The sequence below is a fragment of the uncultured Pluralibacter sp. genome, from assembly GCF_913775985.1.
Taxonomy (GTDB): Bacteria; Pseudomonadota; Gammaproteobacteria; order Enterobacterales; family Enterobacteriaceae; genus Pluralibacter.
This window is the reverse complement of the sequence record NZ_CAJYMB010000001.1, coordinates 1-41,176: the sequence shown is the minus strand read 5'-3', so window position 1 is coordinate 41,176 and position 41,176 is coordinate 1. Positions and strand designations below refer to the sequence as shown.

The window sequence follows — 41,176 nt, the reverse complement described above, 5'->3', positions numbered from 1 at the left end:
ATTCAACGTGAGAGGTGTTGATGGTGATACCACGAGCTTTTTCTTCCGGCGCGTTATCGATCTGGTCGAATGCGCGAGCAGCACCGCCGTAGGTTTTAGCCAGTACGGTAGTGATTGCAGCGGTCAGCGTCGTTTTACCATGGTCAACGTGGCCGATAGTACCGACGTTAACGTGCGGTTTTGTACGTTCAAACTTTTCTTTAGACATCGATTGTCCCTCTAAGACACGGATAAATCGGTGATATCACCACATCAACCAGGCAATATGCCTGACTTGTTGAATGCAAGAGAAACAGAGAAAACGGGGAGGAGATAGTGAAGTGGTGCTGATACCCAGAGTCGAACTGGGGACCTCACCCTTACCAAGGGTGCGCTCTACCAACTGAGCCATATCAGCACGTCTGGAGCGGGCAGCGGGAATCGAACCCGCATCATCAGCTTGGAAGGCTGAGGTAATAGCCATTATACGATGCCCGCATCCTGGAACTCGGCTACCCAGTTCTTTCTGTAACTAAAAAGCGATTTCTCGCTTTTTATCTTCGAACTGACGAACCAGCTTGTCAGCTCATGCAGCAAAATCGCTGCCAGAAAGTGGTGGTGGGGGAAGGATTCGAACCTTCGAAGTCTGTGACGGCAGATTTACAGTCTGCTCCCTTTGGCCGCTCGGGAACCCCACCGGACTTGATGGTGCCGACTACCGGAATCGAACTGGTGACCTACTGATTACAAGTCAGTTGCTCTACCTACTGAGCTAAGTCGGCATCAAGTAGCGCGCATTCTAGGGAGAGCGGGCGAACCATGCAACTAAAAATTTGCATAAAATGTTCTATTGCGCATATTTTGAGCGCAACAATTCAAAAAATATGCAAAGTGCGTGCAAATCAAACAATAATTCCGCACCAGCAGCGGCTCTGAGCGTAGATAAACGTCAACCCTGTGACCGCTGATGCCTTAACCATCACTTATTCCTATTTTTCCTTCTGGTTTAATCCAAACTGGTTTAACCTCCTGCCCATTGTCTTTACTTACAGATGTAATGCGCCATCGCCTTAAAGCGAATGATGCAGATGATGGTCGACAGAGCATGCTTATGAGCAAAAAAGAGCAAACGTTAATGACGCCCTATTTACAGTTCAACCGCAGCCAGTGGGCTTCACTTCGCGATTCTGTGCCGATGACCCTGATTGAAGGGGAAATTACGCGGCTCAAGGGCATCAACGAAGACCTCTCCCTGGAAGAGGTTGCGGAGATCTATCTTCCGCTTTCTCGTTTGCTTAACTTCTATATCAGCTCGAACCTGCGCCGTCAGGCGGTGCTTGAGCAGTTTCTCGGCACCAATACGCCCCGAATCCCCTATGTAATTAGCATTGCAGGCAGCGTCGCGGTCGGAAAAAGCACCACCGCGCGCGTGCTGCAGGCCTTACTGAGCCGCTGGCCGGAGCATCGTCGCGTTGAGCTAATCACCACTGACGGTTTCCTGCATCCGAATGAGGTGCTGAAAGAGCGCGGCCTGATGAAGAAAAAAGGCTTCCCGCAATCCTACGATATGCACCGGCTGGTGAAGTTTGTATCGGACATTAAATCCGGCGCCGCTGACGTTACCGCCCCGGTCTATTCGCACCTGATTTATGACGTGATCCCGGATGGCGATAAAACGGTTACGCATCCGGATATCCTGATTCTGGAAGGTCTGAACGTTTTGCAGAGCGGCATGGATTATCCGCACGATCCGCATCACGTCTTTGTTTCAGACTTTGTGGACTTCTCTATTTACGTTGATGCGCCGGAAGAGATGCTGAAGAAATGGTATATCAACCGCTTCCTGAAGTTCCGCGAGGGCGCCTTCACCGATCCCGATTCCTATTTCCACAACTACGCCAAATTGACGCGGGACGAGTCGGTCAATATCGCCACAGCGCTGTGGAATGAGATCAACCTGGTTAATCTGAAAGAAAACATCCTGCCAACCCGCGAGCGTGCGAGCCTGATCCTGACCAAGAGTGAAAACCACTCCGTCGATCAGATCCGCCTGCGCAAATAGACTTCGCCGCGCCCGTACTCGAATTGAACCTCTGCCCCCGGAGGTTCGATTCGAGTACGGGCGCAGACGCAAAAAAGCCTGCTCGTTGAGCAGGCTTTTTAAATTTGGTCGGTGATAGAGGATGACTCGCCGCTACGCGGCTCGCCCTTCGGGCCGTTGCTGCGCAACGTTTTCTCGCTACGCTCGAATCGAACCTCTACCCCCGGAGGTTCGACTCCTCTTCGGGCTCAGATGCAAAAAAGCCTGCTCGTTGAGCAGGCTTTTTAAATTTGGTCGGTGATAGAGGATTCGAACCTCCGACCCCTTCGTCCCGAACGAAGTGCGCTACCAGGCTGCGCCAATCACCGAATGCGGGGCGCATCTTACTGCTACACCCCTACCCCGTCAATCCCTTTTATTCATAAAGGCCGCTGACCGGCGATAAACTCGCCATTTACCGATATTAAGGAGCAAAAAACCGCGTACCTGCCGCCAGATAGCCTGCGACAGCCGCTATCTCCCCTGCCCCGGAATATGGCACCAGTTGTTATCTTCATTAATGCCCCCGTCCGGCGAGGTATAGCCCAGGCAGCCCATCAGCGTGTCGTAAATCTCCTCGTGGCGGCGCGGAACGCCGGCCTGCGCCTGCTGCTGCAGGTGGGCAAAAGCGCTGGCATGCGACGGGTCCTGCAGGTACTTATCCGACATCCACATCAGCATCGGCGCCCGGAACTGTTCAGGCGGGGCCAGCTTGCGCGGCGTGCCGTGCAGGCGCTCGCGTTCGTTGATCGATTCGCCGTGATCGGAGGCGTACATCACGATAGCTTTCTTATCCCGCAGCTGGTCCAGCACCCGACTAATAAAGGCATCGGTATAGAGCACTGAATTATCGAAGGCATTGATAAGCTCTTCTTTACTGCATCCATTATTCAGATGCTTGCACTCCGGCGTCCAGCGGGCGAAATCCCGGGTATAGCGTTGGTAGTAGCTGTAGTGCGACCCTTTGGTATGCAGGACAATCAGGTGCTTACCCTGCGGATGCTGCTCCAGCGACAGCGCCATCTCATCGAGCAGCAGCATGTCGTCAACCCGCTTGCCGCGGTTGCGCGGCTCGGCGCCGATCTGCTCGCGGTAGGCGATGTTGTCCGCCATCGTGTTGCTGTAAAACCACATTTCACTCTGCATGGCGAACAGATCGCTGCTAAAGCCGAGCTGTCGCAGTACCGCAAACACGTTTTGCTCTTTGAGCGTGCGCTGGGGATTGTCCTCTGCGCCGCCTTCGTGCACGAACATGCAGCGCAAAGAGAGCTTAGTGGCGGTGTCGCAGGAGGTTCCCCGGAACGCCACCAGGTTTTTCTCCTGCGCCAGCTTCGGCGTGGTGTCGCGGTCGTAGCCCAGGATCCCCATGTGATCCCAGCGGGTGGTCTCGCCGATAATAAACACCACGTAAGTATCATCGAGATCGCCACCCGGCGCGACGTAGTGGAATTTTTTCGCTGGATTGATCAGCGACTGGCTGTCGGAGGTTTCATCTACCTGCGCCCAGGCGTACAGGCCCAGCGCAGAAAGCCAGTTCGACGGCAGGTAGGAGTTAGCCACCACGCCGCCGTAGCTCGGCATATCAACGCCGGTTGCGCGCTCGGTCTGCTTTTGCTGGATATCCATCAGGCGAATCGGCGCCCACACCAGCAGCCCGGCGGCAACTAAAGCCAGAGCGCTGCGCAGGCGCAGGCCCCGGGTGCGCAGCTGATGCTGCAGAGTTACCCTTGAGCGATTACTCCAGATAAGAAACAGCGGCGGCAGGCTAACCAGCACGCTCCAGATAATCTGCCCGGCGCCCACCACCTCTTTAGAGAGATCGACATCAGTGGTCATTACCGAGGCCACAATACCGTAGCCGATAATGACGTTAAAGAATGTCATGTAGTAGCTGGCGGCAGCGGAAATCACCACAATCAGCGAAGTGAGCACCTGCCACGTCCGGCGCCCAAACAGCGACAGCAGCCGCAGCAAAACGAAGGTGGCAAGAATAGAGCCGAACAGCTCAATAAAAACCAGAATGCCGTTTTTTAGCGTCAGGTTTTCAACATAGCTTTCCAGCCGTCGGAACAGCACTGCGCCGTTGAGAAACAGGCCAATATACACAGCCAGAAACAGGCAAAGTTTCTGCTGGGTTAACGATTTAATGTAATTCATGCAAGCAAACCCTGAAAAAGGGAACGTGCGGCAGCTCATTTCTGCCGCCCAACCAGCGGCAGGACGACAAGATAGAGTGGGCACAAACAAAAATGTCCCCTTAGGCAATGTAAGAGAACGAAGTAAACAGGCCGGTAAAAAACGAAATCATCACCAGCGCTGATGAGTAGACCCCCGGGCGGAGTAAAAGTGTCACGGCGAGACAAGACTGGACACTTTTTTACACATGCATGCAGATAATGCCGGGGAATTACCGGTACGGTGCATCAGAAAAGAGAGTGAAGCGGACTTAAAACGACAAAGAGCCCCGGGCGGGGCTCTGTTTGAGGAAGGGCAAACTATCTAATCAGGCATGCGCCTGGCGCAGCACTTCCCGTCCCGGCTGGCGAATGGTGGAAGAGAGTGCCAGTGAGAGAATAAGCAGCGCGAAGATGACGCAGAAGGTGACATAGAAGCCGCCAAACAGCGAGGCAATAATCGAGCCGCAGATGCTGCCGATACCGAAGCCGAGATAAATCACGCCGTAGTTTTTCGCCAGGTTGTTCAGCCCGAAGAAGTCACTAACCAGCGACGGGAACACGGTAATGGTACCGCCGAAGTTAAAGGCTACACAGGCGATAGCGGCGAAGAAGCTAACCGCGTTGAGCGGTGCGAACAGCAGCGCGGCCATGCCCACCAGCGAGATAATCTGGCCAATGGTGATGACGCGGATGCGGGCTATTTTGTCGGACAGGATGCCCAGCACCAGGCGACCGCTCAGGTTGGCAATCGAGATAACGGTAACGGCGTTAGCGGCAGTCATTACATCCAGATGTACCATCCCCTGCGCGATATCTTTCGCGACACCAATCACGTACAGGCCGCTCATGCAGGCGGTCAGGAACATCACGGCCAGCATCCAGTACTGCGGTTTACGCATTGACTGCGCCAGGGTGAAGTCGTTCTCGGTCACGCCGTTAGTCGTGCTGACTTCCTGACGCGGCGCGTCTTTCATCAGCATCGCACCGAAGACGATGGCCACCATCACGATAGCGCCCCAGATAGTGAAGGTCCGCTCCAGCCCTACCGAGGACAGCAACTGGCTGTCGATGAATTTAAAGCCGAGGCTGCCCAGGCCGTAAGCACCAATGGAAAATGCCGAAATCAGGCCCTTGCGTTCCGGGAAGAATTTCACGCAGTTCGACAGCGTCAGCAGATAACCTGCGCCGTCTGCCAGACCCACCAGTACACCGGCGCTCAGCCAGAGCATCAGCAGATTGTTGGCATGCGCCGTGAGCATAAAGCCGAGGCCCAGCAGAATACCGGAGGCGATAGTCACGCGCTTAACGCCAAAGCGCTCCTGCAGCTTGCCGGCAACGGAGGATGAAATAGCCAGCCCCAGGCTCAGCAGACCGAAGGAAAATGCCACTTTACTCACCGGCTCGCCGAGCTTGTCGGAGAGCGCGCCGTTGAACAGGCTCCAGGTGTAGACGGAGCCGAGCGAAAATTGGGTGATGATGGTGCCAAGCAGGGTAAGCCAGCGGGTTGACGGTTTAATTGCACTATTCATAGCAAGCGCCTTATCAATATTAACTGCTGCCTACATTAATGAAGACGCGCGCGCAAAGGGGGAAAAAGGCATGAACTGCCTCCGCTGCGGAATGAAATGCACCGGAGGCGGAATGAATGACATTAACAACGATAATGAATACTTAAAGTGAGCAGTTACTTACGGCGGAAGCCTTGCTATCAAAGAGATACAAAAGTAAACAACCATGATTTAAAGAAGCTAATTTGTTAAAATCTGGCACTCATCCCCATCATGTAAATGTAGTTGGTGTTGACACTCAAATTGTCTGCCTGCGAGAAAGAGGCATAGGCAGAAAAATTCGGCATCAGCAGCATATCGGCCCCCAGGGTAACATCCCGCCAGCTGCCGTCCTGAGTTGACGTCGGCGTGCGGCTCAGGCCCGACTGCGACTTCCACTGATTCTCGCCGAACTGCTGGTTATAGCTGATTTGCGCCCAGGGATGCACGCCCCACAGCGGCTGGGTATTAATACGCCAGCCGAGGGTGCTGATGCTGGCATGCCAGAGAGGATCGTTTTGCGCCGCGGTGCTGGCGCTGTCGCCAAACTCATTCCAGATGGATGCGGAAGTCCCGTCGTAGCGCCAGCCGGCCACCGGACCGGTGGTAATCTGGCCGCCCAAAGGAATATTCAGCTGTACGCTCAGGGTACGGGTTGGATCCACCGAGCCGCCGTCGGCGGTGCCGAACGCCACGCCCGGCGAGTTCATCGAGGCGTTAATGCGCTCGGCCAGAATATCGTTATAATCCGGCGCCCGCTCGCTGTCCCAGGTAAAACGCTCGGCCGCAGAGCTCTGCGCTTCGCTACCCACGTACTCCTGGGTCCAGGCCTGCGCGCACGGGGCGCAGACAAGCGTCGTGAAGGCGAAGAGAGAATGAGCGCGCCCTAAAAATCCACTGTTTGATTTAAATAGCATTATTACGACTCCAAAAGAGCCGGAACCGGCATTCCTGTTATGATTTTCTGTATCACTGTGTATACAACAACTATTGCCAGTTTACACTTTTCGTCAAGCATCTCAGCGAATTAAAAAGAGGAATATCGACTATGGAACGATGCGGCTGGGTTACCGCGGATCCGCTCTACATTACCTACCACGACGACGAGTGGGGCATGCCCCAGCGCGAGCGGCAAAAGCTGTTCGAGATGATCTGTCTCGAGGGCCAGCAGGCGGGCCTGTCGTGGATAACCGTGCTGAAAAAGCGCGAAGGCTATCGCCGTGCATTTTACAACTTCGACCCGCTGAAAGTAGCCGAAATGGATGAGCGCGACGTGGATCGCCTGGTGCAGGATGCGGCCATTATCCGCCACCGCGGCAAAATCGAGTCCATTATTCACAACGCCCGCGCGCTGCTGGCGATGGAAGCGCAGGGCGAAGGATTCAGCGATTTTATCTGGTCATTCGTCGACAATCACCCGCAGCAAAATCGTCCGGCGGCGCTGTCGGATATTCCGGCAAAAACCGCTACCTCAGATGCGATGTCAAAAGCGCTGAAAAAACGCGGGTTTAAATTTGTCGGATCCACTACCTGCTACGCCTTCATGCAGGCCTGCGGCCTGGTCAACGACCACGTTATTACCTGCTTCTGCGCGCCGGGAGAGGACGATGATCCGTCCGTGGCAAAGTAGCGACCTCGAACCGCTGCTGGCTGTATGGCGGAACAGCACCCGCGACGGACATCCGTTTATCGACGAAAGCTACTGGCGGGAAAACGAAATCATGGTGCGCGACATTTATCTGCCGGCCTCGCGCACCTGGGTTTGGCAAGACGGTAACGCCATTCTGGGATTTGTCAGCGTGCTGGAGCCCTGCGTGGTCGGCGCGCTGTTCGTTGCGCCAAACGCCATGCGCTGCGGCATTGGTCGGGCACTGCTCTCCCACGTCTGCAGCCTCTATCCGGATCTGACCCTCGAGGTCTATCAGCAAAATACCCGGGCGGTACACTTCTACCGCAGCCGGGGTTTTCAGATTGAAGACTGCGCCTGGCAGGACGATACCCGCCTGCCAACCTGGCTTATGCGCTGGCAGGCGGATCAAACGCCGTAACCGCCGGCGCCGTACCGGCGTATTTCTCCAGCCACACCAGCGCGGTATTTCCCGCGCAGCCGTTCCCCAGCGCCGAGCTGGGCAGATCTTTGGTCAGCACGTTCACCGCGCCGTTTTTGCACAGGCCGCCCGACTGCCTGTCCAGATCCGGCCACGCCCCCTCGTGCAGGCAGATAACTCCCGGGCGAATGCCATCAGAGACTACCGCGCCCGCCAGCACCTGGCCCCGCGCGTTCCACACCCGAACCACATCACCATCGGCGATGCCGCGCTCGCGCGCGTCGTCCGGATGCAGGGTCAGCGGCTCGCGGCCCGCGACTTCGTACCGTTCGCGCAGCGAGGTGTAGTTAAGCTGGCTGTGCAGCCGGTGGGCCGGATGCGCCGACAGCAGCTCCAGCTGTTCAGGGCGGGCGCTGCCGCGCCACTCGTCGGGCGCCAGCCAGGTCGGGTGTCCCGGGCAGTCCGGATAGTGAAATCCGGCGATGCGCGCGGAGTAAATCTCGATTTTGCCGCTGTCGGTTTTTAGCGGATTAGCCTGCGGATCGTGGCGAAAGGCGGCAAAGCGAACGAATTGTCCGTTCTCGTCGCTCTCCGGCATCTCAATTAACTCGTTGGCTGCCCAGAAGCGCGCAAACGGCGGCAGCGTTACCTGCTGATCGACGCCACGCCGGGCGGCAATCTCATAGAAGCTTTCCAGCCACTGCATCTCGCTGCGTCCTTCCGTAAATCGCTCGCGGCCGCCGCTCTCCCAGCGCTCGCTGAGGTCGGCAAAAACCGTAAAGTCGTCCCGCGCTTCGTGCTGCGGTGCCACTACGCGCTTCATCGGCACCAGATGCTGGTTGCTGTAATCGCCAGTCATGGTTAAATCATTGCGCTCAAAAGAGGTGGTGGCAGGCAGCACGATATCTGCGTGCCGGGCGGCGGCGGTCCAGAAGCACTCTGAAATCACCACCAGCTCCAGATCGGGATTTTGCCAGGCGCGGATCAGGCGGTTGGTGTCCTGATGGTGGGTAAAGTTTGCCCCGCCCGCCCACCAGATAAAGCGGATATGCGGGAAGTGGCGGTCCATGCCGTTGTGCTGGTACGGCGCGCCGGGGCGCTCCAGCGCCTCGACAATGCGCGCCACCGGGATTTTATCAACCGCATCGGTACCGCCCGCCACCGATCCCTGCATCGATCCCGGCACTGCCGCGCGCCGGGTCGGATTGCCACCGTTGGCGAAATGGTAGGAGAGCCCGAAGCCGCCGCCCGGCGTGCCGATCTGGCCGAGCATTGCCGCCAGAGTCACTATCATCCAGTGTTTCTGCTCGCCAAACTGCTGGCGCTGCATTCCCCATCCGGCCATCAGCATGGTGGTATTTTCATGAAACAAGGCAGCCAGCTCGCGAATTTTTACCGCTTCAATGCCGCAAATCCCGGCAGCCCACTCTGCGGTTTTGGCAATGCCGCCGTCCTTGCCGAGCAGATAGCGGGCGAAGATGTCGTAGCCGGTAGTGCAGCGGCGCAGAAACTCGCTGTCCTGCCAGCCGTTTTCCACCAGCGTGTGGGCGATGCCGAGCATCAGCGCTACATCGGTGCCCATCCGCGGCGCGATCCACTCGCCGGCATCGCCGAAGAAGTCTGCCGTCTCAGATCGCATCGGATCGATGCAGATCAGCCGCTTGCCGCTGTTGCGCAGCCGCTCAAACCACGCAATCCCCTGCTCGTCCGAGGCGTTCCAGGCAATTTTCAGCGTGTTAAGCGGATTGGCGCTCCACAGCACCACCACATCGGTATGCTCCATAATGAGCGGCCAGCTGGTCTGCTGCTGATAGACTTCATTACCGCCCACCACGTAAGGCATGATTGCCTGCGCCGCGCCGGTGGAGTAGTCGCCCAGATGGCCAACATAGCCGCCCGCGAGGCTCATGTAGCGCTGCAGCAGCGTGGCAGCCTTGTGCAGCACGCCGTTCGAGCGCCAGCCGTAAGACCCGGCAAAAATAGAGCCCGCGCCGTAGCGCGTGCGGATGCGACGGTGCTGCCTGTCGATCAGATCCAGCGCCTGCTCCCAGCTTACCCGTACAAATTCATCTTCGCCGCGCGCCCCCTGCGGGCTTTCCGGCGAGGCGAGAAAGCTTTTGCGCACCATCGGCCAGCGCACCCGGGTTTTGCTGTGGACCTGTTCACCGACCACGCTTTGTAGCGAGTTGTCGGCGCTGCCGGCAAGCGCGCTGCGCGAGGAGAACACCCGCTCGCCGTCGGTTTCGACCAGCATCGGCCCCCAGTGAGCCGCGGTTAAGATAGTTTTTCTTGTGGATGAATCAGCCAAGGTACTCTCCGGAATGACTTATGCAGGTGTTGCCACAGCTGGTTTATAAACCGCCGCGCGATGATGTTTATCAGCAGATAGCGGCCATCATTACCCGCCGCGGCGCGCGCGGCAAAGAAAAAAATGCGCGTCGATACGCCGGGGCAGGCCCGACAGCGTCGCGGCGCAGGCTTTACTACCATTCTGCTTGCCAGGGCGAATTTTCACGTTAAGGTGTTCTCTCATTCAGGCAAAGAGAGCTCTTATTGTGAATAAAGCGCGGGCGACCATCAGCGACGTTGCGAAAGCGGCAAAAACCGGCAAGACCAGCGTTTCCCGCTATCTCAATGGCGAAAAACACCTGTTGTCCGACGCGCTGCTTGCGCGCATTGAGCAGGCCATCGCCGAACTCGACTACCGCCCCAGCCTGATGGCCCGCGGCCTCAAGCGCGGCCGCACCCGCCTTATCGGCCTGATTATTGCCGATATTACCAACCCCTATTCAGTTCACGTGCTGAGCGGCATCGAGGCTGCCTGCCGCGAACAGGGCTTTACGCCGCTGGTCTGCAACACCAATAACGAAGTGGATCAGGAGCTGCACTATCTCGACCTGCTGCGCAGCTATCAGGTGGAAGGGATCGTGGTCAACGCCGTGGGGATGCGCGAAGAGGGACTCAACCGGCTCCAGCAGTCGGCGCTGCCGATGGTGCTTATCGATCGTAAAATCCCGGAGTTTGCCTGCGATGTGGTCGGACTGGACAATACTCAGGCCGCTACTACCGCCACCGAACACCTGATTAAGCAGGGATTCGAATCCCTGCTGTTTCTCAGCGAGCCGCTCGGCACCGTTAACACCCGCCGGGAGCGCCTCGGCGCCTTTCGCGCCACTCTCTCCCGCTACGCCGGCATCAGTGCCGAAAACCGCGAAGTGCCGCTCAACGACGGGGTTTTGCTCGACAGCGTGCTGCAGCAGTATCACGCCGCCCACCGGGGGATGCGCAAGGCGGTGATCTGCGCTAACGGCGCCCTGACCCTGCAGGTCGCGCGTTCCCTGAAACATATTGGCCTCAACTGGGGCAGCGATATCGGCCTGCTCGGCTTTGACGAGCTGGAGTGGGCGGAGCTGGCGGGCGTTGGCATCACCACCCTTAAGCAGCCCACCTGGCAGATTGGCTATGCGGCGGTGGAGCAGGTAGTGCGACGCATCAACGGCAGCCGCGACCCGATCCGCGAGCAGCTCTTTTCCGGAGAGCTTATCGTCAGAGGATCCACCAGCCGTTAACTCTCCTGTGATGGCGATCATAAATTAGTCTTATAACACTTTTCTTTGGAACCGGTTCCATTTAGCGTAATGGTAAAATCATTGTTAAATCGCTGTGGAGCCGTCTGATGGCCAGAAAGATTATTGTTGTCACTGCCGCCTACGGAAATGACCGCGTAGCCGCACTGGGAGGACAGCAGGCGCTGCTGCCCGTAATTGCCACCGCTGGCGCAGATGGTGTAGAGATCCGCCGGGAGCTGCTGGACGCGCAGGCGCTCGACGCCCTGCCGGCGCTGGGTGAGCAAATTGCGGAGCATCGCCTGCAGGCCTATTACTCGGCCCCGGAAGCGCTGTTTGATCCCGATGGAAAACTCAACCCCCGCCTGCCTGCCCTGCTGCAGGAAGGCCATATGCTCAACGCGCGTTGGCTAAAACTCTCCCTTGGACATTTCACCCACAAAGCCGCGCTGGCGCCGCTGCAGTCTATCCTCGCCAACAGCCCGGTGGCGCTGACCATTGAGAATGATCAAACCGCCGGCGGCAAGCTGGCGCCCCTTCAGCGTTTCAAGGCCGCCGTGAAGGTACTCAACCTGCCGGTAGCGCTGACCTTCGATATGGGCAACTGGCTGTGGGTGGACGAGTCTCCGGAAGAGGCGGCCCGCATGCTGGCTCCCGCCGTGGGCTATGTGCACGTCAAAGGTGCCCAGCCCGGACACAACCGCTGGCGCGCCGTGCCGCCGGACAGCGATCCCCGCTGGGCCGCGCTGCTCAATCAACTACCCGGCGATGTTCCGCGCGGGATTGAATTTCCGCTGGAAGGCCGCGACCTGACTGCCGTGACCCGCCACTACGTTAACCTGTTACGCGAGGACTAAATCATGACGCAGGCACTGGATGTCATCACCATTGGCGAAGCGATGGCGATGTTTGTGGCCCGGGAGCCCGGCGAGCTCAGCGGCGTCGAACACTTTTTTAAACGGGTTGCCGGCGCCGAGCTTAATGTTGCAACCGGCCTGGCGCGCCTGGGCATGAAGGTCGCATGGGTAAGCCGAGTCGGCGATGACAGCTTCGGGCGCTTCGTGCTCGACTCGCTGAAAAAAGAGCACATTGATGCCTCGGGCGTCACCATTGACGGGCGCTATCCGACGGGCTTTCAGCTAAAGTCGAAAGTTGAAAATGGAACCGATCCCATCGTGGAGTACTTCCGCAAAGGTTCCGCCGCCAGCCACCTCAGCAAAGAGGACTTCCGCGCCGGATGCTTTTCCGTGGCCCGCCATCTGCACCTGAGCGGCGTAGCCGCCGCGCTGTCCGAAACCTCTTATGAGCTGCTGGAACACGCGGCTACCGCAATGAAAGCCGCCAGTAAAACGATCTCATTTGACCCGAACCTGCGCCCGTCGCTGTGGAAAAGCGAGGCGGAGATGATCGACAAGCTTAACCGGCTGGCGTTTCAGGCCGACTGGGTGCTGCCGGGCCTGAAAGAGGGCGTGATTCTGACCGGCGAAAAAACGCCGGAAGGGATCGCCGATTTCTACCTGCGCCGCGGCGTGAAGGCCGTGGTCATCAAAACCGGCACCGACGGTGCCTGGTTCCGCACCGCCGATGGCCAGCAAGGCGCCGTTGCCGCCGAGAAAGTGGATAACGTCGTGGATACCGTCGGCGCCGGAGACGGCTTTGCGGTGGGCGTTATCAGCGCGCTGCTGGAAGGAAAAACGCTGCCGCAGGCGGTCGCGCGCGGCAACAAAATTGGCGCTCTGGCGATTCAGGTTCAGGGAGACAGCGAAGGGCTTCCGACCCGGGAAGGATTGGGCGAAACGGAATAATCCGCGCCCCGCCTCTGTGGAAAGATCCACGGTGCCGGCGCGTGCCCGGCACCTGAAAAATAATAAAGATAACGAAAGATAAAACGCGCCACCCTGTACCTACTTGCGCGGTGGCATCACCCTCAATAGCAGAGGTCTGCTTATGAACCGTTCAACCAATGCATTAAAACGCTGGTGGTACATTATGCCGGTGGTGTTTATCACCTATAGCCTGGCATACCTCGATCGCGCGAACTTCAGCTTCGCTTCCGCGGCCGGGATTAATGACGATCTCGGCATTACCAAAGGGATCTCCTCCCTGCTGGGCGCCCTGTTCTTCCTGGGCTACTTCTTTTTTCAAATCCCCGGCGCGATTTATGCCGAGCGGCGCAGCGTTAAAAAACTGATTTTTGTCTGCCTGATTCTGTGGGGCGGCTGCGCATCACTGACCGGCATAGTGAACAATATTCCGATGCTGGCCGCTATCCGCTTTATTCTCGGGGTGGTTGAAGCCGCGGTGATGCCGGCGATGCTTATCTATATCAGCAACTGGTTTACCCAGTCGGAGCGCTCCCGCGCTAACACCTTTTTGATCCTCGGCAACCCGGTGACGGTGCTATGGATGTCGGTGGTGTCCGGCTACCTGATTCAGGCATTCGGCTGGCGTGAAATGTTTATCTTCGAAGGTATCCCGGCGGTTATCTGGGCCTTCTGCTGGTGGTTCATCGCCAAAGACAAACCGGCCCAGGCGAACTGGCTGTCGGAGAGCGAAAAGTCGGCGCTGCAGCAGCAGCTCGAGCGCGAGCAGCAGGGCATTAAAGCCGTACGCAACTACGGCGAAGCCTTCCGCTCTCGCAACGTTATCCTGCTCTGCATCCAGTATTTCGCGTGGAGTATCGGCGTTTACGGTTTCGTCCTGTGGCTGCCGTCTATTATTCGCGGCAGCAGCGAACATTTCGGCATGGTCGAAGTTGGCTGGCTGTCGTCCGTTCCCTATCTGGCGGCCACTATCGCGATGATTGTGGTGTCGTGGGCGTCAGACAAAATGCACAACCGCAAGCTGTTCGTCTGGCCGCTGCTGCTGATTGGCGGGCTGGCATTTATTGGCTCCTGGGCGGTCGGCGCAGATCATTTCTGGATCTCTTATACCCTGCTGGTAGTGGCCGGCGCGGCAATGTACGCGCCGTACGGTCCGTTTTTCGCCATCATTCCGGAAATGCTGCCCCGCAACGTGGCCGGCGGCGCAATGGCGCTGATCAACAGCATGGGCGCCCTGGGCTCGTTCTTCGGCTCGTGGTTTGTCGGCTATCTCAACGGCGCTACCGGCAGCCCGTCCGCGTCATACATTTTTATGGGAGTAGCGCTTTTCGTTTCGGTATGGCTAACTCTGATAGTCAAACCAGCGAAAGCCCAGCAGGTACCTGCCGGGGCGCGCCACGCCTGAGTTTAATTTACGGAGGAAAAAGATGAAGCCGTCCGTCATTCTGTATAAAAAATTACCCGACGATCTTGAGCAGCGTCTCGACGCCCATTTCTCAGTGACGCGGGTCCCTAACCTGAGTCCCGAAACCGTCGCCCAGCACGCTGACGCCTTTAAGCAGGCGGTGGGCCTGCTCGGCGCGGGCGGCAAAGTCGATGCCGCGCTGCTGGAAAAAATGCCGGCGCTGCGTGTCACTTCTACGGTGTCCGTGGGCTATGACAACTTCGACGTTGATGCCCTCAACGCCCGCCACATTCTGCTGATGCACACCCCGACGGTGCTGACCGAGACCGTCGCCGACACGCTGATGGCGCTGGTGCTGAGCACCGCGCGCCGGGTGGTGGAAGTTGCCGATCGCGTGAAGGCCGGCGAGTGGAAAAAAAGCATCGGCCCGGACTGGTTTGGCATTGACGTGCATCATAAAACCATCGGTATCGTCGGCATGGGCCGCATCGGCATGGCGCTGGCCCAGCGCGCCCACGCCGGCTTCGGTATGCCGGTGCTGTATAACGCTCGTCATCATCACAAAGAGGCCGAAGCGCGTTTCAACGCCCGCTACTGCGACCTCGATACGCTGCTGCAGGAGTCTGATTTCGTCTGCCTGATCCTGCCGCTGACGGACGAAACCCGCCACATGTTCGGCACGGCGCAGTTCAAAAAGATGAAATCCTCCGCCATCTTCATTAATGCCGGGCGCGGTCCGGTAGTAGACGAAGCTGCGCTGATTGCTGCACTGAAAGATGGCGAGATCCACGCCGCCGGGCTGGACGTGTTCGAGCAGGAGCCGCTGCCGCAGTCGTCGCCGCTGCTGACGTTGCCGAACGTGGTGGCGCTGCCGCATATCGGTTCCGCTACCCATGAAACGCGTTACAACATGGCGGCCACAGCAGTGGATAATTTGCGGGATGCGCTGGAAGGGAACGTAGAGAAGAACTGCGTGAATCCGCAGGTAAAGCAGGGATAACAGCCTGAGCGAATGTCGGGCATGTATCAGCCGGGACAGGCAACAGCTGTTGCCGCCCGGCTTTTAAGTTTTAACGCGTTGCGTTAACCGCAGCGCTCCAGGCCTGATTAAACGCCTGATGCTGCGCCGCAAGAGGCCCAATCAGCGCATTGTACTGGCTGGCCTGCTGCGAGGTCGGGAACTGAATGCCGTTCGCCGAGAAGCTCACCTGCGTATTCTGCTGCGCAATGAAATCCCCCACCTGAACCAGCTGCTGGGTAAAGACCTGCGCGGCCGGGATCAGCGGCTGCAGCGCGCTGGCTGGCTGCGTTACCACTTTGTCGTAGGCTTTATCAAATACCGGCTTCAGCTCGTCGTTTTGCTTCAGCGCCGCGTGGGCCGCGTCCGCCTGCATCTTCGCATTATCCAGCTGCTGGCTCAGCACGCCGAGCGCGCCGTTAGCCTGGCGCAGCGGTTCACGCTGGGTCAGATAATCCTGAGGAACGCGGATCGCGTTCACGCTGTCCACCACCGGGCGCAGGCCGGCATCCATTGCCTGATTGACCTGCTGTGAATAGCCGTACAGCACCGCATAATCAGAGACCAGCGGTCCGAACTGTTTTTTCTGATCGCTGGTCAGCGTCGGCAGACGCTCGCCGCTACGCATCACGGTATTCTGCAAAAAGTCGACAAACGCCTTGCGCTGATCGCCTTCTTTATCAAAACAGCCGCTCAGGCTAACCACCATTAACAGCGCCGCAACAGGCGCAAACCAGCGAGACCAGGACTTTCCTGTCGCCATTTTCAAACTCCTTCAGCCATAAAAGCGCAAAACGGCACACGCGTGCCGGACGCTGACAAGGATAGTCCAGCTGAGGCGCGCAGGATAGCCTTTCAGGGCCTCGCCCCCACAAAAAATCACCGCCGCTGGCCAGTAGCGCATTGTTAATGATTTGTTACTTTCATCACAGTTCCAACCTGTCGCGCCGGAGGCAGTTTGAGCGTTAATTCCCTGATAATTCGCTTTTTTATATTGAGATACGGCCGCCAGACTCGCGGCAGGAACGATTATCGCACGCTTCCGGCGGCGGGCTGATTGGCGACAGGACGACGGGAGGTTAGCTTTAATGGACGATTAACGGTGATTCGTTCGGTAATCGCACATTTTTACTCCCCGGAGATCGCGATATGACACACAAAACAGCTGACATTCAGGCATTCATCAACGATCGCCCCTTCACGCGCTACCAGTGGATGATCCTCGCCCTGTGCTTTATTACGGTCGCAATGGACGGTTTTGACACCGCTATCATCGGCTTTATTGCCTCCGATCTGGTGCAGGAATGGGGCGTGCAGAAATCCGACCTTGGGCCGGTGATGAGCGCGGCGCTGGTTGGGCTGGCGGTGGGTGCGCTGGTCGCCGGCCCGCTGGCGGACCGCGTGGGCCGTAAAAAGGTGCTGATCCTGTCGATTGTGGTTTTTGGCGGTTTTAGCCTGCTGACCGCCGCGGCCACCAGCCTTAACCAGCTGGCGCTGCTGCGCTTTCTTACCGGCCTCGGGCTCGGTGCGGCAATGCCCAATGCCGCAACCTTGATGAGCGAATACGCTCCCGAACGGCGCCGGGCGCTGATGGTTAACCTGATGTTTGTCGGTTTTCCGATGGGCTCGTCGCTCGGCGGTTTTATCTCCGCGTGGGCGATCCCCCATTACGGCTGGCAGAGCGTGCTGATCCTCGGCGGCGTGATGCCGCTGCTGCTGGCCATTGTACTGATATTCCTGCTGCCGGAATCCGTGCGCTATATGGTGGCTAAAAACCGTCCGCAGCAGCAGATTGCGCAGATCCTGCGCCGCATCGCCCCGGTGGAGCCCGGCACGCGTTTTGTCCTGCACGAAGCCGGCGCCGCCGAGCACAAGTCGGCTATCGGCGTTATCTTTTCACCCCGCTACGCGCTCGGGACGGTAATGCTGTGCTTCACCTATTTTATGGGGCTACTCATTTTCTATTTGCTGACCAGCTGGCTGCCGCTGCTGATCCGCGAAACCGGCGCGACCCTGAGCCAGGCATCAATCATTACTGCTCTCTTCCCGCTGGGCGGCGGCATCGGCGTGCTGGTGCTGGGTGCGCTGATGGACAAATTTAATGCCGACAAGGTCGTCGCCGCCGGCTGGCTGCTGACCGGTATTTTCGTGTGTCTGGTGGGCTTCTCCACCCACAGCCTGCTGCTGATGGGCGTGATGGTCTTTATCGCCGGCAGCATTATGAACGGCGCCCAGTCGTCGATGCCCGCGCTAGCGGCAGGTTTCTATCCAACTCAGGGCCGCGCCACCGGCGTGGCCTGGATGCTGGGTATTGGCCGCTTCGGCGGTATTTTGGGAGCATTTAGCGGCGTCTTCCTGATGCAGGCCGAGCTCGCCTTCCAGACCATTTTCACCCTGCTGGCAATCCCGGCGCTGCTCTCTGCCGGCGCGCTGCTGGTGAAATCAGCGGCGGCCCGCAGGCAGCAGCTGGCAGCATCCACCGCCGGCAGCGTACAGAAAGCCTGATTCAAAAGGGCAAGCGCAGGCCCGCGCTTGCCCTTAACCGAATATTTACTGACGATTTACAAAAGGCGGCCTCCAACTGAGGGGCTATCAATATCAGCAGGTTAGTTACTGCTTACTTCTTTTCCATCGCCGTTATTGCCTGCAACTGGCCTGAAATCCGCGCTGCAAAATCCCCTACCGCTTTTTACTGTCTATGCTTAAGGACCTTGCTGCACGATCTCGCAGCAGGTTAAAGAGGAGTTTCCAATGAACTATAAGGATCCGATGCAGGAATTGCTCGCCAGCCTTGAGCAGATTGTTTTTAAAAACGATTTACAGGCCGTTACCCTGATACAAAAACCGACCGCATTTACCGAATTCGAGCGGCTGCTTCACGACTCAGGCCTGCAGGCAGACGAGTTCGCCTGGGCGATGGGCGTTAGCACATCAATGGTTCGCGAGTGGCAGTCCCGACGTGAAAAGCCGTCGGCCGGCGATCTGCAGCTGATGAAGCTGATTCATGCCAGTTCGGCTGAGATAAAGCGAATCGCGTAACCCGCATGTTGATTGACAGAAAGAAATGAAAACGGCCTCCCGAAAGAGGCCGTTTTGCGCTGGAGAGAATTACTGCAGCAGAGAAATATCAGCAACCTGCAGGAACAGCTCGCGCAGCTGGTTGAGCAGCGTCAGGCGGTTAATGCGTACTTCGCTGTCTTCCACATTAACCATCACGCTTTCGAAGAACTGATCCACCGGCTCGCGCAGGGCGGCCAGCTCGCTCAGCGCTTCCTGATAGCGTCCCTCGGCAAACACCGATTTAAGGCTATCGTTCAGCACCACCAGCTGGGTCGCCAGGCGGATTTCCGCATCTTCTTTCAGTACCGAGGCGCGAATAGCGTCGTTCAGCGTCTCGCTGGACTTCGCCAGGATGTTCGACACACGCTTGTTGGCCGCAGCCAGCGCCGCGGCTTCATCCAGAGTACGGAAGTGCGATACCGCCTTCATGCGGGCATCGAAATCTGCCGGACGCGTTGGGCGACGCGCCAGCACCGCCTGAATGGTATCCACGGCGTAACCTTCGTCCTGATACCAGGCGCGGAAGCGGCCAAGCATAAAGTCGATAACGTCATCCACCACGCGGGCGTTAGTCAGCTTCTCGCCGTACAGGCGGACGGCTTCTTCCGTCAGCGTTTGCAGATCGAGATTCAGGTTCTTCTCAACGATAATACGCAGCACGCCCAGCGCGGCGCGGCGCAGTGCGAATGGGTCTTTATCGCCTTTCGGATGCTGGCCAATGCCGAAGATACCGGCAAGGGTATCCATCTTGTCAGCAATCGCCACTGCGCAGGAGACCAGGCTCGACGGCAGCGCATCGCCGGCAAAGCGCGGCTGATACTGTTCGTTCAGCGCGACGGCGACATCTTCTGCCTCACCGTCGTGGCGCGCGTAGTGCATGCCCATGACGCCCTGAGTGTCGGTAAATTCGAAGACCATATTGGTCATCAGGTCGCACTTGGAGAGCAGGCCCGCGCGGGTGGCGTGATTAACGTCGGCACCAATCTGGCCGGCAATCCAGCCCGCCAGCGCTTCGATACGATCGGTCTTGTCGCGCAGCGTGCCCAGCTGCTGCTGGAACAGAACCGTATCCAGGCGCGGAAGGAAGTCTTCCAGGCGCTTTTTACGGTCGGTATTGAAGAAGAACTCGGCATCGGCCAGGCGCGGACGCACCACTTTTTCGTTACCGGCAATAATCTGCTGCGGATCTTTCGACTCGATATTGGCGACAAAGATGAAGTTTGGCAGCAGCTTGCCTTCTGAGGAGTACACCGGGAAGTATTTCTGGTCGCCTTTCATGGTGTAAACCAGAGCTTCAGACGGCACGGCGAGGAACTTCTCTTCGAATTTCGCCGTCAGCACTACCGGCCACTCCACCAGCGAGGTCACTTCTTCCAGCAGGCTTTCGATCAGATCAGCCCGGCCGCCAATCTTGCTGGCGGCTTCTTCAGCACCGGCCTTGATCATCGCTTTACGCGCTTCGTAATCGGCAACGACTTTGCCGCGCTCCAGCAGGATCTGCGGATACTGATCGGCGCTGTCGATGGTGAATTCGGGCTCGCCCATAAAGCGGTGGCCGCGGATCACGCGGTCGGACTGAATGCCGAGGATCGTTGCCGGAATGACGGTCTCGCCCAGCAGCAGCGTCACGGTGTGTACCGGGCGCACGAACTGAACGTCTGACGCGCCCCAGCGCATCAGTTTCGGAATAGGCAGCTTCGACAGCGCGTGTGACACCATGTTAGGCAGCAGCGCCTGCGCGCTTTCGCCTTTCACGTTGGCGCGATAGAGCAGCCATTCGCCTTTATCAGTGACCATCCGCTCGGCCTGATCGACAGTAATGCCGCAGCCGCGCGCCCAGCCTTCCGCCGCTTTGGTCGGCTGACCGCTGGCGTCAAAGGCCGCGGAAACCGCAGGGCCGCGTTTTTCAACTTCGCGATCCGGCTGGGATTCAGCAAGACTAGCCACTTTCAGCGCCAGGCGGCGCGGAGCGGCAAACCACTCAACATTGCCGTGGGACAGGCCCGCGTTATCAAGTTCCGCAGTAAAGTTGGCGGCAAAGGATTCCGCCAGGCTGCGCAGGGCTTTTGGTGGCAGCTCTTCGGTGCCGATCTCCACCAGGAAAGTTTTCTCAGACATGGCCGCCTCTTATTTGATCTTGTTGCACATCGGGAAGCCGAGGGCTTCGCGGGAAGCGTAGTAGGCTTCCGCCACTGCTTTGGTCAGCGTGCGAATGCGCAGAATATAGCGCTGGCGCTCGGTGACGGAGATGGCTTTACGCGCATCCAGCAGGTTGAAGCTGTGGGCGGCCTTGAGGATACGCTCGTAGGCAGGCAGCGGCAGCGGGGTTTCCAGCGCCAGCAGCTGCTGGGCTTCTTTCTCATAGTGCTCGAAGCAGGTAAAGAGGAAGTCCACGTCGGCATATTCAAAGTTGTAGGTGGATTGCTCCACTTCGTTCTGATGGAACACGTCGCCGTAGGTGGTTTTACCCAGCGGGCCGTCGCTCCAGACCAGATCGTAGACGCTGTCCACGCCCTGGATATACATGGCAAGGCGCTCCAGGCCGTAAGTGATTTCCCCTGTGACCGGCTTGCATTCGAGGCCGCCAACCTGCTGGAAATAGGTGAACTGGGTTACTTCCATCCCGTTCAGCCACACTTCCCAGCCGAGACCCCAGGCGCCCAGCGTCGGGTTTTCCCAGTTATCTTCAACGAAGCGGATATCGTGAATGGTCGGATCCAGGCCCAGCTCTTTCAGGGAGCCGAGATACAGCTCCTGCATGTTTTCCGGCGACGGTTTAATCACAACCTGGAACTGATAGTAGTGCTGGAGACGGTTCGGGTTTTCACCGTAGCGGCCGTCGGTCGGACGGCGGGATGGCTGTACGTAAGCGGTCGCCATCGGCTCCGGGCCGAGCGCGCGCAGGCTGGTCATTGGATGAGAGGTGCCGGCGCCGACTTCCATGTCCAGTGGTTGAACGATGGTGCAGCCCTGACGAGCCCAGTAATCCTGTAAGGTCAGGATCAGGCCCTGGAAGGTCCTGGTATCAAACTTTTGCATATTATTTCGTGCTGGATACGTGTGGATTTATAGGAAGCGACCAGTATACCCGCTGAGTGCAGGATATACAGTATGAAAGGAAATTGTTTCAGGAAAATTGGGGAAATGCGCGTCTGCACGCACGTTCCGGCTGCGGTTAGCGCATCGACAGATGTAAAAACTGCCCTTCGGCATCAAATGAGCACACAAAGCTCTCTTTTCGCGCCGTGGCCCCCTGCAGTTCGTAGCTTCCCTGAAACTGTTCGAAGCGCGTTACGTCTATCTTCTGCGACCCGGTGTTGTAACGCCGCGCGGCCTGACCTTTGCACAACTGCTCCATATTGAGAGACTGCGCCGGATCGACTTTAGCCCGCTCAGCGCCGCGGCGGGAGGTGCCTTCGGGGGAACTGCAACCGGCAAGCAAGGTGATTACCAGCGCAGGTAATAATAACTTTGACATCATCGGGAACGGACCTGTTCATGGAACGGTTACTGCATAGATATGGGCACTATTTTGCGAAACGGCACGCATTATAACAATTTAATCCCGCCAAAATCGGACTTATCCCTAAGAATAGTCGCGGGGATTTAGGGTCAGACTTTTTTTCTTACTATCGAGGAAGCGATGCCGGGAAAGATTCACTGGATAACCAACCTGCGGGGAATTGCCTGTTTGATGGTGGTGATGATCCACACTACGACCTGGTATGTGACTAACCCCCACAGCATCAGCATGACGGACTGGAGCATCGCTAACCTGCTGAACTCCGCCTCCCGGGTGAGCGTGCCGCTGTTTTTTATGATCTCCGGCTTCCTGTTCTTCGGCGAGCGTAGCGCCCGACCGCGCCATTTTCTGCGCCTTGCGCTGTGCCTGCTCTTTTACAGCGCAGTAGCGCTGGGCTATATCGCGCTTTTTACCTCAATTGGCCCGGCAGGCGTGTTGAAGAACCTGCTGCACAAGCCGGTGTTTTACCACCTGTGGTTCTTCTTTGCGATTTTCGTCATTTATCTGCTCTCGCCGCTGGTGCAGGTGAAAAGCGTCAGCGGCCGAATGCTGCTGGGGCTAATGGTCGTGCTGGGAATAGTGGCAAATCCCAACACCGTCCCGCTAAAAATGGGCGGCGTCGCGTGGCTGCCGGTGAATCTCTATATCGACGGTGACACTTTTTATTATGTGCTCTATGGCCTGCTGGGGCGGGCTATCGGCATGATGAATACTGCCAACAGAGGCGTGACATTGCTTTGCGCGGCGCTGTTTCCCGCTGCGGTGTGGGTTATCTCCCGCGGGACGCTGCACGAGCTGCGGTGGCGCGGCAATTTTGCCGATACATGGTATTTGTACGCCGGACCAGCGGTTTTCATTTGCGCAGTTTCGCTGCTGGCGCTGGTGAAAAACACCCTGAACGCACGCGAACTGCCGGGGCTGGGACTGATCTCACAATACTCGCTTGGCATCTACGGATTTCACGCGCTGATTATTCACGCCCTGCGCAGCAGCGGGCTGGATCTTAAGCGCTGGCCGCTGGCGGATATGGTATGGATATTCTGCGCCACACTTGCGGCGAGCCTGCTGCTGTCAATGGCCGTCCGGCTAATCGACCGGCGCAGGTTGATAAGCTAGCGCGCGATTTCTGGCCCGGTGCAGTTGGCGGGCAGAGCTGAAGCCTGCCGACAGCGCGGCCTCTTCCATTCCACCGCCGTTCAGCAGCCGCTGCTCGGCCAGGGCCAGCCGGCTGCCCGCCGGCAATCGGGAAGGCAGCGGTTCAATGCCGCCTACCGTAAGGCAATCGACGTCGGCACTTGCGGATCGGGGCCAATGTGGTGCACCCGGAAGACGTCACCTGCAAGGGTAAAAGTCTCTGCCGGACCGCTCATATCGAGAGCCATCAGTCCGGGTAAGATAACGAACCAGACATCGACAGTCATAGATCCTCAAGCATCTGCGAAACGGTTTTAATCGCCGCGAAGCGCCCTGCCAGTACGGTTTCAGTGCGGTGGCGCAGGGTTTCGACATCCAGAGTAATCCCTTTGTGGGTCATCGGGAAGGTCAGGGTTGCTTCAGCGACAAACGTCACCTGATAGCCGAGATCGGAAGCCACTCGCGCGGTCGTTTCACAGCACTGCTCGGTACGAATTCCGCAAATAATCAGATGATTAATATCCCGGCTGCGCAACCAGCGATCGAGCCCGGTATCGGTAAAGGCGTTATGCACATGTTTGGTAAACGTCGCGTCTGGATGATGATCCAAAAAGGACAATAAGCGGCTGCCTGTGGGCATTCGAATGGTGGCCCGTGCTGCGTCCACACATAAGGCCTGAATCCGCAGATGTGGTATTGCATTTGAATACGCTGGAAAGAATAAAGCCCCCTAAAGTCGCTATCTGTAATGACCATAGCTGCTTTAGAGGGCGAGAGCACATTCGCAAGAAATATCTGAGAATATTTCGCTACAGCTATTTCTGTAGCAGTTGAATACTATGAATGCGTCGGGTGCTGCCTTCGACTGGATCTTATTTTTACAATGAATAGATTCCTCTTTTCTCTAAAGTCCCGAATATAAGAAAAGAAGCTCCAGATCGATACACAAAAAAGAATAATAGCCATAATGAATAAAAGCACGGTTTCCCTCCGTTTGACCTTTATCGAATATACCCGTCGTGCCTCAAGCTACTCGCGTGTTGGCTGTATTACCCGGCTCATCCGTGAACTCGCCCTAATGGGCCGGTGCGCTGCGACGTTCAAATCGGCTCCAGGTAGATTTGCCGTTCACCCCGGTGACAAACCGAAGATCGCGCCCGGCACTCGCTCACTTGCCGCCTGTAAGCAACGCGAAGTGTTGAGGGTATAACTCGTTATTCGTATTGCGCTTCAGGCTCTTTACGCCCCTGCGGTGGCGTTTACCCCTGACTGACTTTAGTCAAATGGTGAGTTCGCCCGCATACTACCTGGAGAGCCTGTGTTATTTCAGACAGATCAGAATTTTCTGGCATTAATGCTTCGATGTTTTCCTTTGCATTACCTGATGATGCCACACATAAAATATCAGGCCTGGTTAGCCATTCTTTATTTCCTCCATGCAAAACATTTAATCGCTACCGCAGTGAAATTCTGGGTAGCAGTAATAAAAAACGAACTTACATCTATAAACCGCTCAACGCTGGCTAATCCGATACTAATTTTCAGCACAGCGTTAAGCGAAAACTGGCGCGGCGAATACGGTAAACAGCCGCGCTTTTCTATGCATTAAAGAATTGCTACATTTTCTTAGCGTTGATCGCGCTCCCCGCCAGCCAGCGCATTAAGGTTCCGGATTGATACATAACGGAGACGTTGCTGATGTATCCGTCATAATAATTATTGATTGCCGATAGCTGGTTATTGAAATGATCGCTCTCAGCCGTCAGGACATCCAGAAGCGTTCGGGTGCCCAGGTTGTACCACTGGCGGAAAAACATGTCCCTTACCCGGTCCGTTTCTGCACTCAGCTTCATGTAGCTGTTGGCCCGTTGCAGGGAGGAATCTCGGGTCTCAACCATGTTGCGGATCTGATACTCCAGCTCGTAGCGGGACGTTTGCTGCTTCTCCTGCGCCGAGCGCATTTTAGCCAGTGCGGCCTGCCGCGCGGCCTTTGTGGATCCACCGTCAAAGGCGTTCCACTGTAAATTGAGGCCCGTATACCACGCATCCTCATCACCATAAGTATCTTTGGCCGTGCTTTTCTGTACTACCCAGTTAACTTTTGGGAGACGATCGGCCTGGATAGCTTCGGCCTGAGCCTCCGCCGCACGAATCTCTGCTTTTGCCCGCAGCAGTGAGGGATGCACAGCAACGGCCTCCAGCGCGCTGGCCTGGGAAACAAGGCCGCCATCCCAGCGCATATTTGCCATAAGCGTCGGCTCTATTCCCATCAGGCGCACCAGCTTGATGCGGGTGTTGTCGTACATATGTTCCAGCCGCTCCTGCTCTGCTTTTGCTGCCAGCAGGCGAGCCTGGGCCTGAACTCTTTCGCTGGCGCGGCCCTTATCAACTGACGCGATGCCCGAGAGCATCGTGGTCAGCTCGTTCATGCGCTTTACGTAGGCTTTCGCAACTTCAATACTCTCTCTGTAGCGACTCAAATTGAGCAGCTCAGTCATCGTCGTGGAGGCAATGCCCTCGCGCGTTTCGCGGATGGTGAGTTCAGAGGCACTTAACCCTTCAATGGCGCTGTCGAGCTGGGCCCGGGTTTTGCCCCAGTCGAAAATCGTGGTGGTCACTGAGACAGACGCATTGGTATCGCTGATGGAGTTGTTATTACGCGTGGCTTTCCCGCTGCCGAAGGATCCAAAGGGGGCATTGCTGCCGATAAGCACTTGCGGATAGCGCTGACCTTTTACCTGCTCAACGCCCCAGTCGGCCGCCTCACGATTTGACTGGGCTTCACGAACTTCAGGACTATGTTCAAGAGCGTATCCCACCATTTTCTGAAACCAATGGTGGATAGAAAGGCTGTTTGTCGCTTTATCATCGTAATATGTCGCGGACTGGCGGGCATCGTCGCGCCCCAGCGGCACACGGGTCGCGGACGAGACTGCAGGCTGCACGTTATCTTTGCCGCGTGCGTTTGCCGATATCCCAACATCCTCTTCAGCAGATGCCGAATTTCCTGCGTTCTCCTGCCGAATGAAGTAACTCTCGCCCCCGTCGTTTATAGAATCCTGAACGCTTTTATCCTGCTGAACCGGCTTGTTTTCTATCGTTGCAATGGTGGCGTATTCCGCAGCGGCTGGGGTAGCCTCGCGAACCGGCGGCGGAGCGAGAACCTGCTTTTGTTCAGGCTGAATGTCAGAACGCTGGCTTGGTACTACGGCAGCAGACTGTTTATTTTGCGCGGCAGCAGGTTGTACAGAAGCAGGCGGTGAATATTGATGATTATTGTCATTAATCGCCGCCAGAGAATGAACCGTTGCCGCGCCGGATGCATCGGCGGCCAGCAGCCAGTCAAAAAGCAGGGCATCTTCTTCAGCGCGGCTGTTCTGCGCAATTGCCAGCAGTAATGACAGAGTAATAGCCTGAAATACGAATGACTTATCCATTAGATTAACGCTCCCTGAACGCCTCACGCGCCTTCAATACAGGCTTAAGCAAATAGGACAAAATAGTTTTTTCGCCGGTGCGGATTTCTACCGTTGCAACCATGCCCGGAATAATAGGAAATGATTTATTTTTAACGTGTAGCGTCGCGCTGTCGGTACGGATATAGACGCGATAAAAATAAGCCTCGCCGCGTCCGGTTCGCCCTTTTTCTTCGTCGTAAATGGTGTCCGAACTAATATGCTCAACCTTGCCGTGTAGACCACCGTAAATGGCGTAGTCGTAAGCCGTGATTTTGACCGTTGCAGGCATGCCGGGATGGAGGAAGGCGACATCGGCGGGTTTAATTTTGGCTTCTACCAGCAGACGATCCTCCAGCGGAATGAGCGTCATGATCTCGGCCCCCTGCTGAATAACGCCGCCGCGGGTGGTCACTTTAATGTTATTCACGGTGCCGCGAAGCGGCGCAACGATTGTGGTGCGGTTCATGACATCTTCACGCCCGGCAAGGATCTGCTGGGCCTGAGCAAGCTCGCTTTCAGATTTCGTTAGCTCGCTGTTGGCATCCGCCTGAAAGCGGTTGGTTCGTTCCGCTATCTGCAGGCGAAACTCATTGGCCTGACGCTTGAGGCGCAGAATTTCCACATCCGAAATCAGCCCCTGGCGAGCCAGAGGCTCGGAGAGTCTGACTTCAGCCTCGGCAAGGTCCAGGCTGCGCTTAAGAGAGTCAACAGATTCATTAAGCGTTTTTTGCCGGGACTTCCAGGCCTGGGTTTCGTCGTGGATGATTGAGTCGATGCCCTTAATCGTATCCGGAAATACAAGCGGCGTGCCGTAAGCCTCAGAGCGCAGGCGGGCAACCGTTCCTTCAAGGCCCCGAACCCGGGAGAGGGCTTCCTGATAGCTGGCATTGGAGCGTTTCGGATCTATTCTGAGAAGTACCTGCCCCTTCTCAACGCGATCCCCTTCTTTGACACACAGCTCTTCGAGTATCCCGCCCTCCAGGCTTTGAATAACCTGTTCGCGGGAGGCGGGGATCACTTTGCCCTCGCCCTGGGTGATCTCCTCAACCACCGCAAAGTGTGCCCAACCGATCGCAACGATCAAAACAATGGCGATAAACCACAGCACAAGCGTCGTCGCGGGAGTTCGTTGAACCAGCAGAGCACCGTGCAGGTCATGCATGAATTTAAGATCGCCGGCCTCAACCCGGCCAACGGCCTTTGGCAGCTGTACTTTTTTAAGTTCGCTGCTGGCCGGACTTTGCTTTTCGTTAGCGTTACGATCGGCATTATTTTCCACGTGATTTACCTTCATCCCTGGGGTGTGTCGTTTTATTGTGGTTTAACGTTATTGGCGGAGTTGATCGCTTCGATAACGCTATTCTTTTCCCCATCATGCGTAATACGGCCTTCCACAAGCACCATCAGGCGCTCTACCAGCTGCAGTAAAGAGAAGCGGTGAGTAACAATGATGAGCGTTTGCGTGGTAATCGCTTTTTGCAGCTGGGCGATGAACTTGGCCTCGGTCAAAGCATCCATTGAGCTGGTAGGTTCATCCATAAGGATAATTTTCGGCTCAAGCAGCAGGCATCGTGCGAGGGCCACAAGCTGGCGCTGGCCGCCTGAGAGCAACTGCCCCATCTCACCGACGGGCATATCAAATCCCATCGGATGGCGAGCGGCTATCTCATCTAAACCCGTCATTTTAGCCACCCGCAGAAAATGGGCGGTCGCGGCAGAGGGATTACCGATCATGACGTTTTCCCGCAGCGAGCCAAAAAAGAGCCGGCACTCCTGGCCCACGTACCCCACGGTTGTCCGCCAGTCGGCGGGGTCTATTTGCGCCACATCGACGCCATCAATCGCCATCTGCCCACTTTTCGGCTGATAAAGACGAGCAATAAGCTTTAGTAAGGTCGATTTACCGCTGCCAATATTGCCGATGATGGCGACATGCTCGCCCGGCGATATCTGGAACGAAATGTTATCGATCGCTTTGATGGTATTGGGCATGCCGGGGATCGGATAATCGAAATTCACTTTACGCAGGCGGATATGGCCTTCAAATTTCGGTGAGGGAAGATAGCTGCGCTTAACGTCGCGATCGGTCGGCGTTTCCATAAATTTATTAAGCGAAGTCAGCGCTGCTTTAGCCTGCTGATAGCGTATCGCCAGCCCAACCATTGCCGCCAGCGGCGACAGGCAGCGTCCGGTGAGAATAACCACGCCGATCATCGCGCCCATCGTCAGATCGCCGCTGTGAATGAGATAAACGCCCCAGACAACAATCACTACGGTAGTGAGCTGTTGAATAAAGGTGGCAAAGCTCATCATCAGGCTGGAGAGGTGACGGGTTTTCATTGAGGTGGCCGCTGACAGGGCGCTGAAATCCTCCCAGCGCTTCTGCATCACGCCTTCGCCGCGGGCGGCTTTAAGGGCCTCAATACCTTCAATGCTTTCGATCAGTAATCCATGCTTTAGCGAGGACTCCCGCATATTTTCATTCATGTATTTGGAAAGCGGACGCTGAATAAGCACGCTGACCAGCAGAATAATGGGAATCGCGAGCAGCGGAACCCAGGCCAGCGGACCGCCAATAATGTGAATAATGAACAGAAAGAGCAGGCAGAAAGGTATATCCGAAAGTGTCGCCAGGGTTGCCGAGGTCATGAAGTCGCGCACGGACTCGAATTCCCTCAGTTGATTAGCAAAAGAGCCCGACGATTGCGGTTTGTGTTCAAGGCGCACCGCGAGCATTTTTTGAAACAGCAGGGAACCCAGGATAAGGTCCGCCTTTTTACCGGCAGAATCGATGAGCCAGGCCCGGACCTGGCGAGCAATAAACTCAAAGATAATTGCGATAGCGACGCCGATGGCGAGCGACCAGAGCGTTACGTACGCCTGATTCGGCACGACCCGATCATAAACGTTCATTGTAAAAAAGGTGCTGGCAAGGGTGAGGATATTTGCCAGTAGAGCCGCAACCGCTGCGCTATAAAAAAAACGGCGATAGCGCCACAGCGTACTGAAAAGCCAGTGACCTTCTTGATTAATTTCCGGAAGAATATTATCAATCCCGGATTTCATTTCCGGCATTCGACTGGCGAGAAGCGCATAGCCAGAAAAATCAGCCATTAAATCGCTGGTACTGACCACTCTCTCAGACCCGGTTTCCGGAAAAAAGATCCGGTAATTAACCTGCCCGCCTTTCGATTTTTCCCGCGCCAGCAGAATGTTATAGGAGCCATCTTTTCTCGCGATAATGGCGGGAAAAAGATAATCAGACAATAATTTCACATCACGCTTGACCCAGCCGGCTGATATCCCGGTTTGCTTGAGCATCTTGACTGCCATATCCGGGGTCAGAAACTTTCCTCTAGGCAAATCGGAATATAAAACGGCCGTACTGATATTCTTATCGTAGAATTGGGCGATCCACTTAATTGACGACAGCAGTGAATCCTTGGCGTCAGCGTCAATAGCGTCATCTAACGCCAGGACTGATGACGTTGCAGCGGATTGAATTTGGCTCATAACATCCTTTTCACATAAAGAAAAACTCCTGAGAAAAAATAGTATCACAGCTATTCTGCTAATGAATACATCCTATCTACACCTTGTACTTAATTATACTCAGAACGCTTATTTTTAGATGAGCCAAAACTGAGCACCAGATATAAATTTTATAGCGAAAGTGGCATTACTGCACTTATGCAAACCTAAAAATACTTAAAAATACTCAGGCTCACTTAAGATTATTGCCGGCGAAAATTTAAGTCTTCCATAATAAAAGAAATCCGCCCGTCAGAGCGGGCGGATTAGTGATGGCTTAGCTATAGTAGAAAAAACGATTATTTGTCGTTGATGATGATATCGACTCTTCTGCTCTGCTTGTTACACATATCATCAGGCTGTGCGCTGCACCCAATCGCTACCGGGTCAACGCCGTCACCCTGAACAGTAATAATAGCGCTATCGATACCGCTGTTGATCAATGTCCTGCGTACTGTTTCAGCCCTGGCTTCAGAGAGCCGCTGGTTTCTGCCGTCTTTGCCAATACCATCTGCGTGGCCAATGAGACGTATGGCATTGACTGTATTGGCACTTTTTATGGTGTTGATAAGCTCCCGCAGCCTCACTTTAGAGTCGTTCTCCATTTGAGCATAGCTGCTGCCAGCGAACTTAAACATCACGCTCAACTTAGCCAATTCAGCATTACTATTCGCGCTGTAGCGGCAGCTTTCTACCGCAGAAGCCCGGTTGATAATACGGTTGTTTCGCTGCATATCCTGGAGCTCTTTCTCGGCCTCATCTCTGTAAACTGATTCGCTAACCAGCTCCTGGTATTTCGCGATACGAACAAAATAGGTTTTTCCTCCTTCAAAGGGCGCATTGAGTCCGCCAGTTTCCTTTTGTCGATACAGCGGCGCATCATTCATAGCCGCATTCAAAAAATGACTTCCGGCTTTCATACAGACTGTCGTAAATTCACCCGGTAATAGCGCCGTATGGAACTGCTTATCAATATAGATATTTAAGGGCTCCGCACTGGTCTCCCTTGGATAGTAATATACAAGCTGAGACTGCTCAGGCACTATTGCCAGGCTGGATACATAGGGCTCTGCCGCTGTTCGAGTTGCATTGTCCAACTGCTCATAGTTCAGTTCCTGCGCATTAGCCCGTGCCTGCACGCCGGCTGAATAAATAAATGCTCCGCAAAGGATAAGTGTGTACTTGGCAAAGTTATTCATTTTTAAAAGCTATTCCTCTATATATTCCATGAAGATCCCTGAATTATTTCAAGCGATGCCTTTCAGTTATATATGGCGGCTAAGGCCTTGCAGCAGGCTATAATCAGCCGCTATATCTTAAGGCGATACCTCACCACTTGAATTATGTCGGGAGAAAATTATTAAAGCTGCTGTAGCGCTTCCGCAGTAAGAGGTCGGTTCATTAATTAGCCTCCCCCGACGCTCTTCTCTTTAAAAGCCGGGCGAAGCGTAGCGCCTCATCTCGCTTTTCAGGCGTCAGGATACGCAAATCCATTTCCGCGGCATGTGGAGTAAGCACACCCATCGGCGCCGCAACCAGCGTCCAGTTCACAGGATGAAAGATGCCGCGCCAGCCGTTAATCGCATCGCGCTCGACATCGGTCATGCGCGGCATACGCTCCTGCCATGCTTCCCGAAGCGCGCGATAGCTTTCCGGATAAGGCGCTTTTGCAACTTCCTGCCAAAGCGGCGTATCGGATCGCGCGCCATCGTAATGCATGCGCAGAAAATCCCTGATCCCCTGCCAGCTTCTCAGGTTTGCTTCATTGAAGTCGCAAACCGCCTGATCGGAGATAACGCCCTGGCAGCTAACGATAGTGCGCTCAAAGCTCACAAGCTGCTCCAGCATTTGCCCTATTGAAGTTGCCTCCAGCGGTTCAACAAACCCGCTCGACAGCCCCAGTGCCATAACGTTTCCTTTCCACACTTCCTCGTAGCACCCGGGATCGAAACGCAGGGTTTTGTGGGGCTCAATGCCAAATCCAAGGCGCTTTTCGACCTCTGCAACGGCCTCTTTTTCAGACAGGTGTTTACTGCTGAACACATATCCGGCACCGACGCGCTCCTGCAGCGGGATCTGCCACATCCAGCCGGCATCCATGGTAATCGCGCGCGTTACCAGCCCCGGATTTTTCAGGGGATGCGGCATGTAGAATGGAATAGCAGAATCCATCAGCAGATAATCTTTAAATGACTGCCAGCAGCTGCCCATTTCTTTACGGCCAATCACTTTGCGCGACAGCCCCGAGGCGTCAATCAGAAAATCGAGCTCGATGCGTTCCCCAGCGGTACGGACTTCGCGAACATGGCCGCGCTCATCAGCGACTATCTCCTCCACAATGGCATCAAGATGGGTAACTCCGCGCGAAAGCGCGACCTTTTTTAAATAGGTCGCAAGCTTATAGCTATCGAAATGAAATGAGGGAATAACACCCGCGCTCTGCGTATCGAGCAACGCGGTAGCCTCTGGCTGAGACGCGTTATTCCTGATCAGATCGCTGGCGGAAATATAGCGGTCAAGTTCAACCTGTTGATTGACCAGCGCGGATAAATAGGGCCAGGTGCTGCGCTCCTGCCAGCGGGAAACCGACGTATCCTGCGAGGCAAATAAATGAAAGAAGCGATCGTCCTCTTTTCCGGTACGCCAGCCTTCATAGGAGAAACCCCATTTCCAGGTCGCGCCTGTTTCCCGAATAAACTCGCCGATATCAATATTGTTGTGTTTCAACGCGCCGATAAAGTTAAGTAACCCGCCCTCACCAACGCCGACAATGCCAATTTCCGATGACTCAATAACCTGAACTTCAACTTCTGAACTAAAAATTCGGCGTAGCGTAATAGCAGCAAACCACCCCGCGGTACCGCCACCCAAAACAACAAAACGCCGTGGCGAAGGGTTGCGTAAATTCAACATGTTACACTCCTTGTATAACGCCCAATGTCGTCACTATGAATAAGCCTGAGACAACAGTGGACACGAACATTCAATACGATATTCATGCAGAAAAGGGAGGAGGCCGGAGCCCCCTCCCTTCTTATTAGCTCAGCGTAATCTGGTGGTTAGCCAGTAACGTTTCGAGATCTACAATCGTATCTTTAAGCGTCAAAATCGCCGTCATACCGTACTGACTGCCGTGGCCGTCGCGGTCAATATTAAGAACGGTGTCGTTGCCACTGTAGGTGACTGACAGGAAGTCCTTAATCTTATCGCCTGCATCAATGGTGGCGACACCGTTGATATAGTGCGCCGCGCCGTCGGAATCAGGGGTATAACCCACTAAGAGCTCGCCGATATCGATGATATCTGCATTAGACGTTGCCTCAATGGTACCCACGGTGAAGCCAATCACTTTATCGCGGCCGTTGCCGCCGTCATTGACGTTCGCCAGTACCTTGTACAGCAGCGTATCCTGACCGCCGCTGTTGAGGTTGAACGTATCGTTGCCGCCGCGACCCTCGAAGAAGTTATTACCTGCATTACCGGTGAAGGTATCATCACCGCCTCCGCCTGCAATTCCTTCAATATTGACAAATTTCGCCGATCCGAACCCGGTGTTTTGGTAGCCCAGATTGTTCATGTCAATGGTCAGGGCAGTATTGCCGGCCAGCTTGTAATCGACAATATCCATACCGCCAGTATCGCTCCACTGGGTGACGCCGGATACCTTCACGGAACCGCCGCCGCCGTTGTAGAGATGCTTCCCGGCCGTGGCATAGAGGGTATCGTTGTAGCCGGTGCCCAGAATACCCACCTTGTTCGTCTCGTCGCCAAATGCCGTTGCGGCATTCGATGCGTGCGAACCGCTTTCCGCCGTCAGGGTATAGGCATGATTCGCTTCAACCGCCTTCAGGCCGCCCCAGGTGCTGTTCACGTTCTCAACGATATTTTCCTTACCGTTGATTGTGACCGCGTTAACACCGCCAACATCGCTGCCGTTAGCCAGCAGTACAGCGCTGTATGAACGGCTGGAATCCAGACCGTAGAAGTACACCAGCCCCGTCGAATTGTTCATATTGACACCACCCTGCGGGTTGATGATCTGGGAAGAAACGACCTGCCCGGTACCTTCATCGATCAGCAGCACGGTATTACCGTAAAACGCGTTTATCCCTTTTGCATCGAGGACGCGCAGAATGATGCTGGTGCCGTCCTTCACGCTGTTGGTGTTTTCGATATACTCCGTTTTACCGCCGCTAGCGCGGAACACGACCAGATCCTGATCGCCATCGTAGTCAAGATCGACCGCCAGCGCGCCGGTGACAAAGTTGGTTGGGTTCAGATTCGCATTCTGCAGGAGGGTTTCCTGCGTCCAGTTCACCTGTCCTGTGCCGGTATTGGTGCCGCCGTTAAGCCATACCAAACCAATATTAGACGCATTGCCGATTAAGGTGCTGCCTGACGTACCGGCAATCTCGATAACGTCCATCTTGCCGTCGCCGTTCCAGTCCACCGCAAGGGAGGTGTTACTGTTAACGGTATCGCCCAGCCGTTGAACATTGCTCCCCGCACCTACGCCGCCGGCGCCCGCGGTAAAGCCGCCTTTGCCGTCGTTGTAGTAGATAACGCTCTCCGCTGCTGAGGTTTCGCTAAGACCGCCGACGAACAGATCCATAAAGCCGTCACCGTTCAAATCAGCCCAGGTCAGCGTGGTAAATACGTTATCTGAACCATTATCGCCGTTAAATATTCCCGTAACGATCTGCGTATTGGTCAGTGTTACATTTCCATTGGCATCGCGATTGTTTTCAACAATAACGAGACGAGAAGAAGAACCGGAACGCCCACCTGCGGATGTAGTATTGGTGCCGACAGTACCGTGATAAACAATATCGACATAGCCATCGTTGTTTAAATCGACTGTTGCGATTTCACGGTCCGGCGTCGGATTTCCGGTATTGGTAGGTTGCACTCCATTTTGGCTTTGACTGGTATAAACGTAGGCTCCTGATTTAGTGAATCCCTCAGGAGTTCCGTTGGTGTTCAGCACAAAAGTCGTGTTATACCCTCCGGGTGCGTTGGCATCGTTTGGCGTTTCATCACCGTAGACAATATCCACAAACCCATCACCATCAATGTCAATACCGGCCGCACCGCCGTACCACACCCAGGCGTTACCATTTGGATTTCTAGGCTCGTCAGTGAGGCCATAAGCGCCAACCTGGAAAGACTTATAGGTCTTACCGTCATATTTGAAGGACTGTTGCCCGTTCGCATAGCCGACATCTGCCCCCATAATGTCCATCAGGCCATCACGATCCATATCAATGAATGTTGACTGCTGTTGAGTATCTCTTCCTTTAATAAAGGTAGATTCAAAGCTGCCCAACGAGGTTGAATCTTTACCGTTCTGCGTAAACACACCGTTATTACTCAGAATACGCCAGGTGCCGTTTTCACCGATGGTGATCGCGGTACTTGTATCATTCGCCGATGCGCCAGTAGCCGTAAAGTCAATTTTCGGCGCGCTGCCAATCACCAGCTCGTTGTGCGTATCGTCCTGAGTAATGCGCAGGCCTTTCGCATCATAAAGCGTGACGGAAACGTCATAGGTTCCGGCGGTCAGTGCATCAGCATCCGGCACCTGGACATACCAGGTATTGTTACGCTGATCCAGCACCACCTGTCCGTTCTGCGACGAATAGGTCTTACCATTAACGGTTACCTTCAGATACTCACCTTCCTGAATCGCAAAGCCCGTGGAGCCGGAGATGATCGGCGTCGTGTCCAGCGTATTCTGGCTGTTGATGTTGATCGTCAGGTTCACGTTTACGGTGAAGTTGTCGGAAGTCGCGCCTTCGTTACCGGCAGCATCCGCCACAACCGCCCGGTACTGGTAGGACATATCGTCTTCCAGAGCAGGCAGCTTGAAGTGCCAGGTATTATCGGCGGCGTTAACCTCCGCGCTGCCGAGCAGCTTACCTGAGGTGACATCGTAGATGCGCACCACATCGCCTGCATCCAGCGGAACGCCGGAAACCTTACCGTTCAGAACCGGGTTACGGTCATCCGTTGTCGTACCGGAGTTGAACTCGCCCGTTTCGCTACCGACTGCGTCAGTGTAGCTGTCGATGGTCACCGTCTGGGTTGGCGCAACAATATCAACGGTCAGCAAGAACTCCGGCGAAACCGCCGTTTCGTTACCTGCCGCATCAATGGCAGTGGCCGTGAAATGGTAAAGGTGCGCATTTTCCAGATCTTTGACAGCGTAGGTCCAGGTGCGGCTCGTGCGATCCAGAACGGCGTCACCCAGCAGCACGCCATCCTGGTAGATGCGAATGCGCTCGGCGGTGCTCAGATCCCCGACCCAGTTACCCGTCAGGATTGGATTGACGTCATCGGTGACGCCATTGCTGCCCGTCATCAGACCCTTATCCGTTCCCACATTATCGTAATAACCGTTGATGGCGACGTTCACCATCGGTGCTACGGTATCAATGATAATGTTGGTTACCGGCGTAAGCGCGCTGACGTTGCCCGCCGCGTCGGTCACGGTGACAGCGAATGCATGGTTGCCGTCATCCAGCGCCGCCTTAGGCGTCCAGCTCCACTTCCCGCTGTCATCCACTTTCACCAGATCCAGGATACGGTTACCGTCATAGATGGTTACCGTACCGCCCGCTTCTGCCGATCCGCTCAGGGTTGGCGTGTTGTCGTCGGTATAGTCTCCGTTGTGCAGAGGCCCCTGATAGCTGCCAACATCGTCAGTGATCGTCAGGTCGGCAACAGGCGACGGCGGCGTGGTATCAATCGTAATGTTCCACGTCTCGCTGGCGTCACTGATCTGGCCGGCCGGGCTCAGCGCTTTAGCGGTGAAGTTGTAATTTCCTTCGCCCAGCGCTGGCGCAGCTGTCCACGTCCAGTGTCCGGTGCTGTCTGCCGCAGTACGGCCAAGCTCTTTACCGTTGTTGTAGATAATGATGGTGCTGTTGCCAATCGCCGTACCATTGAGCGTCGGCGTCGTATCATCAGTCACCCCGTGGTTGTCAACAGGGCCGGTTACGGCACCTTTATCATCAATAACTTCGATAATAATCGGCCTATCAATTACTGTTTCGACAATCGTCACAACATAGCCCGGCGTCGGCGCGGTGGTATTACCGGCCAGATCGCTTTCCACTGCGCTAATGCTGTTGGCGCCCAGTTTGAGCTGATTCTCCTCGGTCAGGGCAAGTTCCCATTTACCGAATTGATCGACGGTCGCCGTACCCAACTTCACTTTGCTGCCGTTCCAGGTGGTGTACACCGTAATGGTATCGCCCGCCGTGCCGGTACCGCGAATAATCGGCATCCGGTCATCGGAGGTGCCGCCGCTGGCAACATTGCCGGTAACAAGGCCAACGTTATCTTCAATACTGGTGATCGCCAGGTTATCCGCGGAAGGTGGCGTGTAATCAGTAGTAACCACGAACTCGCCGGATTTACCGCTGACGTTGCCAGCCGCATCTGTCGCGGTGACGGTAAAGCGGTGCTCGCCCTCGGACAGGTTGCTGGTCGGCGTGTAGGTCCATTTGCCGCTCTCATCAGCCTTAACCGAACCAATAGCCTTCGCGCCGTCATAGATAGTGACGGTGCTGCCCGCTTCTGCCGTACCATTAAGGGTTGGCGTCGGATCGTCAGTCACGCCCGGGTTAGACAAGTTCCCCTGCACAGGACCTACATCGTCCAGAACAAGGCTGATAACCGGTACATCAGGCGCAATGGTATCCACCGTAAAGCCGTAAACGATGTCATCGCTCACGTTACCGGCCAGGTCGGTCGCATTGAATCGGAAGTCATGCTTGCCGTCGCTCAGCGCGGTATCAGGCGTAAATGTCCACTTACCGTCAGCGCCGACAATCACGCTACCGAGCTTAATAACGCCGTCATAGATGGTCACCGTACTGCCCGCTTTACCCTGGCCATTGAAGGTCGGTTTCGCATCGTCGGTTACGCCATTCGGGGCGATGTTACCGGTGATTGCGCCAGCGTCGTCCACGACTGAGGTAATAGAAAGCGGGTTACCGCTGGTATCGACGTTAAAGTCGATAACGTCGCTGCGGGCGCTCTCGTTACCGGCTGCATCTTTGGCCGTCACGGACAGCTTGTGGTTGCCGTTGATCAGCGATGGCGTAAAGCTCCAGTTGCCGCTAGCGTCAGCGGTTACCGTTCCAATTACCTTATCGCCGTCATAGACAGTCACGGTGCTGCCCGCTTCAGCTTTACCTTTGATGGCGGGTTTATCGTCATCAATCGTATCGCCGTTCTTGACCAGGCCCGTCACTTTGCCTGCATTATCGGTAATGCTCCACTCGCGAACGATATCCGGCGCAACAGTGTCGATCACGATCGACCAGTCACCGCTCTCCGGACTTTTCTGGCCGACTCGGTCGACCGCATCGGCAGTGAAAGAGTGGCTGCCGTCCAGCAGAGGCTCCGACGGCGTGAAGGTCCAGTTGCCGTTGTTGTCTGCGGTCGTGCTGCCAATGTAGGTGCCGTTATCGTAGATGCGCACCTCTAACCCTTTACCTGCCGAACCTTTCAGCGTCGGCGTGCTGTCGTCGGTGATGGCATCTTTCTGCAACTGCGTTACCGCACCAACATCGTCGATGATGGTGTTGATGCTCGGCGCTGTTGGAATATCACCGAATACGGTCACAGTATAAATTCCGCTCGGCCCGACCGTGTTACCGGCCGGATCGGTCTCCATCGCCGTCAGATTATGCGTGCCATTTGAAAGCTTGTGCGCCTCATCTATCGCCAGTGACCATTTGCCCTCGGCATTAACAACCGCCGTACCCAGCAGGATCTTAGTGCCATTAATGGTGGTATAGACGGTGATGGTATCGCCCGCCGTCCCGGTACCGCTAATAACAGGCGTGCCGTCATCAGTTTCCCCACCGCTATTCACGTTACCCTTAATTTCACCGAAGTTATCTTCAAAGCCGGTTATCGCCAGATTCTCCAGTGAAGGCGGCGTATAGTCGGTCGCGATCACATATTCGCCCGACGCGTCGCTGGTGTTGCCTGCAGCATCCGTTGCCGTCACGGTAAAGCGGTGCTCGCCTTCCGCCAGGTTGCTGGTCGGGGTATAGCTCCATTTACCGTCGGCATCGGCTTTGACGCTGCCAATGACTTTGCCACCATCGTAGATCGTAACGGTGCTGCCCGCTTCCGCCGTACCGCTGAGGGTTGGGGTCGGATCGTCAGTTACGCCGCCGTTGACAACATTGACCTGCACTGCGCCAACGTCGTCCTGCACGCCGTCAATCACCGGCGCAACAGGTGCGCGCGAGTCAATAGTGACGTCAAAGGTCGTTTCGCTCGGGTTACCCGCCGGATCGACAGCTTTCGCCTTGATCGTGTGGTTCCCATCGGCCAAATCAGACTCTGCTTTAAAGCGCCAGTTGCCATTGGCATCCGCAGTCGTTCTGGCAAGCAGGATATTGCCGTCGTAAATAGCAATTTCACTGCCGGGTTTCGCGCTGCCGACGATCTCCGGACTGATGTCGTCAGTAATACCACCGTTGCTGATTTTGCCCCGAATGCTGCCGACATCATCGATCAGATTATCGATAGATACCGGCCGCTCGCCCGGGTCGACCGTCACGTTAACCGCCGGGGTGCGGGCGCTTTCGTTGCCGGCTTTGTCGGTTACGCTGACGGAGAGACTGTGGTCACCATTTGACAGCCTGGAGTCAGAGTCAGGCGTCCAGCTCCACTTGCCATCGCTACCCACCTCGACAGAACCAATCTTGCGCTCGCCGTCGTAGATAGTGACCGTACCACCCGGCTCCGCGCTGCCGCTGAAGGTCGGAGTGCTGTCATCGGTTGTCTCACCGTTTTTAATCGGCCCAGTTTTCTGGCCTACATCGTCGGTGATAACCAGATCGCCAACCGGATTCGGCGCCTGTGTATCAATGACGATTGGCCATTCACCGCTCTTATCGCTGGCCTGTCCTACACTATCAACCGCCTGAGCAGTGAACGCATGGCTGCCATCCTTCAGAGCTGCGGAAGGCGTAAATGACCAGCTGCCGTTGCTGTCTGCCGTCGTGCTACCAATGTAGGCGCCGTTGTCGTAAATGCGTACCTCTACGCCGACACCTGCCTTACCGTTCAGCGTTGGTGTGTTGTCATCGGTAATCGCATTTTTTTGCAGCGATCCAGTAATAGACCCCGCATCATCAATAACGGTATTGATACTTGGTGCAGTCGGCCCTACACCAAAGACCGTCACGGTGTACGCACCGCTTGGCCCAACGATGTTGCCCGCAGCATCCGACTCCATAGCGGTCAGGTTATGCGTTCCGTCGGACAGCTTGTGCGCTTCATCTATCGCCAGTGACCATTTGCCCTCGGCATTAACGACTGCCGTTCCCAGCAGGATCTTAGTGCCGTTGACCGTGGTGTAGACGGTGATGGTATCGCCCGCCGTCCCGGTGCCGCTGATAACCGGCGTGTGGTCGTCAGTTTCTCCACCGTTAGCTACGTTACCGGTGATCTCACCCGCGTTGTCCTCGAAGCCGGTAATGGCCAGCTTGTCCGCCGCCGGCGGCGTGAAGTCGGTGGTCAGGGTGTAGTCACCAGACTTCTCGCTGACGTTGCCCGCCGCGTCGGTCGCGGTGACCGTGAAGCGGTGATCGCCCTCCGCCAGGTTGCTGGTCGGGGTGAAGCTCCACCTGCCGTCCGCGTCCGCTTTCACGCTGCCGATGGCCCTGCCGCTGTCGTAAACGGTAACCGTGCTGCCCGCTTCCGCCCTGCCGCTCAGGGTCGGGGTCGGGTCGTCGGTCACGCCGCCGCTGGCAATGTTGCCCTGGATAGCGCCCACGTCGTCAAACGCGCCGTCGA

Annotated in this window: 29 protein-coding genes, 5 tRNA genes, 1 other RNA gene and 2 pseudogenes; 13 read left to right on the top strand and 24 right to left on the bottom strand. The window is 56.0% G+C overall.

Annotation, left to right across the window (positions count from 1 at the left end; genetic code table 11):
- The 5 genes from QZ766_RS00185 to QZ766_RS00165 all read right to left on the bottom strand — a co-directional run.
- A partial coding sequence (locus QZ766_RS00185) for a GTP-binding protein (protein WP_000031660.1) occupies nt 1-208 on the bottom strand: 208 nt, incomplete at its 3' end.
- A gap of 113 nt (nt 209-321) precedes the next feature.
- Nucleotides 322-397: transfer RNA gene (locus tag QZ766_RS00180), tRNA-Thr, on the bottom strand.
- Between the two features lie 5 nt (nt 398-402).
- A tRNA-Gly gene (locus tag QZ766_RS00175) sits at nt 403-477 on the bottom strand.
- Nucleotides 478-592: 115 nt separating this feature from the next.
- Nucleotides 593-677, bottom strand: a tRNA-Tyr gene (locus tag QZ766_RS00170).
- 8 nt (nt 678-685) lie between these two features.
- A tRNA-Thr gene (locus QZ766_RS00165) sits at nt 686-761 on the bottom strand.
- A 329-nt stretch (nt 762-1,090) separates the two neighbouring features.
- Between QZ766_RS00165 and coaA the strand changes: the two genes are divergently transcribed.
- Nucleotides 1,091-2,041, top strand: a complete 951-nt coding sequence (gene coaA / locus QZ766_RS00160) for a type I pantothenate kinase (protein ID WP_297196029.1) — start codon at nt 1,091-1,093, stop codon at nt 2,039-2,041.
- A 105-nt stretch (nt 2,042-2,146) separates the two neighbouring features.
- Here coaA and QZ766_RS00155 read toward each other — a convergent pair.
- The 5 genes from QZ766_RS00155 to QZ766_RS00135 form a co-directional block, all read right to left on the bottom strand.
- A non-coding RNA gene (locus tag QZ766_RS00155) (RtT sRNA) lies at nt 2,147-2,278 on the bottom strand.
- A gap of 33 nt (nt 2,279-2,311) precedes the next feature.
- A tRNA-Pro gene (locus QZ766_RS00150) sits at nt 2,312-2,388 on the bottom strand.
- Nucleotides 2,389-2,533: 145 nt separating this feature from the next.
- A complete protein-coding gene (eptB, locus tag QZ766_RS00145) occupies nt 2,534-4,216 on the bottom strand; it encodes a kdo(2)-lipid A phosphoethanolamine 7''-transferase (RefSeq protein WP_297196027.1) in 1,683 nt (560 codons plus the stop codon).
- Nucleotides 4,217-4,562: 346 nt separating this feature from the next.
- On the bottom strand, nt 4,563-5,765 hold the full coding sequence (locus QZ766_RS00140; protein WP_297196025.1) for an MFS transporter: 1,203 nt from the start codon (nt 5,763-5,765) through the stop codon (nt 4,563-4,565).
- Nucleotides 5,766-5,992: 227 nt separating this feature from the next.
- Nucleotides 5,993-6,700, bottom strand: a complete 708-nt coding sequence (locus QZ766_RS00135) for an autotransporter domain-containing protein (RefSeq protein WP_297196023.1) — start codon at nt 6,698-6,700, stop codon at nt 5,993-5,995.
- A 131-nt stretch (nt 6,701-6,831) separates the two neighbouring features.
- Between QZ766_RS00135 and QZ766_RS00130 the strand changes: the two genes are divergently transcribed.
- Together QZ766_RS00130 and QZ766_RS00125 are read left to right on the top strand one after the other, a co-directional pair.
- Nucleotides 6,832-7,413, top strand: coding sequence for a DNA-3-methyladenine glycosylase I (locus QZ766_RS00130; protein ID WP_297196021.1), 582 nt, complete (start codon nt 6,832-6,834; stop codon nt 7,411-7,413).
- Nucleotides 7,391-7,831 carry an N-acetyltransferase gene (locus QZ766_RS00125; protein WP_297196019.1) on the top strand — a complete coding sequence of 147 codons (441 nt, stop codon included), beginning with the start codon at nt 7,391-7,393 and terminating at the stop codon, nt 7,829-7,831. Before QZ766_RS00130 ends, QZ766_RS00125 begins: the two co-directional genes overlap by 23 nt.
- On the opposite strand, the gene QZ766_RS00120 is transcribed toward QZ766_RS00125, so the two are convergent.
- Nucleotides 7,800-10,139 (bottom strand): molybdopterin guanine dinucleotide-containing S/N-oxide reductase, encoded by a 2,340-nt coding sequence (locus QZ766_RS00120; protein WP_297196017.1) that lies wholly within the window; start codon nt 10,137-10,139, stop codon nt 7,800-7,802. The genes QZ766_RS00125 and QZ766_RS00120 overlap by 32 nt on opposite strands.
- Before the next feature lie 20 nt (nt 10,140-10,159).
- On the opposite strand from QZ766_RS00120, the gene QZ766_RS00115 reads away from it, so the two are divergent.
- The 6 genes from QZ766_RS00115 (at nt 10,160) to ghrB (ending at nt 15,625) form a co-directional block, all read left to right on the top strand.
- A complete protein-coding gene (locus QZ766_RS00115) occupies nt 10,160-10,351 on the top strand; it encodes a hypothetical protein (RefSeq protein WP_297196015.1) in 192 nt (63 codons plus the stop codon).
- Nucleotides 10,352-10,383: 32 nt separating this feature from the next.
- Nucleotides 10,384-11,400, top strand: a complete 1,017-nt coding sequence (locus tag QZ766_RS00110; RefSeq protein ID WP_297196037.1) for a LacI family DNA-binding transcriptional regulator — start codon at nt 10,384-10,386, stop codon at nt 11,398-11,400.
- Nucleotides 11,401-11,507: 107 nt separating this feature from the next.
- Nucleotides 11,508-12,254: a sugar phosphate isomerase/epimerase gene (locus tag QZ766_RS00105; protein ID WP_297196014.1), complete on the top strand. Its 747-nt coding sequence runs from the start codon at nt 11,508-11,510 to the stop codon at nt 12,252-12,254.
- A gap of 3 nt (nt 12,255-12,257) precedes the next feature.
- Nucleotides 12,258-13,202, top strand: coding sequence for a sugar kinase (locus tag QZ766_RS00100; protein ID WP_297196012.1), 945 nt, complete (start codon nt 12,258-12,260; stop codon nt 13,200-13,202).
- A 142-nt stretch (nt 13,203-13,344) separates the two neighbouring features.
- Nucleotides 13,345-14,625 (top strand): MFS transporter, encoded by a 1,281-nt coding sequence (locus QZ766_RS00095; RefSeq protein ID WP_297196010.1) that lies wholly within the window; start codon nt 13,345-13,347, stop codon nt 14,623-14,625.
- 22 nt (nt 14,626-14,647) lie between these two features.
- A complete protein-coding gene (gene ghrB, locus QZ766_RS00090; protein WP_297196008.1) occupies nt 14,648-15,625 on the top strand; it encodes a glyoxylate/hydroxypyruvate reductase GhrB in 978 nt (325 codons plus the stop codon).
- Between the two features lie 70 nt (nt 15,626-15,695).
- On the opposite strand, the gene QZ766_RS00085 is transcribed toward ghrB, so the two are convergent.
- Nucleotides 15,696-16,406, bottom strand: a complete 711-nt coding sequence (locus QZ766_RS00085) for a DUF3053 domain-containing protein (protein WP_297196006.1) — start codon at nt 16,404-16,406, stop codon at nt 15,696-15,698.
- Between the two features lie 386 nt (nt 16,407-16,792).
- Between QZ766_RS00085 and QZ766_RS00080 the strand changes: the two genes are divergently transcribed.
- Entirely contained in the window at nt 16,793-18,148 is a 1,356-nt protein-coding gene (locus QZ766_RS00080; protein ID WP_297196004.1) for an MFS transporter, read from the top strand.
- 246 nt (nt 18,149-18,394) lie between these two features.
- Nucleotides 18,395-18,682 (top strand): HTH-type transcriptional regulator, encoded by a 288-nt coding sequence (locus tag QZ766_RS00075; protein WP_297196002.1) that lies wholly within the window; start codon nt 18,395-18,397, stop codon nt 18,680-18,682.
- Nucleotides 18,683-18,751: 69 nt separating this feature from the next.
- Here QZ766_RS00075 and glyS read toward each other — a convergent pair whose 3' ends face one another.
- The 3 genes from glyS to QZ766_RS00060 form a co-directional block, all read right to left on the bottom strand.
- Entirely contained in the window at nt 18,752-20,821 is a 2,070-nt protein-coding gene (gene glyS, locus QZ766_RS00070; RefSeq protein WP_297196000.1) for a glycine--tRNA ligase subunit beta, read from the bottom strand.
- Between the two features lie 9 nt (nt 20,822-20,830).
- Nucleotides 20,831-21,742, bottom strand: coding sequence for a glycine--tRNA ligase subunit alpha (glyQ, locus tag QZ766_RS00065; protein ID WP_297195999.1), 912 nt, complete (start codon nt 21,740-21,742; stop codon nt 20,831-20,833).
- Between the two features lie 136 nt (nt 21,743-21,878).
- A complete protein-coding gene (locus tag QZ766_RS00060) occupies nt 21,879-22,184 on the bottom strand; it encodes a YsaB family lipoprotein (protein ID WP_297195997.1) in 306 nt (101 codons plus the stop codon).
- A 162-nt stretch (nt 22,185-22,346) separates the two neighbouring features.
- On the opposite strand from QZ766_RS00060, the gene QZ766_RS00055 reads away from it, so the two are divergent.
- On the top strand, nt 22,347-23,342 hold the full coding sequence (locus QZ766_RS00055; RefSeq protein WP_297195996.1) for an acyltransferase: 996 nt from the start codon (nt 22,347-22,349) through the stop codon (nt 23,340-23,342).
- 99 nt (nt 23,343-23,441) lie between these two features.
- Here QZ766_RS00055 and QZ766_RS00050 read toward each other — a convergent pair.
- The 3 genes and pseudogenes from QZ766_RS00050 to QZ766_RS00040 form a co-directional block, all read right to left on the bottom strand.
- Nucleotides 23,442-23,647 (bottom strand): annotated as a pseudogene (locus tag QZ766_RS00050) (GlxA family transcriptional regulator); the annotation flags it as partial.
- A pseudogene (locus QZ766_RS00045) lies at nt 23,644-24,000 on the bottom strand (isochorismatase family protein); the annotation flags it as partial. The pseudogenes QZ766_RS00045 and QZ766_RS00050, both read right to left, overlap by 4 nt.
- A 197-nt stretch (nt 24,001-24,197) precedes the next feature.
- Entirely contained in the window at nt 24,198-24,341 is a 144-nt protein-coding gene (locus tag QZ766_RS00040; protein WP_297195994.1) for a small membrane protein, read from the bottom strand.
- Between the two features lie 337 nt (nt 24,342-24,678).
- Between QZ766_RS00040 and QZ766_RS00035 the strand changes: the two genes are divergently transcribed.
- Complete coding sequence (locus QZ766_RS00035) at nt 24,679-24,969, top strand: hypothetical protein (protein WP_297195992.1); 291 nt, start codon at nt 24,679-24,681, stop codon at nt 24,967-24,969.
- A gap of 7 nt (nt 24,970-24,976) precedes the next feature.
- On the opposite strand, the gene QZ766_RS00030 is transcribed toward QZ766_RS00035, so the two are convergent.
- The 6 genes from QZ766_RS00030 to QZ766_RS00005 all read right to left on the bottom strand — a co-directional run bounded on the left by QZ766_RS00030 (nt 24,977) and on the right by QZ766_RS00005 (nt 41,156).
- Entirely contained in the window at nt 24,977-26,797 is a 1,821-nt protein-coding gene (locus QZ766_RS00030; RefSeq protein WP_297195990.1) for a TolC family protein, read from the bottom strand.
- Between the two features lie 4 nt (nt 26,798-26,801).
- A complete protein-coding gene (locus tag QZ766_RS00025; RefSeq protein ID WP_297196034.1) occupies nt 26,802-27,980 on the bottom strand; it encodes an HlyD family type I secretion periplasmic adaptor subunit in 1,179 nt (392 codons plus the stop codon).
- Between the two features lie 149 nt (nt 27,981-28,129).
- On the bottom strand, nt 28,130-30,331 hold the full coding sequence (locus tag QZ766_RS00020; RefSeq protein ID WP_297195988.1) for a type I secretion system permease/ATPase: 2,202 nt from the start codon (nt 30,329-30,331) through the stop codon (nt 28,130-28,132).
- Between the two features lie 317 nt (nt 30,332-30,648).
- Nucleotides 30,649-31,548: an OmpA family protein gene (locus tag QZ766_RS00015; RefSeq protein ID WP_297195986.1), complete on the bottom strand. Its 900-nt coding sequence runs from the start codon at nt 31,546-31,548 to the stop codon at nt 30,649-30,651.
- Nucleotides 31,549-31,750: 202 nt separating this feature from the next.
- Nucleotides 31,751-33,262 carry an FAD-dependent oxidoreductase gene (locus tag QZ766_RS00010; protein ID WP_297195984.1) on the bottom strand — a complete coding sequence of 504 codons (1,512 nt, stop codon included), beginning with the start codon at nt 33,260-33,262 and terminating at the stop codon, nt 31,751-31,753.
- Nucleotides 33,263-33,386: 124 nt separating this feature from the next.
- A complete protein-coding gene (locus QZ766_RS00005) occupies nt 33,387-41,156 on the bottom strand; it encodes an Ig-like domain-containing protein (protein ID WP_297195982.1) in 7,770 nt (2,589 codons plus the stop codon).
- Between the last annotated feature and the right edge of the window lie 20 nt (nt 41,157-41,176).

Bases quoted from the DNA above. Each gene is read 5' to 3' on its own strand.
- coaA (WP_297196029.1), top strand. From the start codon at position 1,091: ATGAGCAAAAAAGAGCAAACGTTAATGACGCCCTATTTACAGTTCAAC.
- eptB (WP_297196027.1), bottom strand. From the start codon at position 4,216: ATGAATTACATTAAATCGTTAACCCAGCAGAAACTTTGCCTGTTTCTG.
- QZ766_RS00140 (WP_297196025.1), bottom strand. From the start codon at position 5,765: ATGAATAGTGCAATTAAACCGTCAACCCGCTGGCTTACCCTGCTTGGC.
- QZ766_RS00135 (WP_297196023.1), bottom strand. From the start codon at position 6,700: ATGCTATTTAAATCAAACAGTGGATTTTTAGGGCGCGCTCATTCTCTC.
- QZ766_RS00130 (WP_297196021.1), top strand. From the start codon at position 6,832: ATGGAACGATGCGGCTGGGTTACCGCGGATCCGCTCTACATTACCTAC.
- QZ766_RS00125 (WP_297196019.1), top strand. From the start codon at position 7,391: ATGATCCGTCCGTGGCAAAGTAGCGACCTCGAACCGCTGCTGGCTGTA.
- QZ766_RS00115 (WP_297196015.1), top strand. From the start codon at position 10,160: ATGCAGGTGTTGCCACAGCTGGTTTATAAACCGCCGCGCGATGATGTT.
- QZ766_RS00105 (WP_297196014.1), top strand. From the start codon at position 11,508: ATGGCCAGAAAGATTATTGTTGTCACTGCCGCCTACGGAAATGACCGC.
- QZ766_RS00100 (WP_297196012.1), top strand. From the start codon at position 12,258: ATGACGCAGGCACTGGATGTCATCACCATTGGCGAAGCGATGGCGATG.
- QZ766_RS00095 (WP_297196010.1), top strand. From the start codon at position 13,345: ATGAACCGTTCAACCAATGCATTAAAACGCTGGTGGTACATTATGCCG.
- ghrB (WP_297196008.1), top strand. From the start codon at position 14,648: ATGAAGCCGTCCGTCATTCTGTATAAAAAATTACCCGACGATCTTGAG.
- QZ766_RS00085 (WP_297196006.1), bottom strand. From the start codon at position 16,406: ATGGCGACAGGAAAGTCCTGGTCTCGCTGGTTTGCGCCTGTTGCGGCG.
- QZ766_RS00080 (WP_297196004.1), top strand. From the start codon at position 16,793: ATGACACACAAAACAGCTGACATTCAGGCATTCATCAACGATCGCCCC.
- QZ766_RS00075 (WP_297196002.1), top strand. From the start codon at position 18,395: ATGAACTATAAGGATCCGATGCAGGAATTGCTCGCCAGCCTTGAGCAG.
- glyS (WP_297196000.1), bottom strand. From the start codon at position 20,821: ATGTCTGAGAAAACTTTCCTGGTGGAGATCGGCACCGAAGAGCTGCCA.
- glyQ (WP_297195999.1), bottom strand. From the start codon at position 21,742: ATGCAAAAGTTTGATACCAGGACCTTCCAGGGCCTGATCCTGACCTTA.
- QZ766_RS00060 (WP_297195997.1), bottom strand. From the start codon at position 22,184: ATGATGTCAAAGTTATTATTACCTGCGCTGGTAATCACCTTGCTTGCC.
- QZ766_RS00055 (WP_297195996.1), top strand. From the start codon at position 22,347: ATGCCGGGAAAGATTCACTGGATAACCAACCTGCGGGGAATTGCCTGT.
- QZ766_RS00030 (WP_297195990.1), bottom strand. From the start codon at position 26,797: ATGGATAAGTCATTCGTATTTCAGGCTATTACTCTGTCATTACTGCTG.
- QZ766_RS00025 (WP_297196034.1), bottom strand. From the start codon at position 27,980: ATGCATGACCTGCACGGTGCTCTGCTGGTTCAACGAACTCCCGCGACG.
- QZ766_RS00020 (WP_297195988.1), bottom strand. From the start codon at position 30,331: ATGAGCCAAATTCAATCCGCTGCAACGTCATCAGTCCTGGCGTTAGAT.
- QZ766_RS00015 (WP_297195986.1), bottom strand. From the start codon at position 31,548: ATGAATAACTTTGCCAAGTACACACTTATCCTTTGCGGAGCATTTATT.
- QZ766_RS00010 (WP_297195984.1), bottom strand. From the start codon at position 33,262: ATGTTGAATTTACGCAACCCTTCGCCACGGCGTTTTGTTGTTTTGGGT.